This window comes from Exiguobacterium sp. s101 (assembly GCF_018617835.1).
Lineage (GTDB): Bacteria > Bacillota > Bacilli > Exiguobacteriales > Exiguobacteriaceae > Exiguobacterium > Exiguobacterium marinum.
The window spans coordinates 1-57,671 of the sequence record NZ_JACSKX010000014.1 but is presented as its reverse complement, the minus strand read 5'-3'; the positions used below and the strand labels follow the sequence as shown (position 1 = coordinate 57,671).

Here is a 57,671-nt window from a genome sequence, read left to right as displayed (position 1 = left end):
ACCGGAAAAGGCTTGAATGAATTCAAATTGCTCAGCGAAAAGTCCAGTTTCTTCTTTTAATTCTCTTGCTGCGACTTCTTCCAATGTTTCCCCGAGCTCCATCGATCCTCCTGGTAAACCCCAATCAAGCGTATCGGATCTATGTTGCATCAGTATTTCTTTCTTTTGATTGATGACCAAAATAGTGGCACCAACACTGATGATCGGGCGGTTCCCAATCACTTCTCGTAAACTCGCTATGTAACTCATCTAACTCCCCCTTTTCAATAGCATACATTAGCGGAGAAGATTATACTGATAACATCCAAAAGGCGAACGATAAATATTCAGACAATTAAAATGTTCGCAGTTTATTGACATGTTTTCAAAGAACAAGGTACGATAGGCGTGTGAGTTAAGAAAAATGAATAGTGCTCCATATAATCGCAAGGAAATGGCTTGCAAGTTTCTACCTGATCACCGACTCTGGTCAGACTATGGGGTGTAGCGGACGTGTATTTGTCATGCCTATACCCTAAACTGATTGCTCGGTTTAGGGATTTCTTTTTTGTAAGGGGGACATGTGGAATGAACGAAGTGGTAGGCGTCATCATGGGTAGTTCATCTGATTGGGAGACGATGAAACATACTTGTGACATGTTGGATGAGTTACAGATTCCATACGAGAAGCAAGTCGTATCGGCCCATCGAACACCAGACTTGATGTTCGAATATGCGGAAGAGGCACGAGGCAGAGGTATTCAAGTCATCATTGCGGGTGCTGGTGGGGCAGCTCACCTTCCAGGGATGGTCGCCGCAAAAACGACTCTTCCTGTCATCGGTGTCCCAGTTCAGTCGAAAGCACTCAATGGAATGGATTCGCTACTGTCGATTGTACAGATGCCTGCAGGCGTCCCAGTAGCGACTGTCGCCATTGGTAAAGCAGGTGCGACGAACGCCGGTTTACTCGCTGCTCAGATCCTCAGTATCCAATCAGCAGAAATCACGAAGCGACTTGAAATGTTCCGAGAGCAAAAACAAGAGATGGCCATGCGTGGAACGGAGGAACTGGTCTAATGAGAATCGGCATTTTAGGTGGAGGACAGCTTGGACGGATGATGTCACTCAGCGCGAGTGCAATGGGATACACGACGCTTTGTCTAGACCCGAACCCGAATGCACCGACCGCACAAGTAGCGGATTCGATTATCGCTTCATTTGATGATGTGAATGCCGCGAAAGAACTCGCTGACCGTTCAGACATTGTGACGTATGAATTTGAAAACATCGACACGGAAATGATTGCAGCCATCGAAGAGAAATGTCCACAAGGTATGGACGTGTTGAAGGCAACGCAACATCGTATCTTAGAAAAACAGATGATTGAATCAGCAGGACTACGTGTGGCGCCATATGTTTCGGTTCGTACGGTTCGAGAGGTACGTCAGGCATATGAGAAGCTCGGCTACCCATTTGTCATCAAAACGTGTCGCTTCGGCTATGACGGGAAAGGTCAGACGGTCATTCGATCGGAACAAGACCTTCAGGCGTTCATTGAACACTTTGTCGAACAAGAATATGTCGCTGAGGCGTGGTTGCCGTTTAAAAAAGAAATCTCGGTCATCGTGACACGAGGAGAAGAAGAAACGTCGACGTTCCCAATCAGTGAAAATATTCATCACAACAGCATTCTACATCTATCCATCGTACCGGCTCGTGTAACTGATGAGATTCAAGAGGATGCAAGACACCTCGCACTCCAGCTCGCCGATCATATCGACTTAACGGGGACACTCGCTGTCGAGCTGTTCGTCATGGCGGATGGACGTCTATATGTGAATGAGCTCGCACCGCGTCCCCACAACTCCGGGCATTACACGATTGACGCTTGTGAAACCTCACAATTTGAACAACACATTCGAGCCGTGACCGGAATGCGCCTCGGACGAACGACATTGACTACGCCCGTCGTCATGGTCAACCTTCTCGGCGAACATATGCCACGACTTCATGTCAAAGCATTGCCATCGAATGTTAAACTACATCTGTATGGAAAAGATGAAGCGAAGACAGGTCGCAAAATGGGACATTTGAACGTCCTAGGTGACACGGTCGAAGAAGCGCTTCATACCATCGAACAACTGGCAATTTGGAAGGAGACCGTTTTATGATTTCACGCTACACCCGCCCAGAGATGGCAAACATTTGGACTGATCAAAACAAATTCGAGGCCTGGTTAAAAGTTGAGCTTTATGCCTGCGAGGCTTGGAGTGAACTCGGCATCATCCCGAAAGAAGATGTACAAGTCCTTTGGGACAAGGCATCGTTTGATGTTGATCGCATTCTAGAGATTGAACAAGAGACACGTCATGATGTGATCGCGTTCACTCGTGCCGTTTCTGAGACACTCGGAGAAGAGAAAAAATGGGTGCATTACGGCTTGACGTCGACGGATGTCGTCGACACGGCACTCTCGTACTTAATCAAACAGGCAAATGATCTTTTAGAGGCCGATTTAGATCGCTTCATCGGTATTCTCGCAGAAAAAGCGAAAGCACATAAGTATGACATCATGATGGGACGTACCCACGGCGTTCATGCAGAACCGACCACGTTCGGTTTGAAGCTGGCCCTCTGGTATGAAGAGATGAAACGGAACAAAAAACGCTTCATGGCAGCTCGCGAAACGATTGAATTCGGGAAGATGAGCGGAGCGGTCGGAACGTTCGCAAATATTGACCCATTCATCGAATCATACGTCTGTGAAAAGCTAGGCATCCAAGCTGCGCCAATCTCGACACAGACACTCCAACGTGACCGTCATGCCGAGTACATGTCGACGCTCGCATTGATCGCGACATCGATTGAAAAGATGGCGACCGAGATTCGTGGACTTCAAAAGACCGAGACGCGCGAAGTGGAAGAGTTCTTTGCGAAAGGACAAAAAGGGTCCTCGGCGATGCCGCATAAACGGAATCCGATCGGTTCTGAGAATATGACAGGACTTGCGCGTGTCATTCGCGGTCACATGATGACGGCTTACGAAAACGTTCCGCTCTGGCATGAGCGTGACATCTCGCACTCATCAGCAGAACGAATCATCATCCCGGATGCGACGATTCTTCTCAACTATATGTTAAATCGCTTCGGTAACATCGTGAAGAACTTGACGGTCTTCCCGGACAACATGCGTCGCAACATGGACCGTACGTTCGGGATCATCTTCTCGCAACGGATCTTACTCGGTCTCATCGAGAAGGGCTGGAGTCGTGAAGCGGCATACGATGCGGTTCAACCGAAGGCGATGCAGGCGTGGGAAGAAGAAACGATGTTCCGGACATTGATTGAAGAGGACAAAGAAATGGGCGCACTCTTTACGAGTGAAGAGCTCGATGAGTTGTTCGACCCGCGTTATCACGTACGTCGTGTCGATACGATTTTTGAACGCTGTGGTTTGTAATCGTTGAGGGGCGACATGCCCCTCTCACTTTTAAGGGGGAACGGTTCAGATGAAAGCAATTTATGAAGGCAAGGCGAAAGCGTTATTTGAGACAGAAGAAGCGGGTGTGCTTCGTGTGTACTACAAAGATGATGCGACAGCATTCAATGGAGAGAAGAAAGAGTCGATTGATGGGAAGGGGATCCTGAACAACGCCATCACGACGCAGTTGTTCGAATTGATGCATGACAACAAGATTCCGACACACTTTATCAAACGGATCTCAGACCGGGAACAGTTGGTCCGTCGTGTCGACATCATCCCGTTAGAAGTGGTTGTCCGCAACATCGCAGCCGGCAGTCTGGCGAAACGTCTCGGTTGGGAAGAAGGAACACCGCTCCTCGCACCGATTGTCGAGTTTTATTATAAGGATGACGCCCTCGGGGACCCGCTCCTCACAGAGGATCATATCCGATTGTTGCAAGTCGCTACACATAAAGAAGTCGAGACATTGCGACAACTTGGACTTTGGGTAAACGAAGTATTACTCGATTTCTTCGGTCAACACGGCATCGACGTGATCGATTTCAAACTAGAGTTCGGCAAAGTGGATGGGACGATTATCTTAGCGGATGAGATTTCACCCGATACGTGCCGCCTCTGGGATCAAGAAACGAAACAAAAACTCGATAAAGACGTATTCCGTCGCGATTTAGGTTCTTTGACTGAGACGTATGGACAACTGTTAACACGCATAGGGGGAAACGGACAATGAAAAAAGTAAACGTGTATGTGACATTACGTGAAAGTGTACTCGACCCACAAGGAGTTGCCGTGAAAGGTGGACTCGAACATCTCGGATTCGCTGGCGTTGAATCGGTGCGCATCGGGAAAATCATCGAGCTTCAAGTAGCGGACGACACGACAGAAGACATGGTCAAAGAAATGTGTGAGAAGTTACTCGTCAATACGGTCATTGAGAATTATGAAATTGAGATGGGGGTACTCGCATGAAGTTCGCGGTCATCGTCTTTCCAGGATCAAACTGTGACCTCGACATGTACCACGCGGTAAAAGACGTACTCGGGGAAGAAGCAGAATACGTATTCCATACAGAAACGTCACTTGAAGGGTTCGATGGGGTCCTGTTACCAGGTGGATTCTCATATGGAGATTACTTGCGTTGCGGGTCAATCGCCCAATTTTCACCGATTATGGCTGAAGTAAAGCGTTTCGCTGAAGAAGGACGTCCGGTGCTTGGAGTATGTAACGGATTCCAAGTACTCGTCGAAGCAGGGTTACTTCCAGGTGTATTGATGCGAAACCGTGATTTGAAATTCATGTGTAAGACGGTCGACCTCGTCGTCGAAAACAACGAAACGATGTTCACAAGTGAGTATGCGGCACAGGAAACGATTCGTGTCCCGATTGCACACGGGGAAGGGAACTACTATTGTGACGACGCGACACTTGAGACATTAAAGGCAAGTGGGCAGATTGCGTTCACGTACAAAGAGAACCCGAACGGATCGGTCGAAAATATCGCCGGCATCACGAACGAGGCAGGAAACGTACTCGGCATGATGCCACACCCGGAGCGTGCGGTCGAAGCGTTGCTCGGTGTAGAAGACGGTAAACGGTTATTCACGTCAATCGTAAAATGGGGGGCACGATATGTTACTTACAACTGAACCGACAGCTACACAAATCCGTGATGAAAAGATCTATGCCACGATGGGATTATCAGACGACGAATACACGCTCGTCGTCTCACTACTTGGCCGGGAACCGAATTATACAGAAATCGGTCTCTTCTCGGTCATGTGGTCTGAACACTGTTCGTACAAAAACTCGAAACCGGTGCTCCGGAAGTTTCCAACAACCGGCAAGCACGTTTTACAAGGACCGGGAGAAGGGGCTGGAATCGTCGATATCGGAGACGGTCAAGCCGTCGCCTTCAAAATCGAGAGTCATAATCACCCGTCAGCAATTGAACCTTATCAAGGTGCTGCGACTGGGGTGGGTGGAATCATCCGTGACATCTTTTCGATGGGCGCCCGTCCGATTGCATTATTGAACTCACTCCGTTTCGGAGATTTGAACGAATCACGTGTGAAACATTTATTCGGTTATGTCGTGTCAGGCATTGCCGGATACGGGAACTGTGTCGGCATTCCGACGGTCGGTGGAGAAGTCGCCTTTGACCCGGCCTACTCCGGAAACCCGCTCGTCAACGCGATGTGTGTGGGCTTCATCCGTCATGAAGACATTCAAAAAGGGATCGCGGAAGGTGTCGGAAACTCGGTCATGTACGTCGGAGCGACGACAGGACGTGACGGAATCCACGGTGCCACGTTCGCTTCTGAAGAACTCGGAGAAGACGCAGACGAGAAACGCCCAGCCGTTCAAGTCGGAGACCCGTTCATGGAGAAGCTCTTGATCGAAGCGTGTCTCGAAGTCATCAAGCACCCGGCGCTCGTCGGGATTCAAGACATGGGCGCAGCCGGATTGACCTCTTCGTCAGCAGAGATGGCCTCAAAAGCAGGTATGGGGATTGAGATGAACTTAGACCTCGTCCCGCAACGTGAGACAGGCATGACACCTTACGAGATGATGCTATCGGAATCGCAAGAGCGGATGCTCCTCGTCGTCAAAGCAGGTCACGAAGACGAGATTGAAGCGATCGTCACGAAGTGGGGACTTCATGCGATCAAAGTCGGAGAGGTCATCGAAGAGAAAGTACTTCGTCTCGTTCATCAAGGAGAAGTCGCAGCTGAAGTACCGGTCGACGCGCTCGCAGAAGACGCTCCTGTCTATCATAAACCTTCTAAAGTTCCGGCATACTATGAAGCTTTCCAAGCGATGAAGCCGGTCAAGCCGATCGTCGAGGATGTGATGGCGACTTGGAAAGACGTCCTTGCGATGCCGAGCATCGCCTCGAAACGTTGGGTGTATGAGCAATACGACCACATGGTGCAAACGTCGACAGTTGTCGCACCAGGCAGTGATGCCGCGGTCATTCGCATTCGTGAGACGGAGAAGTCGCTCGCGATGACGACAGACTGCAACGCGAAATATGTATATCTCGACCCGCGTGTCGGTGGGGCCATCGCTGTCGCTGAGGCGGCACGTAATATCGTCGCGAGTGGTGCGGAACCACTTGCCTTGACGGACTGCCTTAACTTCGGAAGCCCGGATAAACCGGAAGGGTTCTGGCAGCTCGACCAAGCCGTTGAAGGGATGGCGGAAGCTTGCCGTACGCTCGATACGCCTGTCATTGGTGGAAACGTATCGCTATATAACGAATCGAACGGGCAAGCCATCTACCCGACACCGGTCGTCGGAATGGTCGGGCTCATCGAGAAGCCGGAACACATCACGACTTCGTTTGCGAAACAAGCAGGAGACGTCGTCTTCTTACTCGGTGAGACGAAAGCGGAATTTGGCGGAAGTGCCCTTCAAATGCTCCAAGACGGTAAAGTGAGCGGCCACGCGCCGACACTCGATCTTGAGGAAGAACGTCACACACAGAAAGCATTACTTCAAGCCATCCGTGGTGGTCTTGTCACGGCGGCACACGATGTGTCAGAAGGTGGTCTTGCGGCAGCGTTACTAGAACTGGTCTTTGGAACAGGTCTCGGCATGGACGTGACGATCGACACAGATCTTGTGACGGCATTATTCAGTGAATCCCAATCACGCTTCCTCGTGACCGTCGACAAGGCACAAGCTGAGGCATTTGCGAGCATGACGAACGGGACGAAAATCGGAACGGTCACAGAGCCAGCAACGCTTGTCCTTCGTACAAGCGACCGCTTGATTGAAATGGACGTGCAAGAGTTGGAGCGTGTATGGGAAGGAGCTATTCCATGTTATATGACATCCGAGGCATGAATGAGGAGTGCGGCGTCTTCGGTGTGTTCGGTCACATCGAAGCGTCACACCTTGCCTATTACGGACTTCACAGTTTGCAGCATCGTGGTCAAGAAGGGACGGGGATCGTCACGGCAGACGGCGAGCGTCTCCATGCGAAACGAGGCCTTGGTCTCGTCACCGAGGTATTTGATGAGATGTCGCTCGATGCCCTCACCGGAAATCATGCGATTGGTCACGTCCGCTACTCGACGGCGGGCGGCAATACGCTAGAGAACGTTCAACCGCTTCATTTCAAGTCGTTGACAGGAGATTTGGCGATGGCGCATAACGGAAATCTCGTGAACGCGAACGAGTTGAAACATATGCTCGAAGCGGAAGGGGCAATCTTCCAAACGACGTCTGACACAGAAGTCGTAGCCCATCTCATCAAACGGAGTCGCGGCAACTCGGTAAAAGAAAGAATCGCCGACAGTTTGGCCCGTCTCGTTGGAGCGTTCGCTTTTCTATTCTTGACGGAAGACGCGCTATACGTCGGAGTTGACGTACATGGGTTACGTCCATTATCACTCGGACAGACGGAAGACGGGGCGTACGTTTTCGCCTCGGAAACGTGTGCGTTTGACGTCGTGGGGGCGACGTACGTCCGGGATGTCGAGCCAGGAGAATTGCTCATGATCACGAATGAAGGCATCACGTCAGAGCGATTCAGTGAAGCGGCCGTCCGTGCCATGTGCTCAATGGAATACATCTACTTCTCAAGACCGGACTCAATCATCGATGGCATCAACGTGCATACGGCACGTAAGGCCATGGGGAAAAAGATGTTTGAAGAAGCACCGGTCGAAGCGGATGTCGTGACAGGTGTGCCGGATTCGAGTATTTCTGCGGCAATCGGCTATGCTGAGGCGAGCGGAATCCCTTACGAAATGGGACTCATTAAAAACCGTTACGTCGGACGGACGTTCATTCAACCGTCCCAGGAATTACGGGAGCGCGGCGTGAAGATGAAGTTGTCAGCGTTACGCGGTGTCGTGAACGGGAAACGCGTCATCATGGTCGATGATTCCATCGTCCGTGGAACGACGAGTCGCCGAATCGTCACGTTACTTCGAGAGGCAGGCGCGACGGAAGTGCATGTACGCATCACGTCACCACCAATCAAACATCCGTGTTACTACGGAATCGATACATCCACCAAGGAAGAGTTAATTGCGGCAACCAAATCCATTGAAGAAATCAGAGAAGAGATTGGTGCCGATTCACTAGCGTTCCTCACATTGGATGGAACGGTCGAAGCTATCGATCGTCCATTCGAAGGAGCACTACGCGGGCAGTGTGCTGCATGTTTCACGGGGCTTTATCCGACTGAACTTGCAGAACTCGTAACAGAGACAAAGGCTTAAGGGGGAAAAGCGATGAGCGTTCGATATGAACAAGCGGGTGTGAATTTAGAAGCAGGGTACGAGGCCGTATCCCGTATGAAACGTCATGTCGCCCGGACGATGCGTCCGGAAGTGATGACCGGTCTCGGCAGTTTCGGAGCGATGATTGACCTCGGTTCGATGAACATGAAACATCCGATTCTCGTGAGCGGGACCGACGGGGTCGGGACGAAACTGAAGTTGGCGTTCGCACTCGACCAGCATGATACGATTGGAATCGATTGTGTCGCCATGTGCGTCAACGATTGTCTCGTGCATGGAGCAGAACCGCTCTATTTCCTCGACTATATTGCGACAGGAAAAGCAGAACCGGCCAAGCTTGAGCGCATCGTCGCCGGTGTCGCTGAAGGATGTGTCCAAGCGGGATGCGCCCTCGTCGGTGGTGAAACGGCTGAGATGCCAGGGATGTACACGGATGGCGAATACGATATCGCCGGATTTGCGGTCGGTGTCGTTGAGAAAGAAGACTTGCTCGACGGTTCGACGATTCAAGCGGGAGACATTGTCCTTGGACTCGCTTCTTCCGGTGTCCATTCGAACGGTTTCTCCCTCGTTCGTCATATTGTCGAAGCGCAAGGCCTCCACTATACGGATGAGATTGCGATGCTCGATACGACACTCGGGAACGCCTTGCTGTTGCCGACACGGATTTATGCCGAAGCGGCGAAAGCGGCGATTTCGACAGGGAAGGTTCAAGGGATGGCACACATCACAGGTGGTGGCTTCTATGAGAATGTCCCTCGCATGTTGCCAGAAGGTCTCGGCATCACGTTCGATGCCTCGAGTTGGCCGAGTCTTCCTGTATTCGACTGGCTCGAACAAGTCGGGAACATCTCGAAGCAAGAAATGTTCAACGTCTTCAATATGGGAATCGGGTATATGATCACGGTACGAGCTGAAGATGTGGAACTTGTCGAAGCGGCGCTTGAACGTGTCGGGGAGACAGCGCACCGAATCGGGAAAGTCGAGAGTCGTCCAGGCATCCGGATTTCAGGAGTGGACCAATGAAACGATTTGCTATCTTTGCGTCAGGATCGGGAAGTAACGCCGAAGCGATCTGGCAAGCGATCGCCGATGGTCATTTGTCTGCCGAATGTGTGTTGCTCGTGACGGACAAACCAGAAGCCACTGTTCTCGATCGAGCGGAACGTTATGGGATCTCAAGCTTTTCGTTTACACCGAAGGCGTACGAGTCAAAAGAAGAGTTCGAGGAAGAAATCCTCGTCCTGCTCCGTACGCTTCGCGTAGACTATATTGTGTTGGCGGGATATATGCGCTTGATCGGAAATGTGTTACTATCCGCATATCCAAATCGCATTCTAAACATTCATCCATCGCTTTTACCCGCTTTTCCAGGTAAAGACGCGATCGGACAGGCGCTTGACGCCAACGTGCCGACGAGTGGTGTGACCGTTCATTATGTGGATGCGGGGATGGACACGGGTCCGATCATCGCACAGGCGTCTGTCGAGATTGAAGGGTGTGACCGCACCGAGGCGACGCGTCGCATTCAGACGATCGAGCACCAACTTTATCCGCGCGTATTACAACAAGTGTTGAATCAACAGGAGGTTTTCAAGTGAGAGCATTATTAAGTGTTTCTGATAAAACAGGCATTGTTGAACTAGCAACCGTCTTGCATGAGGCGGGCATCGAACTCATCTCGACAGGTGGGACCGAGGCAGCCCTCCAACAGGCGGGATTACCGGTCAAAAACATCTCGGAAGTGACATCGTTCCCGGAGATGTTAGACGGTCGTGTCAAGACGTTGCACCCACTCGTTCACGGTGGACTTCTCGGACGTCGCGACCTTGATACGCATGTCTCCCAAATGAAAGATCATCACATCGAACCGATTGACTATGTCGTCGTCAATCTGTATCCGTTCAAAGAGACGATTGCGAAAGAGAACACGACCTATGAAGAAGCGATTGAAAATATCGATATCGGTGGACCGAGCATGTTGCGTTCGGCTGCGAAAAACCATGCAAGCGTCACGGTCGTCGTTGACCCAAGTGATTACACACTTGTCGCCGATGAAGTGCGTGGAGGCGGTACATCGTTTGAGATGCGTCAACGTCTCGCAACGAAAGCGTTCCGTCATACGGCTGCCTATGATGCGTTGATTGCCGACTACTTAGGTCGTCAAATCGAGGAGACGTTCCCAGAGCAATTGACGGTTACGTATGAGAAAGTACAAGACCTTCGTTACGGTGAGAATCCGCACCAACAAGCTGCATTTTATAAGACACCATTATACGACGGCATGACACTTGCGAATGCGACACAGCTTCATGGGAAAGAACTCTCGTATAACAATATTCAGGATACGAACGCAGCACTTGAAGCACTCAGTGAGTTGAATGAACCGGCTGCGGTCGTCGTGAAACATATGAATCCATGTGGTGTGGCGGTCGGACGGACGATTTCTCAAGCGTTCGAACGCGCCCATGCCGCTGATCCGGTCTCTATCTTTGGCGGAATCGTCGCTTTGAACCGTGAAGTCGATCTTGAGACGGCTGATGCCCTTCGCAACATCTTTTTAGAGATCATCATCGCACCTTCCTTTAGTAAGGCATCACTTGACCGATTGAAAGAGAAGAAGAATCTTCGTTTGTTGACGCTCGATATGGGACATATGACAGGCATGTGCCTAACGGCTGTCGCCGGAGGATTGCTCGTACAAGACGGGGATGACATGACACTCGATGATGCCTTATGCCAAATCGTGACGGATCGTCGTCCGACCGCAGCGGAATGGGAAGACTTGAAACTTGCATGGCGTGTCGTCAAGCACGTCAAGTCGAATGCCATTGTCGTCGCCAAAGATAAAACGACGATTGGAATCGGTGCCGGACAGATGAACCGCGTCGGCGCAGCAAAAATTGCCTTCGAACAAGCCGGGGAACGCGCGACTGGCGCAGCTCTCGGGAGCGACGCCTTCTTCCCGATGGCCGATACGGTCGAAGCGGCAGCTGCTGCAGGAATCACGGCCATCATCCAACCAGGCGGGTCGATTCGTGACGAAGAGTCAATCGAAGCGGCGAACCGACACGGAATCACGATGGTATTCACGTCAGTTCGACACTTTAAACACTGAGAGGGGTGCGCGTCATGAACGTATTGGTCATCGGTCGAGGAGGACGCGAGCATGCGCTCGCGTGGAAGTTGAAACAAGACGGGCACAACGTCTTCGTTGCACCGGGCAACGATTTCATGGAAGGTATGACGTGTGTGTCAATCAATGAAACGGACATTGAGGAGCTTGTTCATTTTGCAGAAGAGAAAGAGATGGAATGGACGATTGTCGGACCTGAGTCATCGCTCATGGCAGGAGTCGTCGACACGTTCCGCAACAAAGGGTTGAACATCTTTGGACCAACGAAAGCCGCTGCCTTATTAGAGGGAAGCAAGGCTTTCGCAAAAGAAATCATGATGGAAGCCGGAATCCCGACAGCAGCGTACGAGGCGTTCACGGACGCGACATCCGCGCTTGCCTATATCGAGAAGCTTGGGGCACCCCTCGTCGTCAAGGCGGATGGACTGGCAGCCGGTAAAGGAGTCACGGTTGCGTTCACTGTGGAAGAAGCTGAAGCTGCGGTTCGCGATATCTTCACGACGGATAAATTTGGGCAACAGTCACAAGTCGTCATTGAAGAGTTTCTCGAGGGGGAAGAATTTTCACTCATGGCGTTCGTCTCGGGAGAGCACGTCATTCCGATGGTTACCTCTCAAGATCATAAACGCGCCTATGACGGCGACGCGGGACCGAATACGGGTGGGATGGGTGCTTATAGCCCAATGCCTCATTTGGTAGAGACTGTGTATCAAGAAGCGGTGAAGACGGTGTTAGAGCCGCTCGCACAAACGATGTTCAAGCGTGGTACCCCGTTTGAGGGATTCTTGTATGCCGGGCTTATCTTGACATCTGACGGACCGAAAGTCATCGAATTCAATGCGCGCTTCGGTGACCCGGAAACAGAGGCCATCGTGCCGAACTTGAAATCGCCGCTCCTTGACGTGATTGAAGCGGTCGTTCGTCAAGAGGCGTATCCGATCGAGTGGAGCGACGGATATACGATGGGTGTCGTCATTGCGGCGAAGGGATACCCGGAACGCCCTATCACGGGTCAAGTGCTATCGGGATTTGAATCGCTCCCACAGGACGTCTTCGTTTTCCACGCCGGTACGGTGAGGCAGGACGATCAAGTCATTGGAAACGGCGGTCGCTTACTCATCGTGACTGCGACGAGACCGACGCTACTTGAAGCGAAGACAGTGGTATATGAAGCAATCTCACTACTCGATTTACCGGAAACGTTCCACCGAACCGATATCGGATCACGAGCGTTCACACAGATTATTTGAAGGATGGGGTCAACCCATCCTTTTTTTCATGCGAAAAAAAGGGAATGCCGATATCCTGTTCTACAATAGTAAAGTAGCTCGGAGAAAGAAGGTGGTCGGCCTGCGTGTTCAATCAAAACTATTTATTGCAATTGCCGTGAACATCGTACTCTTCATCGGTGTCATTTTATTTGTCATCAAACCGTATTTTGTAGAGAAAAGTATTGAACAGGACAAGGCGATGACCCGCGATCAAATCGAGAGTGTTTCGGAAGTGTTCGCCAATCACCGTCTCATGCTCGAACGGATTCTTGTCGACTGGTCAGTCTGGACGAATGCCTATGATTTCGTGCAGAACGAGAATGATACTTTTGTCGAAAATAATATGGGGAAAGAAACCTTAGAAAATTTTGGGATCGGGGCGATGATTTTCCTCGACAAAAATCGAGAGGTAGTCTACTCCGAATTTAATCAGATTTATGAGTTAGAAAAGGCAGAAGAGAAGAGCGCCTTCACAAATGATTTGTTACGCTACGTCAACTCGTCTAGTATGACACAAAGTGCGGTATACGGTACCGACTTCGGCCCTGTGGTCTTCATGAGCCATCCAATTGTAAAAAGTGATGGAACGGGTGAACCTAGTGGTACGCTTGTAATCATTCAAAAAATCGGTCCGGACTTCATGGCGGCGATGAGTGCACAAGCAAAAACGAAACTATCCATTAGCCCGCTCGCCCATCAACGGCTGACGATTGAACAAGACAGTTGGTTTGCCCACGTCTCTTTACCACTGCAATCGATTTATCAAGATGCGAACTGGGAAGTCAATTTCTCGGTGAAGCGCACGTACTATACAAACACTCAGACGATGTTAGAAACCGGCATGTTCGGACTCCTCGTTCTCGGTCTTGGTTTATTGTTGACTCTGTTTTGGACGGTGAATCAAATCATTACAAAACGTCTAATGGGCATCGTCAAAGAACTGAAGTGGATCACGAAGGAACGAAATAGTCGTTTACGGATCCATCTACATCCCCATAAACAAGACGAGATTGAAGAAATGGCAATCAGTATGAATGAGGTACTCGATGCATTAGAGCAGACACAAAAAGAGTCGTTGACACGTGCCTTTCGAGATTCCTTAACACGTCTCCCGAACCGCTTGGCGGTCGAGGAAATGTTCATGAATTTACCGGATACGACCCGCTCGATTGGTGTGATGGGAATCGATCTCGACAACTTCCGGCGGATCAACGACCAATTTGGTCAGCGTACGGGGGATGCGATGCTTACGTTCTTTGCCTCTCGTTTAATGTTTTATAAAGAGGATGGCTTCGTGGCAAGAATCGGAGCGGATGAGTTCATCTTGATTCATTCGGAATGGACGACTGAAGAACTCATGATTATCGCCAATCAGTTAGTGAAAGATTTACGCGAATGGGGTCTGAAACAAGGAATGAACCATCTGACCTTAAGTATTGGAATTGATGAATTGAGGGAACCGTCACATCACTCCTATGAGGTGATGATGGCACGTCTTGACGTCGTCTTACATGAGGTCAAAGCGTCAGGGAAAGATAACATTATCTCCTATCAAGACATTGAAGATGGGAGTCATTACTTGCAGACACTCGAGATGGAGCGGGATTTACGTCATGCGTTACACCATGATGAATTTGAACTGTACTATCAACCAATCGTATCTCCCCAACCATTTCAGGTGATGGGCGTAGAAGCATTGATTCGCTGGCATCATCCGCAGAAAGGGTTCGTCTCCCCGAGCGTTTTTATTCCGGTAGCAGAACAACTTGGACTCATCTCGGATGTGGGACGGTGGGTGCTTGTCCGAGCTATTACCGAGATTCAGGGGTATGCAGAGCGTTTTGATTTATTTTTATCAATCAACGTATCAAAACGTCAAATTTTAGATGGTTCCTTTTTAGAGACATTGGAAGAAACGCTTACCGATACGGGATTCCATCCACGCCGACTGCATGTAGAAATCACAGAAAGTGAAGTCGGTGGGAACGTGTATGAACTTCAACAGTTTATCCAAGCGTTAAAAGTGATCGGGGTAAAAATATCACTCGATGATTTCGGGGTCGGAACGTCTTCTTTGTCATACTTGCAATCGCTACGTCTTGATATTATTAAAATTGATCAAAACTTCGTCAAAGGGATTCCGGAGAACAAGTTTGACCGCGCATTGTTAGAAGGGCTTTATCAAACCTTCCAAACGCTGGGACTCGATATCGTCACAGAAGGAGTCGAACGACCGGAACAACTTGCATTCGTATTAGAATATAGTAGTTCGTTCATTCAGGGATATCATTACAGTAAACCAATTCCAATTGACCAATTGCATTACTACTTGCGAAAAACTGTCATGACACAAATTTGATCTAGGCGATTCTTCAGAAGAAGAGTCGCTTTTTTGTGAAAAATATATGTGAATTTTGTTACAATAGTGAACATAACTTGCGACCCTTTCAGAGAAAAGGTAAACTTGAAACAGTTGAAGAAAACGCTTTCAAAACTATTTTTTAATAGCATTGAAAGAGAAAAGGGAGGATTGGGTTCGATGCCAATAAAAAGAACGGCGCGGGCACCGTGGTCTAAAGTGATGATTCGTTCACAAATCGAAGTCGTTGATCGAGTACGGCCACCTTCGCTCGTCTTAAAAAATGCGACGTATTTGAACGTATACGTGAAACAATGGAAAACTGCGAACATCTGGATTGAAGGAGATCGTATCGTTTATGTCGGTCCAGACTTACCGGAATCAGCAGTCGAGACGGTCGATGTGTCAGGGAAATATATTGTGCCTGGTTATATTGAACCACACGCTCATCCATTCCAATTGTACAATCCGGCGACGTTGTCAAAATATGCTGGGGAACGCGGAACGACGACTCTCGTTAATGACAACATGCTGCTTTTTTTACAAGAAAAAGAGCAAGCGTTTGCGCAGTTAGAAGCGATTCAGCAGCTGCCGACGAGTACGTATTGGTGGGCAAGACTTGACACACAAACCGAACTTGATCGGGAGAGTGTCGCTGTCGACTCAGAACGTATCCATGAGTGGTTTAATCATCCGGATGTCGTGATGGCAGGTGAACTGACGGCATGGCCACGCGCAATGAAGGGCGATGATGAGATGCTCCAATGGATGCTCGATGCCGAGACGTGCGGACTGCCGGTCGAAGGCCACTTCCCGGGAGCGTCGCCCAAGACATTGACTAAAATGGCGTTGATGGGAGTGCACAGCGACCATGAGGCAATGACGGCAGAAGAGGCGCTCAATCGACTTGAATTAGGTTATACAACAACGCTTCGCCATTCTTCCATCCGACCGGACTTGCCGGGGATGATTCGTGACCTATTGGCGAACGGATTGACGGCGTTCGATCACCTCATGGTGACGACGGACGGTTCGACACCAGGCTTTTATGAAGACGGCATGCAAGACGCCCTCGTCCAAATTTTGATAGAAGAAGGACTACCGGCCGTTGAGGCGTACCGGATCGTTTCTCACAACGTAGCGCGTCATTTTGACCTCGATCACATTCTAGGCTCTATTGCCCCGGGACGCATCGCCCACTTGAATATCCTCGATACAATCGAGGAGCCCCGACCGACAGCAGTCATCGCGAAAGGTCAGTGGATTTACCGTGATGGCGTATCGTTATTCCCGAACGAATTAGTGGAAGTGGTTCTTGACAAGATGCCATCGACAGACGTTTCTATCGAGCTGACGCCACAAGATTTGTCATTCAGCATGCCAGTCGGACTCGACATGGTCAACTCGGTCATCATGAAACTGTTTAAAATTACGCATGACACGGGTCAAGACGAATTACCGCGTGATGGAGACGAATCGTTCCTCATGTTGCTTGATAAAGAAGGGAAATGGCGATTGAACACGGTGCTGAAAGGATTTGCCCGAGATTTCGGGGGACTTGTCAGTTCGTATTCAATCAGCGGGGACTATTTGATTTTAGGTAAATGTAAACAAGACATGTTGCAGGCGTTCGAACGGATGAAAGAACTCGGAGGAGGTATCGTGCTTGTCGATAAAGGGAAAATCGTTGCCGAGATTCCATTACCGCTCTGTGGAATGACATCGACGGAACCACTCGACACCCTCATCGGTCAAGAGAAACAGCTACGCGAGGAGCTCGTGGCAAGGGGGTATCAGTTTGAGGATCCGATTTATACATTACTGTTTTTAGCATCCACACACTTGCCGTATGTTCGCGCAACACCGCTCGGCATTTACGAAGTCATGAAAAAACAAGTACTATTTCCTGCGATTTTGCGATGAATAGTTGAGTCCAAGGCGCCCCTGCTTTAGAATAGTAAAGAAGTATGAGTAGAGAGGATGCTTGCGGATGCAACTCGATAAATTAAAAGGTCGAGAGCTTGATCAATTGTTTGAGGCAATTTTGAAGCTCGATACGCTCGAAGACTGTTATCAATTATTCGAAGATTTAGCGACTGTCAATGAAATTCAAGCACTTGCGCAACGACTGGAAGTGGCGCGGCAAATACGTGAAGGAAACACGTATCATAAAATTGAGGACGCGACAGGCGCCTCGACGGCCACGATTTCACGTGTGAAGCGATGCTTGAACTATGGGACAGGCGGATACGACCTCGCTCTTGAACGTCTACAACAAACAAAAGGTGACTCTTAAGAGTCATCTTGTTTTTGATGGAGGGGATGGGCGAGATGCAACAGAAATTCATGAAACGGAACTTACAATTGTTCTTTCGAAATTTAACACCGGTTCAAACACTCGTGTTAATTTATAGTGCGGCAGCGATTTTATCAGTTTTGCTCCTCGCCTTACCGATTGCCCATAAACCCGGTGTGACGATTACGTTTACTGACCTTGTCTTCTTTGCGGTGAGTTGTGTCAGTGTCACTGGGCTAACGCCAATTGTGGTCACCGACACGTTTTCCACGTTCGGCTTATTTATCATTTTGTTTATCGTCCAGGTGAGTGGTGTCGGGTTGATCAGTCTGCACGTCATTATGTGGATTTTGCTTGGGAAGCGGATCGGGTTCCGGGAGCGACAACTGATTTTACGTGACCAAAACCAGACATCGATGTCTGGTATTGTCAAATACATCACAGAAATCGTCATCACCGTTATTGCCATTGAGGCGGTCGGTGCCGTCTTACTCGGGGTCCATTATTTAAATTATTTTGATACCGCCGGAGAAGCCTTCTTACAAGGCTTATTCGGATCCGTCAGTGCGACGACGAACGCCGGATTTGATATTACCGGGAGTTCGCTCGCGCCGTTCCGTGAAGACCCGTTTGTCATCTTCACGCAAATTGCGCTTATGACAGGTGGTGCCATCGGATTCCCGGTACTCGTTGAGATTCGGACATACTTGGTGAGCCGAATCACACGGAAGCGTCATACGTTCCCGAGTCGGTTCTCATTGTTCACCAAATTGACGGTCACGACATTCTTTATCTTGATTGCCGTCGGGACGGTCGGATTGTTCTTCTTCGAGTACAACAATGCCTTCAAAGATTTGCCGTTATGGCTTGCGTTCTCAGATTCGTTGTTCCAGTCCGTGACGACACGTAACGGTGGATTATCGACAGTCGACGTCAACTTGTTCTCGGAAGCGAGCATGCTGTTATTGTCGATTCTTATGTTCATCGGAGCCTCACCATCGTCTGTCGGTGGCGGGATTCGAACAACAACGTTTGCCGTGGCTGTTCTCGGGGTCGTCGCGTTTATTCGTGGAGACTCGTCAATTAAAATTTTCGGTCGTGAGATCGTTCTTGAAGACATTTGGAAAGCGTTCGTCATCATTACCGTTTCGCTCGCCGTCCTATTGTCCGGGGTCATGGTCATGGCTTACTTTGAAGATGCCTCATTGACACGAATCTTATTCGAAGCATGTTCAGCGTTCGGAACGACAGGACTGTCTGTCGGTTTATCTTCTGAATTTAGTAACGTTGGAAAATGGGTGCTGACGGTTCTCATGTTCATCGGTCGAATCGGTGTCATCGCCTTCATTCTCATCTTGCAACGGAGACAGCCGAAGCGGATGTATAACTATCCGAAAGAATCGATTATCTTAGGATAAGGAGATTGTCATATGAAAGCTTTTTGGATTAACTTTGGATATGTCTTTATCGTTCCAGTACTGCCGTTCATCGCGGTCGTTAATGGAACGGCACTCTGTTCGCCGGACTCCCCGTTACTCGACATCCCAGTGCTCGGATTCTTTTTAGCGAATCCGCTCTGGTTTGTCCCGGTATATGGTTTATTTGCACTGCTTATTGCAAAATGGCTGACGGATCGGGAACAGAATCGTACGGCACGTTCGTGACTTGCTTCGGCAAGTCTTTTTTATATTGAGGAGATGCAAGTGATAAGAAAAATCGATACACTAGAGAAGGATTCGTTGGGAGGGAACAAGTTGAAATTTCTGTCATGGCGCCATGTGTTTAAATTAGATCCGAACAAACCTCTCACGGATGAAGCGCTCCGTGCGCTCATTCATTCGGGAACCGACGCCTTTTTGATTGGCGGGACGGACGGGGTCGATGCAGAGAATACATTTGCGCTCTATGCGAGAGTCCGAGATGCCGGAATACCTGTCGCGCTCGAAATCAGTCATCCGAGTCAAGTCATCCACGGATTTGATCATTACTTCGTACCGACCGTGCTCAATGCAGGAACTCCAGAATGGATCATCGGACACCAGGCTCGGGCGTTTGAACGATATGGTCATTTTTTTGATCCACGTCATGTCACGGCCCAAGGCTATCTCGTCTTAAACGCGGACGCAAAAGTCGCTGAAGTGACAGAGTCGAAGTGTGACTTGTCGCTAGAAGAGGCCGTGGCGTATGCTGAAACAGGTCATCACTTATTCCACCTCCCCTCACTCTATATCGAATATAGCGGACGGCTCGGAGACCTCGATGTCGTAAAAGAAATTCGATTGGCGCTTCCGAAAGCGCACCTTTTCTACGGAGGTGGCATCGACGGGGAAGACTCGGCCCGTTTGATGGGTGCACATGCCGACACGATCGTCGTCGGCAATATCATTTACGAAGACTTAGCAGGAGCACTTGCGACTGTGCGAGCACTCCGATAAAATAAGAACAAACGTTTGGAACAAGGAAGGAAACGATTATGTATAACCTTAGCGAAGAATTAGTCAAAGGTATGAACCCAGAACAGGCAGAAGCCGTCAAACATACCGATGGTCCACTTTTGATCATGGCGGGTGCCGGATCGGGAAAAACTCGTGTCTTAACACATCGTGTCGCTTATTTGATGGCGGCCAAGCAAGTGGCGCCTTGGAACATTTTGGCCATCACGTTCACGAACAAGGCTGCACGAGAAATGAAAGACCGGATTGCGCGTCTTGTCGGTGGAGTCGCGGAAGACATTTGGATTTCCACATTCCACTCCATGTGTGTCCGGATTTTACGACGGGATATCGACCGTATCCGCTATGAGCGGAGCTTTTCCATTCTAGATGCCTCAGACCAGTTGACGGCGATCAAACAAGTACTCAAAGAATTGAACCTCGATCCGAAGAAGTATGAACCACGTACATTACTCGGGATGATTTCGAACCATAAAAACGAATTGCGTACGGCGAAAGATGCAGCCGCCCTTGTCGGAAATAATCCGTATGAGCGCATCATCTCAGATGTCTATACGGCTTATGAGAAAAAGTTGAAACAAAATAACGTGCTCGACTTCGATGACTTGATTATGAAGACGATTCACTTATTCCAAGAAGCGCCAGACGTGTTGGTGTTCTATCAAAAGAAGTTCAAATACATCCATGTCGACGAGTATCAGGATACGAACCGTGCCCAATATACGCTCGTCAAACTCCTTGCGCAGGCACATGAGAACTTGTGTGTCGTCGGGGACTCGGATCAGTCCATCTATCGTTGGCGCGGTGCCGATATCGCCAACATCTTGACGTTTGAAAAAGACTACCCGAGTGCCCGTGTCATCTTACTCGAACAAAACTATCGTTCGACGAAACGGATTTTGGAAGCAGCGAATGGCGTCATCAAGAACAACGCTTCGCGTAAAGACAAGAATTTGTGGACGGAAAACGACGAAGGGGAGAAGCTCTTGCTCCACGTCGCTTCAGATGATCGCGACGAAGCGTTCTTCATCATGAATCAGATGAAAGAGCTGAAGATGGAAGGGATGGACTACGGCCAGATGGCAGTCCTTTACCGGACGAACGCCCAGTCTCGTGGTCTCGAGGAGATGCTCCTCAAGTCCAATATCCCGTACAAAATGGTCGGCGGAACAAAATTCTATGAACGTAAAGAAATTAAGGATGTTTTGGCCTATTTGCGTTTGATTGCCAACCCGGACGAAGATATCTCATTCGTTCGTGTCGTCAACGAACCAAAACGAGGTATTGGGGCCGCCACAGTCGATAAGTTAGGTGACTTCGCAGATATGCAGGGTGTTTCGCTTATGGATGCGATTCGTGACATCGAATTATCAGGGATTGCGCCACGCACGGCGACGAAACTTGCGGACTTCCGTCAAATGATGATGGACTTACGGCAAATGGCTGACTATCTTTCGATTTCAGAACTCGTCGAAGAAATATTGAAGAAGACCGGCTATGAAGACATGCTCAAAATTGAGAAAACACTCGAAGCGGAAAGCCGACTTGAGAACTTACAAGAATTCCTGTCAGTGGCTCAAAATTTCGAGAAAGAAAGTGATGAACAGACAGTGGTCGCCTTCCTCACCGATTTGACGCTCGTGTCCGATTTGGATTCACTTGATGAAGTCGATGAATCGCATCAAGTCACGTTGATGACGCTGCATTCGGCGAAGGGACTCGAGTTCCCGGTCGTCTTCCTGATTGGAATGGAAGAGGGGCTGTTCCCGCATAGTCGGGCATTGAACGACGAAGAGGAAATGGAAGAAGAGCGGCGTCTTGCATATGTCGGCATAACGCGTGCCGAGAAGCGTCTCTATTTGACACGTGCACAGTCTAGGATGCTGTACGGCCGATTCCAAAACAACCCGGAATCAAGGTTCCTGCATGAATTACCGGAAACGTTGTTAGAACGGTCCGGAAAGGCAAGAAAACCAATGCCATGGAACCCTGTCGAATCACCTGGGAAGTTGCCAGTGAACGGTTTTAGTTCGAAACCGAAGCCAAAGCTCGCCCAATCGTCTGGCGCCGAAACGCTCGGATGGCAAGTTGGTGACAAAGCGAATCATAAAAAATGGGGGCAAGGGACGGTCGTCCAGACGCGTGGTGAAGGCGATCAAGTCGAAGTCGACATCGCGTTCCCTGAAGTCGGGATTAAGCGTTTGTTGGCCAAATTTGCCCCGATTGAAAAAGCGTGAGGTGAGAATATGGAGATGGCAGAACGCGTAGAAGAATTGCGTAAAACGTTAAATCAATACGGATACGAGTATTACGTGCTCGACCGTCCGAGCGTCCCAGACTCGGAGTATGATCGCCTGATGAACGAATTGATTCAAATCGAGACAGACTACCCTGAACTACGAACACCGGATTCTCCGACACAACGCGTCGGAGGGGCGCCTCTTGACGCCTTCGTCAAAGTGACCCACGATACACCGATGCTCTCACTCGGCAATGTATTCTCAAAAGAGGAACTCGTGGAATGGGTGGAACGAATCGAGAAGGACCTCGGTTATACACCGACCTTCGTGGCTGAACTGAAATTTGATGGACTCGCCGTCTCTTTAAAATATGAGAATGGTCGTCTCGTGCGAGGCGCGACGCGAGGGGACGGAACGACAGGTGAAGATATCACCCAAAACTTGAAGACGATTCGTTCGATCCCACTTCGCTTGAAAGAGGATGCAACGTTTGAGGTCCGAGGTGAGGCGTATATGCCGAAGCGTTCGTTCGAACAGTTGAATGATGAACGGGAACGGGTCGGTGAGCCATTGTTCGCAAACCCGAGAAACGCAGCGGCCGGTTCACTCCGGCAACTCGATTCGAAAATAGCAGCATCTCGAAACTTGGCATTTTTTGCATACGGTTTGGTGTCGCAAGACGATCTCGTCGCGTCGCATGACGAGTCGCTCGATTATTTGAAGCGACTCGGAGTCGCTGTGAGCGGAGACTACACGACGTGCAAAACGGCCGATGAACTATGGGATTATATTGAGACGTACGTGACGAAACGTGGCGAACTCCCGTATGAAATCGATGGGATTGTCATTAAAGTGGCAGGGTACGAAGAACAGGAACAACTCGGCTTCACAGCGAAAAGTCCACGCTGGGCCGTCGCCTATAAGTTCCCGGCAGAAGAAGTCGTGACGACAATCGAAGACGTCGATTTCAGTGTCGGTCGTACGGGGAAAGTCACACCGCGGGCACGTTTTTCTCCAGTATCTGTAGCAGGGTCGACGGTGACGTATGCGACACTTCACAATGAAGATTTTATAAAGGAAAAAGATCTTCATATCGGTGATCGGGTCGTCATTAAAAAAGCGGGAGACGTCATTCCGGCAGTTGTCTCAGCAATTGCGAGTGAACGGAGCGGAGATGAACGAGTGATTGAATTTCCGATCCATTGTCCAGCATGTGAATCCGAACTGATTCGCCTTGAAGGTGAGGCCGATCATCGCTGCGTCAACCCAGAGTGTCCGGCCCAATTGCTCGAAGGACTCATTCATTTCGTCTCACGGCAGGCGATGAATATCGACGGACTCGGTGAGAAAGTGATCACGCAACTCCATGAGGCGGACCTCGTCCATAACGTAGCGGACTTATATCGCCTTAATCGGGATGACCTGCTCAGACTCGAACGCATGGGGGAGACGTCGGTGACGAACCTACTCTCGGCGATTGAACAGTCGAAACAAAATTCGCTCGAACGTGTGCTCTTCGCCCTCGGCATTCGTCTCGTCGGTCAAAAGGCAGCCTCTTTGATTGCAGAACGATTTGAAACGATGGAAGCGATTATCAAGGCGAAGGTCGAAGAACTGACGTCGATTGATGGCATCGGGACGAAGATGGCCGAGTCGATTGTCCTCTACTTTGAAAAACCAGAAGCACGTGAACTCGTCAAAGAATTGGCGGAATCGGGTGTGAACCTGTCGTTCAAAGGGACGAAACGTCCGACGACCGAAGGTGCTCCTTTATCTGGTAAGACGGTCGTATTGACGGGGAAATTACATGAGATGACACGTGGCGAAGCTGGGAAGCAGCTTGAACTTTTCGGTGCGAGTGTGACAGGAAGTGTGAGCAAAAACACAGATTTACTCGTTGCCGGTGAAAAGGCAGGTTCGAAACTGGCGAAAGCCGAATCCCTCGGAATCGAAGTATGGGATGAGGCTAAGCTGCTCGACTTTATAAACGAACAGGCGTAAGACGTTCGCTTCGGCGAACGTTTTTTGTTTTTTCGGAAATAAATGGGATTGAGCAGGTTCGCACAAGCGTTCGAGGGGTATAGATTAACTAAATCAAAATGTTAATATATTTTTGCGAGAGAACCCTTAGACATCAGGACTTTCACACACATATCCCTCTCATTCCTCTACGTGATGAAAGTCTCCATTCAGGACGAAGTCGATTCGTGCGCCTGCTTCCACCTTAGAGGAGGGACCAACATCATGACACACAACATCCAGCGCTTCATTGCCGTATTTACTATTCTCATGTTCCTTTCAACATTGATTACCGTCCATGTCGTAAATGCTGATACAACAACGTTTCGTTATATTCAAGTAGATTTGACGGACGAGGAAATGGAAACATTATACGAATCAAGTTTAGTTTATGAAGGCATCACGTTTTATGGGGTACGTGAATCAGCTGACATTTGGCGATTCGTTATTGATGCGGAGTCGGTCGATGATTCGTTGATTGACGTCATCACGCTCTATGATGCGGAAGGTGTCCCTTATACGTTTTCTCCGAATATCATTTCGGACTTGTATCCTGTTGAAGTAGAAGAGCCATCTATAGTCGAAGAACCGGAAGTGACCTCGACTATTGAACCGGAACCAGTAGCAGAAGAACCGGAGTCTGAACCGATGCTCCCGGTACTTTCAATCGAGGCGGTGAACATTGCTGGGGTCGACCAAGCTGTTGTCGGGGGTGAACTTTCCTATACGTTTATCGTTGAAAATATAGGAGACACACCGTTGACGGTGACAAATATGTCCCATGAGTATTTCAGTGGGAATCTAGAACAATTATCAGTCGAATCGTTCAATCAACGTGTTTTTGACCGTTTGAATGAATTGATGGGGGATGACGGACTCCGTCCTGGTGAACAGGTGGAAGTGACAGAGCTCTTATCGATTCCCGCTGACTATTCGATCAGTACCGGTCCTGAGATTGGTAGTCTATTTCGCGTGACAGGAGTGGATGAATTCGATCGAATCGTCACATCAGAAAGTCAGCAAATTATCCTCTTGCAACAACCTGATTTTACAGTGAGTGCTACGAGTGAGAAGGCGACCGTACAACCGGGAGAACCTGTTCGATACACGTATACGATCACCAACACCTCGAAAATCACTTTGTTCTTATCTGACGCTATGCTTACATGGCCGAACGGTGCTTTGACAGAAGAAGAACGAAACATGGCAAATAGACGGTTCAGGGAGCAAGTCGAAGCGATTCCTACCTTCATAGACGGGTTCGGTCCGGAAGAAGAAGTGACGTTCTCTTTTGAACTCCCGCTCTTCCCATCCTATGATGTGAGAGCCGGGGCTGAGTTGATTCAACGTGCGACGTTCACCTTTCAAGTAAATGAAGATGTAGGAGTCGCACGATCCATCGACGTACCGGTGGGAGTGAAGCAAGCCGTCCCGTCAAAAGAAGAAGAACCGAAACAAGAGTCTAAGAAACAGCAGCAAGAAGTGAAGACAGAGGATGTATCCGTCGTGAAAATCATCGTTCAGGAGAACGGAGCGCCACCAGTCGAACACGTTGATGAGTCTGACACGTACGCGCAAGATTTACTCCCGATGACAGGCGAAGCGGATGACGCGTGGCATGCCATGATCGGTACACTACTTTTTGCCTCCGGACTTCTCTTGTTGATTCGTCGCAAACACCCGTCAACCAAACCATAAATCGAAATCCCTTCTTGTATATGCGAGAAGGGATTTGTTCTGATTCCGCTTCGATACTTTTTTCATGGAACGATTTTGTTATAATGGACAAAGTGAAATAGGAAACGATGTTCAAAGGAGCTACACATAGATGAAATGGAAACAACTCGTCGTCCCGACAATCGCCTCTGCGCTGTTGTTAAGTGGATGTTCAATGAAAATACCGATGGGTGAGGAAGAGGCGACACCGACCGGGGAAGAAACGGCAGCTGAAGGTGTTACGCAAGCGATTGAAGCGCGTGATTCATACTATCAGATGGTGATTCCATTCAAGGCGGCAGCAGCGAGAGGACTTGCCCAGCGTCAAGTCAGTTCGTCATTAGAGCTTGAAGAAGTCGAACTTGGCCTCATGCGCCATTCGACGGATGCGTTCGCCCCAGACAAATTCGCCTATCAAGAAGGCCAACTTCTGAACGCAGAGGACGTTTCGCGTTTGCTTGGACGAAAAGGTGGTAGTAAAGACGAACTAACGCCTTTAAACCCGGCGTATGCAGATGGGAAGGCTGAAGTCGAGGATGACAAATTTGTCGAGGCAAATAAAAAATCACCACTTTATCTGGCTTCAATCGTGGAACAGAATTACATGACAAAAAAGGACAGCGGTTATCAATTAGACGGTGTGTCGTTCGCACTCATTTTAAATCGTGAGTACGTCTTCCAGGCACCGAACTATGGACCGACATATACGGTCAAGCTCGATCAGAAGAAAGTGGTCACAGAAGGCGAACGGATGGCGAACGAACTCGCCAACCAGTTACGAAAACGGGAAGACTTTAAAGAAATAGACATCAACATTGCACTTTACATGAAGTCGACACAAGGCTCACCGACTCCGGGAAACTACATCAAATCCGCATACATCGGAACGAAAGATGAAGTCACATCAAGTAATTGGAAAGCCATCGATGAGAAATATTACTACTTCCCATCGGCTGCAGCGACAAATGAGGTGCGTGAGGATGCCCAAAAGTTTACGCTCTTCAGTGACCGGATCGCCGATCTCTTCCCAGACTACAGTGGGATGATTGGGAAGGGTTTCTATCAGAATGGAGATTTATCACGACTTGAGGTCGATATCCCAATCCAGTTCTATAGCCGTGCCGAACTCGTCGGATTCACGCAACACGTTGTCGGCTTACTTGAGAATCGATGGGAATACAGCCGAAACGTACCAGTCCGAATCAACGTGACCTCACTCGGTGGAGCCCATGAAGTAACGATTGTGTTTGAGGACGGTATGGATAGTCCTAAAGTATACTTCTAAGTGAGAGAGGTTCGTTTTTTGAAACGAATCTCTCTTTTTTTCGTATGAAAAGTGAAAGGATAATCTTTGACCTTATTTGACCAATTGAGTAGAATAGAGTTAACAGAAACGGGAAAAGGATAGGTGAGGTGAATCCATATGGCTAAAAACTATTATGATGAGCTCGGTGTCTCAAAAGGAGCGTCGGAGCAAGAGATTAAGCGTGCATATCGGAAGTTGGCGAAACAATACCATCCGGACGTCAATAAAGATTCTGGCGCACAAGATCGGTTCAAGTCGATTCAAGAAGCGTTTGACGTGTTGAGCGACCCGGAGAAAAAGGCAAATTATGATCGATATGGGAGTCCGGATGGGCCTTCGTTTGGACAAGGATTCGGCGGTGGCGGAGAAACTTACGGGGAAGGATCGGCCCAGTTCGAAGATTTATTCCGACAATTTGGCGGTGGGTCTCGAACGACTTCCCGCACATTCGGATTTGAAGATATGTTCGGCAGTTTCTTTGACCAAGCAGTCGAGGAGGATCTAGATGAATCCGTTCGAATCAATATCCCGCTCAGCCAGCTTACAAAAGACTCGAAAATGAGTCTTCGTCTTCAGACAGGTACTGTTAACGTCAAGATTCCACAAGGTGCCTATGAAGGGCAGAAGTTACGGTTGAAAGGAAAAGGAAGTCGGGTAGGACAATCCGGTAACCGAGGAGACGTGTATGTCGAACTACATTTCACAGATGATGATACGTATCGTCGTGAAGGGGAGCATATCGTGACCGTGAAGCGGTTGCGGCCGCTCGAATTTTTAGACGGAGCGAGCGTCATTATTGCGACGCTCGACGGAGGGCGAGTGAAGCTGAAAGTGAAGCCGGGAAGTCGTCCGGGGCAACGGATGAGGATTCCGGGTCGTGGTGTTATGACCGGTTCGAAGGTACGGTCGGATTTGTACGTGCAACTCGAGGTCGATCTGCCGCTTGATGATGCTTACCGTTCTGTTTATGAACAAATTGAACGTTGATGGATAAGGAGGAGTCGTGATGGACTTTAATCGATTTACAGACAAAGCACATGAATGTATAGTCAGTTCACAAGCGTTGGCGAAACAATATCATCATAGTGAAATCAATGAATGGCACGTGTTGGCGTCCATGATTTCACAGACGGATGGGATTGCGCCATTATTGTTTCAAAAAATGGAAATCAATGTGTCTGAGATTGAAGGAGAAGTCGCGCTATCTTTGAAAAATGCGCCAAAACTTCAAAATCCAACGACACCGATGATTTCGGCTTCATTATTAAATGTCTTGACGACGGCCGAACGGGAAGCGACCGGAATGAATGATGAGTACGTATCGGTCGAACATATTCTTCTTGGTATTTTATTGAACAACAGTCAAGCGCAGGCGATGCTCGAGCGACAAGGCATCACGGAAGAACATCTTCGTGAGGCGCTCGTCGCCGTGCGTGGGAACCGTCGTATCACATCGAAGTCGCCCGAAGCGACGTACGATGTGTTGACGAAATATGGACGCGACCTCATTCAGGAAGTGAAGACAGGAAAAATTGACCCGGTCATCGGACGTGATAGCGAGATTCGTCGTGTCATCCGGATTTTGAGTCGGAAGACGAAAAACAATCCAGTTCTCATCGGGGAACCGGGTGTCGGGAAGACGGCAATCGTCGAAGGACTCGCCCAACGAATCGTTCGAGGCGACGTACCGGAAAGTTTGAAAGATAAGACGATTTTCAGTCTCGATATGAGTTCACTTGTCGCCGGTGCGAAATACCGTGGCGAGTTTGAGGAACGTCTTCAGGCTGTCTTATCCGAAGTGAAGGAAGCAGAAGGTACGATTATTCTCTTCATTGATGAACTGCATACGATTGTCGGTGCAGGAAAGTCGGAAGGTTCGATGGATGCCGGTAACATGTTAAAACCGATGCTCGCTCGAGGTGAACTTCATTGTATCGGTGCGACGACACTAGACGAGTATCGCCAATATATCGAAAAGGACCCGGCGCTCGAGCGTCGCTTCCAACAAGTACTTGTTGCTGAACCGGACGTCGAGGATACGGTCTCCATCTTGCGTGGATTAAAAGAACGCTTTGAGATTCACCACGGTGTACGCATCCACGACAACGCGCTCGTCGCGGCAGCGGTTCTGTCAAACCGTTATATCACCGACCGCTTCATGCCGGACAAGGCCATCGATCTCGTCGACGAGTCATGTGCAATGATTCGGACAGAAATGGAATCGATGCCGGCAGAACTTGACGAGTTGGTTCGTCGTGTCATGCAACTTGAAATTGAAGAGGCTGCACTCAAAAAAGAGAGCGACACAGCTTCGATGAAACGACTCGAAGCACTCCAACAAGAGTTAGCTTCGCTCCGGGAACAATCAGATTCGTTACGTCTCCGTTGGGAAAATGAGAAAGAATCGACACACCGCGTGCAACAAATCCGTGGAGACCTTGAGAAGGTACGTCTCGAGTTACAGGAAGCAGAGAGTCGCTATGACTTAAACCGGGCCTCCGAGTTGAAGTATGGACGCATCCCAGAACTCGAGCGAGAACTTAAGGAAGCGGAACAGTTGGCGGGATCCGTGACGCGCGAACTCGTGCGAGAAGAAGTGACGGAAGAAGAAATCGCCGAAGTCGTCTCGAAATGGACCGGTATTCCGGTGACGAAACTAACAGAAGGAGAGCGGGATAAGCTTCTCAACTTAGAAACGGTCTTGCACAACCGTGTCTTCGGTCAAGACGATGCGATTCGACTAGTCAGTGATGCAGTCATTCGTGCCCGTGCAGGAATCAAAGATCCAAACCGTCCAATCGGTTCATTTCTCTTCCTCGGACCGACGGGCGTCGGGAAGACCGAGCTCGGGAAGGCGCTCGCGGAAGCGATGTTTGATTCAGAAGACCATATCGTTCGACTCGACATGAGTGAATATATGGAAAAACACGCCGTGTCTCGTCTTGTCGGTGCCCCTCCTGGATACGTCGGCTATGAGGAAGGCGGTCAGTTGACAGAAGCGGTTCGTCGTAACCCTTACTCGGTGCTCTTACTCGATGAGGTTGAGAAGGCACATCCAGATGTCTTTAACATCTTGCTACAACTGCTCGATGACGGGCGATTGACCGATTCGCACGGTCGAATCGTTGACTTCAAAAACACGATTGTCATCATGACGTCAAATATCGGGGCAGATATTTTGCTCGAGGCAGCGAAAGATGGGGTCATTGACGAGGACGAGGAGCGTCAAGTGATCGAGAAGCTCCGCCGTCACTTCCGTCCAGAGTTCTTGAATCGGGTGGATGAAACGATTCTGTTCCATCCACTAACGAAAGATCAAATCGGTCAAATTGTCGAGAAGGCGGTCGGGCGGATGAGTGAACGGCTTACAACACGCTCGATTCATATCCAGATCACAGATGCGGCGAAAACGTTTGTCGCTGACGAGGCGTATGAGCCTCAATTCGGTGCCCGTCCAATCAACCGGTACGTGCAACGGACCATTGAAACGAAACTTGCCCGCAGCATCCTAGCAGGAGATGTCGAAGACGGTCAGACGGTCGTCATCGATGTCGAAAACGGAATGTTGACGTTACGTCCCTCGACGGTGAAGGCATAAGGAAAAGAGGAGTCCAATTTGGATTCCTCTTTTTATGTGTGTCGGCGTTGTCGTTTCAAAATGAGATAGCTGGTGCCTAAAAAGATAAGATAGAGCACAGTCCCGATGAATAAGTTGAAGACCCACGGCATCGTTCCCATAAAGATGGAGCGTGTCGCTTCCTGGAACCAGAGCAATAACCAAAAAAATAGTCCGAGACTTGAAACGAGTAGAACCATAAACCGTATGAATTCATCTTTCGTCCACTGTTTCACCAAAAATCCAAGAAGAAACGTCGTACCAAAAATCGCTACTAACCCGATATAGAATAATCCGTCAATCGATAAAGACTGCACGTACACATTCCCCTGCTCGTCGTCAGATTTGTATAATCCAATCTATACAAAGAGGTAATGAATGGAAATCATTATTGTGACACGAGCGGGCGCTCTGGTTGATAGATGCAATATGGTTCTGCTTCTTTATAGTCGCCTGTGACCGCGTATGCTCGGGCCCGTGATCCCCCGCAAAGATAGCGATATTCACAATACCCGCATTTCCCATGATGAGTATCCGGGTCGCGTAACGCCTTGAACGTCGGATGGTGACGATAAATGTCCGCAAGAGGTGTCGTTCGGACGTTCCCGCAGGGGATTGGTAAAAATCCAGACGGCTGAACGTCTCCTGTGTGCGAGATGAAGACAAACCCGTTCCCGTCATTCGTTCCTTTAGGTGCTTTCGCTAAATCATCATGAGGATGTCCGATTGGAGGAAGTCCTTTTCTTTTTCGCCGCTGATTTTCTTGACGCGCCACCCGGCGATAGAACTGGGCTTCCGTCGTTGAGATGATAAACGGTGCCGTTTCTTGAAGTGAGAACGCCCACTTCAATACTTCCTCATGCCGCTCGGGTGAAATGGGTTGTAGCAACGAACCTCGTCCTGTCGGTACGAGGAAGAAAAGTGTCCAAACCGACACACCGAGTGACTCTACGAGTTTCGCCATTTCCGGTAATCGATCGACGTTGTATTCGGTCACCGTTGTGTTGATTTGAAAGGACATCCCTTCTTCCCGAAAATAGGAAATCCCACGAATGGTACGGTCAAAACTGCCTCTCGTTCCTCTAAAATAGTCGTGAGTCTCTGCATCCGGTCCGTCGAGGGAGAACGCCCAACGAGACAGACCGGCCGCTTTCGCCCGTTTCACGGCATCATGAGTGACGCGAGGTGTGGCAGAAGGCGTCATCGAGACACGCATTCCAAGAGAAGAGGCATACTCGGTCAACTCGAACAAGTCTTCACGCATGAGCGGATCCCCTCCTGTGAAGACGAGAATCGGGTTGTTCATCGCCTGAATCTCTCGAATGAGCGCTTTGCCTTCTTCTGTGTCGAGCTCATTTTCATATCGGTGAAACTGTGCCTCGGCTCGGCAATGAACACAGGAGAGCGCACATGCGCGTGTCACTTCCCAAATCACGATGAATGGGTTTTCGTCATAGTCGGTGTGCTTCATACCATCACCGCCTGCTTGAGATGTAGTTTTTCGACCGCCCTTTTGGCGGAATCAACGCAGTCCGGTAATCCGACGCCGTGGAGGATGGCGCCGCAAGCTTCGACACCGTCCCACTTCGCTAGCGCTTCTTCGAACGCACGGACGTCCTGTTTATGTCCGACCTCATATTGCGGCATCGTTTGAATATGCCGTTCAACTTTCGTGAAGAGAGGTGTCCCGACTTTTTGAATACGGCGAAGTTCGTTCAAAGCGAATGATGCAATGGTGTCATCGTCTTCATGTAATAAAGAAGGTACACGTTCAGAACCGATATACATGCGGAGCAACGCTTTATTCTTAGGTGCCAAGTGCGGCCACTTCTTATGCATCCAGCTGCATGCGGTCAAAGCGCTCCCTTCTGACTTAGCGATGACATAGCCAGTTCCGTCTAAAGCATCAACCTCTGACTCGTCGAAGGCGGCGAGTACGGTCATCGAGGATGTCCGTTTTAATTCAGATAACTGTTCGGCTTCAGGAAAACCGAGCAGCGGACCGAGTGCATGAGGAGATGTAGCGATGATGATGCCGTCAAATTGTTCGACCGTACCGTTAGACAATGTGACTTCATGGGGGCGGACGGACTGAACGACGGTATTCAATATGAGGCGGTCAATCGAAGGGCGTAGTGCCTCGACGAGCGCACCAAGTCCTTGATCAATCGACAAAAATTTTCCGGTCTCGGCCGGTTTCACGCCAGCCTGGACAGGAGGTGTGAGAGCTTTCATCCCGAGAATCAGACTGCGAGTTTTTTGTTCAATCGTGATAAACTGAGGGAAAGTAGACTCGATGCTCATATCTTCGAGTGTCCCGTTATAAATCCCGGACAGAAGCGGCTCGATCATCGTATCAACGACTTCTGAACCGAGTCTTGTTCGAAAGAAACGGTCGAGCGAGATATCCTCTTCTTTATATACACGTGGAATCACGAGATCGAATCCTGCGCGAAGCTTTCCTCTCCATGTAAAGAGATCTGTTTTGACCATTGGCCAAAATTTAGTTGGGATACCCATGACCGATCCGGCTGGCATCTGTCTCAGCTTTCCGCGCACATAAATATAGGAAGTACCGGTTTTGGAACGGACGAGCTGGTCCTCGAGACCAAGATCGGTGATGAGCGAAGTCAAGGTCGGTTTTCGTGCCATATAGCCATCCGGTCCGGTCTCTAATGTGAAGCCATCTTGATAAATGGTTTTAATTTTTCCACCGATACGATCTTGCGCCTCGAACATTGTGACGTGGGCACCAGTTTCTTTGGCGTAATATGCCGCGGCGAGTCCGGTGATGCCGCCTCCGATAATTGCGATGTGATTCAATCGATTCACCCATTTCTGTAAAGTTGTTGTCGTATTAACGGTACCGAGAATGTTGACGGAGACATAGGATAAGTGTCACGGAGTTCTAGACAAATTTGTCACGAGTTCGAAAGGGGACGATGAAATGGTTTCCTTTATAGTCATTTCGGCTTTTGTGGTGATAAGTGTGGCTGGCTTTATTGTGATGATGAATCGACATGGTGAAAAGCTGACGGGCGACGAGGAAGACCCACCGATGATTTGGGCGGACGAAGACTGGTATAAAGAAGATGGACCGCCTGATGGGTAATGTGATAAGATGACCCGGTTGAAATTTGATGGAACATGAGGTGATTGAATGAATGTACTCGAACAACAGTTGAACCACTTGATCGATGAATGTCGTCCGTACACGGCTCAAGGGAAAGTAGCTGACTACATCCCTGAACTGGCGCATGTGAAAAACGATTTACTAGGGGTGGCGATTTGTTTGCCGGACGGGACGTATATTCATGCGGGGGACGTTCATTACAAGTTTACGATTCAAAGTGTCTCGAAAGCATTGACACTCTGTTATGTTTTAATGGAATTTGGAGAAGACTATGTGTTTTCGAAAGTCGGGATGGAGCCGACGGGAGATGCATTTAATTCGATTGCCAAGCTCGAGGAGACAGTTCCGTCTAAACCGTTGAACCCAATGATTAATGCAGGGGCGCTAGCGGTGACGAGTATGATTTTAGGGGAAACGGCTGACCTGAAAATTTATCAGTTCCGTCAATTTTTAGGGAGGCTGTTAAATCGACCGGTAGAGGATATTACGTACGATGAAAAAGTCGCCCGCTCTGAATACGAGACGACCGATTTGAATCGTGCACTCCTTTATTTCATGCGCCACCATGGAATTGTAGATGGTGAGGTAGATGAGATTATTGATGTCTATACGAAACAATGTGCCATCGAGATTGACTGCTTTGACTTGGCACGAATCGGACGTGTCTTTGCGGGGAACGGAGAAGACCCGAATACGGGCGAAGAATTAATTCCACGTCGGGTCGTTCGAATTGTCAAAGCGATTATGACAACATGTGGCATGTATGATGCATCGGGCGAGTTCGCTGTTCGAGTCGGTCTTCCCGGTAAGAGCGGAGTCTCGGGTGCGATTTTAGCAGTCGGTAACCATGAACTGGATTTGAGTAATGTCGGGTTTGGAATCTTTGGTCCGGCGCTTGATTCGAAAGGGAATTCAATCGCAGGTATGAAACTGTTAGAACTATTGATTGAACGGTATACCTCGCGCTAAATCGATAAATGTTCCACTGACGTGTCTAACTCTTCTTGTAACGTTTCGATTTTTGCATCATACACAGACTGCAAATCTTCAGGTGGCTTGAAGGTCCGCCAACGCTTTAACAGTTGGTCATGGTCGTTCATCTCACCGAGCTCAGTTTGCATCCTCTTTAACGTGCGGACGGTATCCATGGAGGCATCTGTTTCATAGTTCAACAAATACTCATGTAAATAACGTTCACGCTTGACGGCTAAACGAACTTTATGGAGTGCTTCAACTTGTTCATTTCTGTCCGGTTGCTCATGATAAATACGGATTCGTTGGTTACGTTCTTCTTTCGCCTTTTCTAACATTGGAGAGGCGTTCATTTTTTTAAACGCACGAAATAACGGCCCACCGATGAAACGGCGAATTTGTTGATCGAGCGAAGGCGTCATTTTTTCACTGACGCGTGTCGAGAGAATGGTTCGTTCGATGGCGCGTTGCTTCTCGACCACTTGAAGAAACAATGCATCGAGTTCATTCTGTGACTCAAAGTTTTCAATCAGTACATCGAGGTCTCGTACATGTCCGAGTACTTCCATCAACTGTTTGAGTTGCCGGAACGTCGCAGGTTTTGTCTCATAGATTTGCATGAACGTGATCAGCTTTCGTAAATGAACGCGGGCGCGATGAATGTCCTCCGAATTGGTGAAAGTGAGGGCCTCGGTCACGTAATGATTAAACGTATTCCACGTTTCTAACAGCTCAAATTTTAATTTTTCTGCATGCCGTTGATTCATGATATTATTTCCTTTCTGAAAAGAGATGAGGGTTGTCCATGTACCAAACACATTCATTAAACGAAAAAACAAAACTGTTCTTTACGATTTTCTTTCCAATCTTAGTCACGCAAGTGTCTTTTTATTTGATTAGCTTTTTTGATACCGTCATGTCTGGACGTGCCGGAGCGGTCGACTTGGCAGGTGTCGGTGTTGGATCAAGTCTTTGGATGCCGGTCTACACCGGACTCAGTGGCATTCTATTGGCCGTGGCGCCAATCGTATCGCAAGCACTTGGTGCACGGGACCGACAACAGATTCAACGGACGCTGTTCCAAGGCATCTATCTAGCCGTCATACTAAGTGTCATCACGTTGACATTAGGCTCGTTCCTCGTGCCAATTGCAATCGAGGGAATGGGGCTCAGTACGGAAGGGAAGCGGATTGCAACTCAATACTTACTTGCTCTTGGTTTCGGTGTCTTGCCGATGTTTCTGTTCAACGTGCTTCGCACGCTCATGGATGCGCTCGGCAAGACGAGAGTTTCAATGATCCTCATACTATTAGGGTTACCCATTAATGTCGGATTAAATTACATCTTCATTTTCGGGAAACTTGGTGTTCCGGCATATGGCGGCGTCGGAGCGGGAATTGCCTCGAGCATCACCTACTGGTTGCTCTTTTTCATGGCCTTGTTCTTCGTGAGAAACGGGAAGCCGTTCCGAGAATACAAATTTTTACGGACGACTGAGCGTATCGTCTGGCTCAGACAAAAAGAGTTATTACAACTCGGAACACCAATCGGGCTAGCAATCTTCGCCGAGGTCAGCATCTTTGCAGCAGTCACGCTATTGCTCAGCTCATACGGTGACCAAATCGTCGCGGCACACCAAGCCGCCATTAACTTCGCTTCGTTCGTGTACATGCTCCCGTTGTCGGCATCGAGCGCGTTGACGATTGTCGTCGGATACGAACTCGGTGCGAAACGATTACAGGACGCCGTTCGATATGCGAAAATCGGAATTTCGCTTTGTCTAGGTGTCTCCATCTTCTCTGGTGCCTTGTTGTTTTGGCAAAACGAGCGGGTCGCAGCCATTTATACGAATGATCCGACGGTCGTGGACCTCGCTGCCCACTTCATGATTTTCGCCGTGTTCTTCCAGTTATCAGATGCAGTCGCGGCACCGATTCAAGGGATTTTACGAGGATTCAAGGATGTCAATATCACGCTGCTTCTCTCGCTCGTTGCCTATTGGGTCATCGGCTTACCTCTTGGTTATGTCTTGACGGAACATGCTGGGTTTGGTCCGGATGGGTATTGGATTGGCTTGATTGCCGGGCTCGCAGCCGGAGCGGTCTTATTATTTCTCCGACTCGTATGGATTGTTCGACGCTACGGGACGCTCGAATCGACGTAATGATGCAAAGGTTGTTCGCAATTGTGAACAATCTTTTATTTATTATAAATTGGTCTATACAACTATACTTTTATTAGTTATGATAACATGGAGGAAAACAAAAAGGAGTGGTGAACCGATGGCGACATTGATCAATGCTCGTATCGTGTCAGCGGAGCAAACATGGGAACGTGGATATATCAGATGGAATGGTCAAACGATTGATGAGATTGGATCGATGGAACAGTTTGAACAACAGGATGAGCACGTGATTGATGTCGCGGGGGCGCTCGTGACACCAGGTTTGATCGATGTTCATATCCACGGGGGGTATGAAGTCGATACGATGGACGCGGATGAATCACGACTTCGTCGATTGAGTGAACACATGCTACAAGAAGGTGTCACTTCTTTTTTCGCGACGACAATCACACAATCAAAAGAGGCGATTGAGCATGCATTGACGGCAGTCCGAAACGTAATTGAAGCGCAGGATACGACACTCATCGGGATTCACTTGGAAGGTCCTTTCGTCAATGTGGAGATGGCTGGGGCACAACCGGCGGAATATATTATCGATCCGGATGCCGAGCAGTTTCGGAAGTGGCAAGAGCTTGCGGGTGGGCATATTCGCCTTGTCACGTATGCACCGGAACGGCCGGGTGCCCGTGCATTTGAAGCGGCACTTCGCGAATCAAGTACAATCGGTTCAGCCGGTCATACGAGCGCGACATTTGAAGAGAACAAACAGGCGGGCATCAAACACGGGACACACCTGTATAACCAAATGCGTGGATTGCATCACCGCGAACCAGGTACGGTCGGATATTGTCTATTAGAGAAAGGTGTCATCGCGGAAATTATTCCGGACGGCATTCACAGCCGTCCAGAGATGGTTGACTTTGCGTTCCGTTTAAAAGGACCAGATGAACTCGTCGCCATCACGGATGCGATGCGAGCGAAGGGACTTCCGGACGGACAGTATGAACTCGGCGGTCAACCCGTCAAAGTCGAGGATGGGGCTGCGCGACTTCAAGCCGGGAATCTTGCGGGCAGTGTGTTGACGATGGATGCTGCATTCCGAAACATTCAGGCATATACGGGATGTACAGTGGAAGAGGCGGTCAAAATGACCGCGACGAATGCAGCTAAGGAATTTGGATTGACGACTAAAGGGGACATCAAATCGGGGTTTGATGCAGACCTAGTCGTATGGAATCGCGCGACACATGTTCAGATGACTTTTGTCAAAGGTAAGATCGTATATGAACGGGAGGAACAAGGATGAACGTACTAGTCGCAAAGACGGCGAACGATGCGGAACGAATCGCCTACACGCTAATTAAAGAACGGATTTCAGGGAAACATGACTTCGTACTCGGTCTCGCGACCGGTAGCACACCAGTCGGGATGTATCAGATGTTTAAGCAGGACGCGCTCGATTGTAGCCACGTGACGAGCGTCAATTTGGATGAATATATCGGACTATCACCCGAACATCCTCAAAGCTACAATCGCTTTATGAAAGATCGCCTCTTTGATGAAGTGCCATTCAAACAAAGTCATCTTCCAAAAGGTGATGCGTCGGACCCAGAAGCGGAGGCGGCGCGCTATGAAGGGCTCGTTCGAACGCTCGGTGTCGACTTACAACTTCTCGGGATTGGCGAGAATGGACACATCGCATTCAATGAACCGGGGACGGCACTCGATGTCAAGACACACGTGACCGAGCTCACGGAATCGACCCGTGAAGCAAATCGTCGCTTTTTTGACCGCCTTGAAGACGTACCGACTCATGCGATCACGATGGGACTCGACACGATTATGAATGCTCGTGAAATCGTCCTTGTGGCTATAGGTGAGCGGAAGGCGGAAGCGGTACAGCACATGACTGAAAGTGTTCCGACAGTCGACTGGCCGGCCACAATCCTTCAAGCGCATCCAGGTGTGACAGTCGTACTCGACGAAGCGGCGGCATCGCGCTGCGCAGATGCTCTTCAAGCCCGTGGACGAGAAGCAGCAACACGATTTTTCACCATTCGGGATTAACGAACCTGCGGAATCATCTCCGCGGGTTTTTCTGTGTTCAACTGTGGGAAAGTGTAAAGAAATGAATTTGTCATCAAAACGTTTTCGACAAATTTGACACTTTCCTCTATAATGAGTGAAGCTCATTATTTTGACTCGAAGGAGACCGCGATGAATTCTAGAACACATACTCGTAGACAGCGAAAAGGTCCGTCTGCGTTTTATAAGATATTTAGTGCCCTTGTGCTGATTGCGATTATTGCTGGATCTAGCATTTACGGTACAGCGTTTTATAAAGCTCACAATATGTTGTCCGGCACCCAAGTCACGCTAGAGGACGACCCGACAGTCGAACCGACTCGTTTTGACAAAGAAGATACGGAGTCGTTCTTGATTTTAGGGACAGACCTTTCGCCACAAAAGAAAGCACGTGGAGAATTCGGACGCTCGGACGTTATGATTGTTGTTATCTTGAACAAGAAAGAAAAACAGACGACGATGCTCAGCGTTCCGCGCGATTCGTATGTCAATATCGACTACACGGGCTACAACATCCCTTATGGAAAGACGGGACTTGACCAAGATAAGATTACACACGCCTATTACTTTGGTTCGATGGATGAAACGAATCCAAATAATGGGATGCGGATGGCGACGAATACGATTGAAGATTTGGTCGGCGTAGAAATCGATCATGTCGTTTCGTTAAACTTCCAAGGGTTTGTCGATTTCATTGATGCCGTAGGTGGCGTTGAAATTGATGTCCCGTTCTCTTCACAACAAAACAGCTATGATGCATCACGTGAAACGGTCCAAATCGAACAGGGACTTCAACAGCTTTCTGGTGAAGAGGCACTTGCCTATGTCCGAAACCGATATGACGATCCCCGTGGAGACATTGGACGTGGACAACGTCAAATGGAAGTAATCAATGCCGTGCTCGAACAATCACTCGGCACTTCACTCCTTAACAACTATGATAAGGTCCTGAAAGCCGTTGGGGACAATATGCAGACAACGCTTGGACCAAATGACTATATGCGTTTGATTGAAGATGTCGGGGCACTGCACGATACGGTACAATATCAACTGACAGGTGAAGGTGCCCGAGCAGATGACGGTCACTTCTACTATTTCTTGAATGAGCCGCTTCTTGAAGAAGTGCGTTATCGCGTGCAACAAGCGGATGCGGGTAACCGTGTCGAGCCGATGTCAGATACAGAACTTGAGTCTTACACGTTAGACCCGAACGGGGTAACGTACGAAGCTCAATAAAAAAAGTTTGCCTTCGGGCAAACTTTTTTTATATGCGATCCATCGCGACGGTCAAAGAGTACGAGTCTCCACGGAAAAGGGAACGACTATATTCAAACATGCCGCCATCATCGAGATACGTTCGCTGGTCAATCAACAGTACCGGAGCGTTCGGAGAGATAGTGAGGAGCTTGGCTTCTTCAGGACCGGCGCTTCGAGCTTCGAGTGTCTGCGTGGCATTCTTCAGACGTAGTCCACGTTGTTCGGCGTACGCATAAATAGAGCCCGTGGCGTCATCTTGCGTCAGATCCGGCAATAAATGGACTGGGATATAGGCTGTTTCGAGCGCAAGCGGATTGTCATCTGCGAGTCGTAGCCGCTTCATTTCATAAACAGGTGTCTGATTTGGGATGCTCAGTTGCTGGGCGATGAGATCCGTTGCCGGAATGACCTCGTACGATAAGAGACGACTGAGCGGGCGCATGCCTCGATGTTTGATTTCTTCAGAAAAACTCGTCAGTCCGGATAATGTCATCGCAATCTTTTGACTCGCGACAAAGGTGCCCCGTCCTTTTTGACGGCTCAAATAACCGGCGTTGACGAGATTCATAATCGCTTGACGAATTGTCATTCGACTGACATGAAATTGCTCGGAAAATTCACGCTCTGAAGGCAGGGTGTCTCCTGGTTTTAACAATCCGTCATCAATTTGTTGCTTTAAGTACGCTTCAATTTGATAATAAATAGGTAACGGAGATTGTTTATCAATTTCTAACATATCATTTCGCTCCTGACTGAGAAGGTGTATGTTTCATTATAGACGAAATCAAACTAGTTGTCTGAACAGATTTTTTAAAGAGAAAAGGTGGAGGGGAAGATGAATCAACACACATTGGAAACAGTCGTAACTGCGGTCAAAATGGATCAATCAGGTTATTGGCATACACTTGAGAACAGTCCGTTTTATGCAGAAGGCGGTGGACAGCCAGCCGATCGGGGATGGATTGGATCACATGAAGTATTAGATATACAACTCATTGAAGGCGAGGTTCGGCACCTCTTGCACGAGTCCTTACCGATTGGTACAACGGTAGAGGCTCGAATCGATGAAGATGTGAGACGTGATCATTCGATTCAACATACTGCTCAACATCTTTTAACGGCAATCTTAGAGGACCGTCACGGCATTCGCACGCTCAGCTTTGGAATTGGGTCAGCCGACTCGTCCATTGAGATTGAAACGACAACGATGGACTGGTCACAAATTAACGCACTTGAGCATGAGTTGCAACAACTGGTCTACGAGAACCGTCCGATTCATGTGTATGAGATACCGGAGGAAGAAGTGGATCGAACGCGTTTACGGAAGGCGACCGATCGCATGGGGATGATTCGCATCGTAGAAATCGAAGGGATTGACTACAATGCATGCGGCGGCACCCACATGGGGACAACCGGACAACTCGGTACGATTCACGTGACGGCAATGAAGAAAGTCAGAGGGAATATTCGCTTGACGTATGTGGCCGGAAATCGGGCGATCGAGGCGATCCAACAAGCGCGAGAAGCGTTACGTTCGATTCACCATACATTCTCGACAACGAATGAATCCGTGGCAGAGCGTGTGATTGAAGAACATACGATTCGTCTAGAACGTGAAAAAGAGATTAAGACGCTAGAAGAACGGATTGCGAAAGCGAAAGTAGAGGCAGTGTTGAAAGAAGATAACTATGTAGCGTTACATGTGGGGCGGACCGAAGCTGAAACGTTGACGACCGCCATCATCGAACGGATTGCCGCGACGGGACGAATTGCGGTTGGAGCCAACTATGGCACGCAGAAATTGTTTGTCATGCATGATGGGACGCATGATATCGCCATCGGTAAATTCTTGAAAACCGCCCTTCAAGAGATGCAGATTGGTCGTGGCGGCGGAAACCATAAGCAGGCACAAGCACGATTCACATCCGTGTCTGAGCTGGAGCGAGGGATGGAAGAAATCGTGAAACGATTGCAGGAAGGGGTGCTTTCATGTTGACGATTCAAAGTGGGCAAGAAGCTCATTTGATTCAACAGGCGAGACAAGTGAGAGAAGTTGTATTCATTCAGGAACAAGGAATTGATGCGAGTTTAGAATATGACGACTTAGACGATGTGTGTACACATGTGGTCGGTCTCCTTGACTCGGAGCCTGTGACGACGGCACGCCTTCGTCCCATCGATTCGAACATCGGAAAAGTAGAACGGGTGGCGACAATCCAGTCGGCACGGGGACATGGATATGGGAAAGATGTCATGAACGAAGTCGAACGTGTGGCAAAACATCGAGGGTTGGGTGAATTACGATTAGGCGCACAACTGACGGCGCTTCCGTTTTATGAAAAACTCGGGTACGAGGCATTCGGAGACGAGTTTTTGGATGCGGATATTCCGCATCGTATGATGAAGAAAACGTGGTAACTCTTTTTTTGAAATATCCCATTTTTCTAAAAAAGGTTGGCAAGAAGATTTCGTTTTGTTATAACTAATACTAACAACTGACAGATAGAGGTTGCGAATGACATGAGTAAGCTTGGTTGAAACGGACGCATTCCGGACCGGGCCGAAAGGGGAAATTCGCCGAAGTCGACGTTCACGTGCGTGTGAACAAGGCTGGGGTAGTCGTGAACAACGCCTACACTGCCATGGTCAACTACCATGGAGCGCTATCTACGGAACGATTCTTTAATCGTTTTTCAACTGCGCGTACAAGCGGCAGACCGTAGGGAGAGTGCTTCCTACCGGTCTGCCGCTTTTTCTGTTGGTGCACATCTTGAAAGTGAGGAACTTGATGACAACCGTACTGAAATTTGGTGGTAGCTCTGTTGCCACAATCGAACAAATACAAGCCATTTCAGATTATTTACAGACACGTGTGGCGACCGGAGAGAAGTTGGTCGTCGTCGTGTCGGCGATGGGCAAGACGACGGACTCACTCCTGTCACTCGCCAAACAAATCACCGACCGTCCGATGATTCGAGAACTCGACCGTCTACTCGCCGTCGGTGAAGAACAGACAATCAGTTTACTCAGTATCGCCTTGAACTCGAGGGGCGTGCCGGCCATCTCTCTCACCGGGCAACAAGCCGGGATCGATACGATGGGTATTCATACGAAGAGCAAAATCAAAGCGATTCGAAAAGAAGTGTTGCACGAGAAGTTGCGTCAATACGATGTCTTGATTGTCGCTGGATTCCAAGGCGTGAATGAAGCGGGTGACGTCACGACGCTCGGACGCGGCGGTTCGGACACGACGGCAGTCGCACTCGCGGCCATATTCAGTCAACGCTGTGAAATATATACGGACGTGGCTGGTGTATATACGACAGACCCACGGATTCATCCGGCGGCGAAACGTCTAGACACCGTTTCATACGACGAGATGATGGAGATGAGTGCACTCGGCTCGAAAGTGATGGAAATGCGAAGCGTCGAACTCGCAAAAAAATATGATGTCAATATTTTTGTCGGAAAGACGCTGTCGAGCGAAGGAGGAACATGGATCATGGATACGACGCAAGCAATGGAACAGAAAGCGGTCACGAGTGTGAGTGTCGTTAAGAACGTACTCAGTGTCTCAATCAAACATATCCCCCATACAGCAGCCGGGGTCGCGGACATCTTTGAACGATTGTCAGAACGTCATGTCAATATCGATATGATTTCGCAGACAGCGTTTGACGGGGAAGTGTTCCTGTCATTCACATGTCCGCTAGATGAGGAAGCGTTTTTAGAAGAGGCACTCGCAGAGTTGACGGCGACTTTGCCTCAAATCAAAATCGATCGTCACACGGAACATGCAAAAATTTCTGTCGTCGGAATCGGTATGCGAGACGCGACAGGCGTCGCATCAGAGCTCTTTGCGACATTCCGCGAGATGGGGATTCCATTCTATCAAGTCACGACATCTGAAATCAGTATTTCCTATACGATTCAAGATCAAGACGTTGAAGCGGCAGTCGCAGCCATTGCGGCTCGATTCAACTTATAAGGGGGTAGCACGATGTATAATGTAGCGGTCGTCGGTGCAACAGGTGCCGTCGGACAAAAAATGATTGACGTCTTAACAGAATATGAATTTCCAATCAGCGAACTGAGACTCTATGCTTCAGCCCGTTCAGCAGGGAAAACGGTCGAAGTGAACGGGCAACCGGTCGTGATTCGCGAATTGACCGATGCGATTTATGCAGATCCGATCGATATCGCACTCTTCTCTGCTGGTGGGAGCATCAGTGAGCAATATGCCCCGCGATTGAGTGAGCAAGGGGTCATCGTCATCGACAACTCAAGCGCATTTCGAATGCAAGAAGGAATTCCACTCATCGTACCGGAAGTGAATCGGGTCGAACTCAGTCCGGAGAAGACGCTCATTGCAAATCCGAATTGTTCAACGATTCAATCGGTCGTCGCGCTCGCGCCTCTATCGGAAGTATACGGACTGACACGGGTTGCGTACACATCCTATCAAGCGGTATCGGGATCGGGTCAAAAAGGAATCGATGACCTCGAACGCGGTGCGCGTGGAGAGGCGCCGACGAATTATCCGTATCCGATTTATGATAACGTCTTGCCGCACATCGATGTGTTCTTAGAGAATGGTTACACGAAAGAAGAACAAAAAATGATTGAGGAGACGCGCAAAATTTTGAACGCGCCGAACCTCGGTGTGACGGCCACTTGTGTCCGGGTACCGGTACGAAATAGTCACGCGGTCTCGATCACGGTGTCGCTCGAGCGGGATGCGACAGTCGCAGAAGTAAAAGCCGTCCTCGCCGATGCGCCTGGTGTCGTGTTAATAGACAATCCATCCGAACTGGCCTATCCGACACCACTTGATGCGAATGGGACGGATGAGGTGTATGTCGGACGAATTCGCCGAGACGACTCGCAGTCGAATACCTTCCATCTGTGGTGCGTCGCGGATAACGTTCGAAAAGGGGCGGCGGCGAATGCCGTTCAAATCGCACAATGTATGATTGGTCAAACAGCGACGAAATAAGGAGGAGATGACATGTTCACAGGAGTGGCAACAGCGCTCGCGACCCCATTTCAAGAAAATGGGCAGTTGAATCTAGAGGCATGGGTAGCATTGATTGAAGAGCAAATTCAGGAAGGTGTGAGTGGTCTTGTCATCGGCGGGACGACCGGCGAAGGGATGACGCTCACAGACGCAGAGTTTGAGACGTTGCTCGTTCGAGCGGTCGAGGTCGCGAACGGTCGAGCGTTGATTATCGCAGGAACCGGGTCAAACAATACAGCTGTCAGTATCGAAAAAACAAAACGGGCAGCAGAACTTGGAGCTGAGATGGCGATGGTCGTCACACCGTACTACAACAAGTCGACACAGGCTGGGCTGATTGCACATTTCACCGCGATCGCGGATGCGTCACCCATTCCGCTTATGCTCTATAACGTTCCGTCACGGACTGGCGTCGCGTTGGTTCCTGAAACGGTCGGAGAACTCGCAGAACATCCACGCATCACGGCCTTAAAAGAAGCGAGCGGGGATATCTCGGTCATGGCGCAGATGATGGCTCACATTCCAGAAGGATTCACCGTTTACTGTGGAAATGACGATCAAATTTTGCCATATATGGCTTGGGGCGCACAAGGGGTCGTTTCGGTTTTATCAAACGTTTACCCAGGTGCGACGGTCGCACTAGCTGAAACTCTTTTGGCAGGTGATCTAGAGACGGCCCGCGCATGGCAACTTCGCTTGCTCCCTGTCATCGATGAGCTGTTCGCAGAAGTGAATCCGATTCCGGTGAAGGCGGCTCTTCAAGCGAGAGGGTTCGCATTTGGTGCTCCACGCCTACCGCTCGTCCCGATGAGCGCGACGGCTGAAGCGAAGTTGCTGTCAGCAATGGAGCAATTCAATGAGGTGAGACAATGAATGTTCTCATCCACGGATTTGGTGCGATGGGGCGGATTGTCGAAGAGGTCGCTCATGCGCAAGGTGTAAACGTCTCGGCAATTGTCTCACCGGGAAGTGGAGAACATGTTGCATCACTGAACGAGGTGGACGCCCCGGTCGATGTCGTGATCGATTTTTCGAATCCGGCACTTCTCCCTGACTTGCTCACGTTCGGGCGGGCACGCAATATTCCGCTCGTCATCGCGACGACCGGCTTCACATCGGAGGAACTGGCCGACATCGAGACGGCTTCACAAGATATCCCAATCTTTCAGTCGTATAACACGTCTTACGGGATCGCACTCTTGAAACAGTTACTCGACCAACTCGTCCCACTTACGCTCGGTTATGACATCGAAGTGATCGAGGCACACCACCGGAAAAAAGTCGATGCCCCGAGCGGTACGGCAGAATTATTGGCCCGTGCCATCGAAGCGAAGCGTGAGGTGACACCGATTTACGAGCGAACGTCACGGCGTGAAGCGCGTGGAACTGAGGAGTTGGGCATGCATTCCATCCGTGGTGGCACGATTTTCGGTGAGCATGCTGTGCTCTTCGCCGGAGATGATGAAATGATTGAATTGAAACATACCGCGTTATCCAAACGCGTCTTTGCAAACGGAGCCCTTGCCGCTGCGGCAACGATCATCGATCGCCCGGCAGGACTATATAATCTATCGAACTTATACGAGGAGGCTACTCATGTTACTCACAAACGCTTATGAAATCGCACAATATATTAAAGATGCTAAAAAGGAAACACCAGTAAAGCTTTACGTCAACGGTCAATTGGCGGGGCTTGAAATCGAGGAAGCAAAAGCATTTGGAACAGATGAATCGAAACTGTTCTTGACGACGGCAGAACGCGCGGCCACGTTCTTAGAAGCCAATGCGTCGGTCATCACGGATTCACATCTCGAATACGACCGTCGCAACAGTGCCGTACCGATGCTCGATACGACACAGCTCAATGCACGAATCGAACCAGGTTCGTTCATCCGAGACCACGTCCAAATCGGGAACAACGCGGTCGTCATGATGGGAGCTGTCGTCAATATTGGAGCTGTCATTGGAGATGGTTCGATGGTCGACATGAATGCTGTCATCGGGGCACGCGGAACGCTCGGGAAAAACGTTCACCTTGGCGCTGGTGCCGTGGTCGCTGGTGTCCTTGAGCCACCTTCAAAAGATCCGGTCATCATCGAAGATGGCGTCATGATCGGAGCGAACGCGGTCATCTTGGAAGGGGTTCGTGTTGGTGAAAATGCGGTTGTCGCGGCAGGCAGTGTCGTCACACAAGACGTCCCTCCAGGTGTCGTCGTTGCGGGAACACCGGCACGAATCATCAAACAGAAAGATGAAAAAACTTCTGAAAAAACGCAACTTGTTGATGACTTACGCTCTCTCTAACGTATAATAGACAGAAAATATAAACAACGAGGAATGGGAGAGTTTTATTATGGAACAGTATGGACAATGGATGTGGAAAGACGGGGTTTGGATTGAGCCGACTGACGCAAACACGAGTATCATGACACACGCGATTCACTACGGAAGTGGGTTCTTTGAAGGGATTCGTGCCTACCATACGGAGGAAGGCCCCGCCATCTTCCGATTGCGTGAGCACTTGGAGCGACTCGTTCGCTCGTGTGCATACTACCACGTCACACTACCGTATACGGTGGATGAGCTCGAACAAGCGACGATGGAATTGATTGAACGAAATGGATTTGAAGCATGTTACATCCGTCCGTTCGTCTTCCTTGGAACACCATGGCAAGCACTTATGCCGACGACGGAGACGAAGGTACATGTTGCCATCTCGTGTTGGCCGCTCGGCGAATATTTCAGCAAGACAGTTGGGATTCGGGCAAAAGTGGCCTCGTATCGCCGTGTGTCTTCTACAATGATGCCGATGCAAGCGAAAGCGGCATCAAACTATATGAACTCACAACTATTAAAAGGAGAGGCGCTTCGTGATGGATTTGATGAAGCGATCGCCCTCGATATGAATGGGAACGTCAGTGAGGCGAGTGTCGCGAACATCTTCCTCGTCAAAGGGAAGACGATCACGACACCATCACTCGACTGTTCTGTATTAGATGGCATCACACGTCAAACGGTCATGCAACTTGCGCGAGAAGCAGGTTATGAAGTCGTGGAGCGCCATATCGGACGCGACGAGCTGTACGTGGTCGATGAAATCTTCTTGACAGGAACAGCGGCCGAGGTGACGAGCGTCATCGAAGTCGACCATATCTCGATCGGTAGCGGCGTCCAGACGGTCGCGACAGAAATGTTGTCACGCTATCGTGAGGCCGTGACAGGACAACTTCCAGAACACCGCGACTGGATTACGTTCGTTAAATCAGCAGTGAAAGAGTAAAGGGGTTTTACAGTATGGGAGTCACAATTGACTTGAGTGCGATTCGCAAAAACAAACGTCGGATTGAAACGCTAGGACGCCCTGTGTTTGCGGTCGTGAAAAACAATGCCTATAACCTAGGAATGGAGCCAGTTGTGACGACTTTGTACGATGAAGGGGTCCGTCATTTCATGGTGACCACGCTCAAAGAAGCGATTGAAGTACGAACGCATGCGGAAAAGGCTCGTGTCCTCGTCATGAACCCGGTATATACGTGGCAACACGTGCATGCCCGTGACTTTGATGTTGCTATCGGGTCGTATGAATGGCTCGTCTCACAGCGGGAGCATCTCGATGGTGTTCGCCTACATCTAAAACTAGATGTCGGCATGAATCGATTCGGTGCCAAAACATTTGAAGAAGCGCTACAAATCGTCGCCTTCTGTCAGGATGAAGGGTTAAACCTCGTTGGGTTATGTACACATTTCCCGCTTGCGGATGCAGACAATGCGGAAGTCGAGCATAGCGTTCAAGTCGAACGTTTTGCCGACTGGTCGACACGTTTGATGGAACGTCATACGTTTGAATTGATTCATGCGGCAAACAGTGCGGCCACGCTTCAAGATGATTCACGTCTGCATCATTGCACACATGTGCGTGTCGGAATCTTCTTATACGGCTATTCTTCGGTCGAGCCGGTCGAATGGTTAGTTCCTGCTTTTCACTGGGAAACGGAAGTGGTCGCGGTCCATGACATTGAAGCGGGGGCTCATGTCGGATATGGGACGGGATACAAGGCCGAAACGAAGGAACGAATCGCCGTTCTTCCGGTCGGATACGGGGATGGATTGATGCGAGCGAGACGTCATTTACCCGTTCACATTGACGGGAAAGCTTATCCGTTCGTCAGTAACATTTTTATGAGCCATAGCTTCATCAAAGTCGACGAGGATGTGCACATCGGCGACCAGGTCACGTTGTACGGTATAGAAACAAAAATCGATGATGTGACACGTATTGGCTACGCCAACAACTCAGAACAGCTCTGTGCCCGTTCGTGGCGCATTCCACATCGCTTTGAAGGAGGAATTGTATGTACACCACCAATCAATCAGAATGTTTGATCGAAGGTGTGTCCGTCCGTGAACTTCAAGCGACGTACGGGACACCTTTATACATCATGAGTGAAGGAGAACTAGAGCGTCGCCTCGGGATTGTTCAGGATACGTTTTTAGACAAGTATCCGAACACGTATGCGTTATACGCGTCAAAAGCGTTATCGATTGCGGCCGTGTATGAAAAAGTAATGGCGGCAGGAATGAGCATCGACGTCGTCTCAAGGGGTGAGATGTACGTGGCACTGCATGCCGGTGTACCGGCGGAGCGCATTCACGTCCACGGGTCGAACAAGACGATTCTTGACATCACATACGCGCTCGAACAAGGGATTACACACTTTACCATCGACAATATGCGTGAAATTAGCCTCTTGTCAGGACTTGCGGCTGAATATAATCGTGAAGTCGATGTGCTTCTCCGCATCGTGCCTCAAGTCGTTGGAGGTGCCCATGCGGCGATTCAAACGGGTGGGGTTGATACAAAATTTGGTTTCCCGACGCATGACGACACGTATTTGGACGCTGTTCGTGCGACGTTAGAAGCCGAGCATTTACAGTTGAAGGGAATCCATTGTCACGTCGGCTCTCAAATTCAAGATCCGACTCTCTTTACTAACACGGTGAAGACGATGGTCCGGTTCATGGATAACATTCGTCAGGAAGCCGGGTATACGACGGACGTCTTGAACATCGGTGGTGGATTCGGCGTCGCTTACTTGGATGAAGACGAATACCTCGATTTTGCCCGGACGATGGAGCAAGTCATGGAGACATTGGTTGAAGAAGTGAGCGCTCGCGAGCTCCCACTTCCGAAAGTCGGAATTGAGCCAGGGCGTTGGCTCGTCGCCAATGCAGGTGCCACGCTTTATGAAGTGGGGACCGTCAAAGAAGTGAGCGGTGTTCGTACATTTGTGTCCGTCGATGGCGGGATGACGGATAATATCCGTCCGGCATTGTATGACGCGGAGTACGAAGTCGTGGCAGCGACACGAATGAATGAAGAGAAGACGCTCGAGGCAAAAATTGTCGGAGCGTGCTGCGAATCGGGAGATATCATCTCGAACCGCTCGTTGATTCCTTCTGTCACGCCGGGTGATTTGTTACTCGTCAAGGCAACGGGGGCGTACAATTTCTCGATGGCGAGTAACTATAACCAGATGCTTCGTCCCGCTGTTGTCTTCGTGAAGGACGGGACACATCGCCTTGTCGTCCGTCGCCAAACGTTTGAAGACTTGGTGGCATGTGAAGTCATTGGTCAATCGACTTAAGGCTACAGAGTAATCTGTAGTCTTTTTTGATTTTGAAATGAGAACGTTTTTCAATTATGATAGAGAAGAGAAAAAAAGGGGGAAGTGACGGTCATGACAAGGACAGTAGCACAAAAATTAATTGAAGAAAGATGTACGGTCCGTATGTTCAGAGAAGAACCCATTGATACGAAAGTGCTCTATGAAGTGTTGCAATCGGCACATCATGCACCATTTCACAATAAAGTCGAACCATGGAACGCGTATGTGTTCAATGGAGACGGGAAGCAAGTGTTACTCGATGCGCTCGAACCAGCCTTCTCGGAGGCGTCAGAGGGACAACGTGAAAAGGTGACCGGACGGATCTTGAATGCGGCAACCTGTATATATGTGACGGCAAAACATTTTGAGACGGACAAAGGAAATCGTGATGCGTTGCTCGCGACGGCGACGTTTATTCAAAATATCCAACTCTTGTTTAGTGAACGTGAAATCGGGATGGTGTGGCGGACAGGTGGACTATTTGACGATGCACGGTTGAAAGAGATGATTGGAGCGGAAGGGGAAACCTTTATCGGTTTACTTCAAATCGGTAAATATGATGTCGAGGATATCCCTTCACCAAAAGCGCGACAACCGATTGACTCACATCTCATCATGTTCGAATAAAAAAGCGAGCGAGGGGATGGCCCTTCGCTCGCTTAATCTATATATTGGTCATTTATCGCTTCAATTTAGTTGCGAGCCAATCTTGAATCACAGGTGTTGGAATCATCCAGTCGTTCCTCCGTTTTTAGAATCTTCTTCTCTACTATTATCCAAATGCATACGTTCCCAAACCTCACGATGCGCACCGTGAAGAGTGTCATCGAAAGAATCATCGATATGAAGGCCATAACTCGGATCGATGGATGAGGCGTACAGGTCTAGCATGAGTTGATCATGGTTCGGATACATAGAGTGAGCTCCTTTCAATACGTCAGCTTGGCTACAACTTCAGTATACAAAGGAACTATGTAGAAAATTCGAGAGAAACGTTAACATTTTATGAATCTTGCAAACGCTTTCATAAATTAGGTGTCTCACATAGTGGGATACACGACTGTTTATATTGTTCAGCGCGTTTCGCATACTTCTTTACCGTTCTTTCCATAACAAAACGGTCTTCATCGTTCAACGGACGGACGACTTTTGCGGGAACACCCATCACCATCACCCCTTCAGGAATTTGCATGTTCGGCGTGACGAGCGCACCGGCTGCAACGAACGATCCTTTTCCGACCTTCGCTCCGTCGAGTACGGTGGCATGCATACCGATTAGGCAATTTTCTTCGATCTCACAACCGTGAATCATCGCCATGTGACCGATTGAGACACGGTCATGGATGATAGTCGGTGAGCCTTCATATTGATGGATCATCGAACCATCCTGGATGTTGACGTAAGAACCAATTTGAATAGGCCCTTCGTCTCCTCGAATGACGGTATTGAACCAGACTCCCGAGTGAGCCCCAATCGTCACGTCACCAATCACATGTGCTCCCGGTGCAACATAAGCCGTCGGATTGACTTGAGGTATCAGTTTTTCTAATTTATATTGCATCTTTGCAACCCCTTTTAGATAAATATGTTATCATTGTCGCACAACTTGAAAAAGAAATTGCAACGAAAAGAATATTCTTGGTAAGATAGTTAAAATACGTGGAATAAGGAGAACGAGAGATGGAGAAACAACATTTGATTGACATCGCCGCAAAGAAAAAGAAAGCGGCCGTCGTCTTTAAAGACGTCGCTGTGATTGACGTGTACAGTCGTGAAACGATTCGTACAGACGTCGCCATCGATGCAGGGTATATCGTAGCAATTGGGGACGGATATGAGGGAGAAGTCGAATACCACGACCCGGCATGGACACTTGCACCATCCTTTATCGACTCACACGTCCATATCGAGTCATCGATGGTCCCGCCACATGAGTTTGCAAAAGCCGTCTTGCCACTAGGCGTCACGACAGTGATTGCCGACCCGCACGAAATTGCGAACGTGAACGGAGCGCTTGGAATTGAATATATGTTAGCAGATGCGAAAGGTCTTCCACTCGATGTCCGGATGATGCTACCGAGCTGTGTACCGGCGACACCGTTTGAACATGCGGGTGCAAAGCTGTATGCTGAAGACTTGGCTCCATTTTTAGGGGACCCAGGGGTGCATGGCTTAGGTGAAGTCATGGACTATCCATCGGTTGAAGCGGGAAGTGAAGACATGCTTCAAAAGATTGCGCAGACGGAGCAAGCGGGTAAAGTGGTCGACGGACATGCTTCAGGTCTAAATCCTGACCAATTGAACGTCTATCGCTCTGCTGGAATCATGACAGACCATGAATGTACAACTGCTGAAGAGGCGATGGAACGGGTACGGCGCGGCTTTTACGTTCAGATTCGTGAGGGCTCAGTTGCTCGAAACGTGGAAAAGGTCAGTCTAGCCGTTACAGAAAGCAACGCCCATCGCTTCCTTTTCTGTACGGACGATAAGCACTTAGATGACTTAGTCGCGGAAGGTGGGATCGACTACAACATCCGTACCGCCATCAAGCAAGGCCTCAAGCCGGAAACGGCTTATGCTATCGCAAGTCTGCATGCTGCAGAGGCCTATGGATTGAAAGAGGTCGGGGCGATCGCACCTGGTAAGAAAGCAAACTTCGTTATCTTGTCAGACGTCGAATCGGTAAAAATTGAACAAGTCTATGTCAACGGTACGCTCGTCGCCGAACAAGGGAGTGCAACATTTGATGCTGAAGGGATAGAAGTGCCGAAACCCATGAAAGGTGAACTTGCGTTACCTGAGCTGACAGTCGATTCATTCCGACTCGAGCCAAGTGAGGAAGCGGTCGATGTCATTCAAGTGCTGCCGAACAGCTTATTGACGAAACGACAGCGCCTTTCGTTCCAACCGGATTCTTCAGGAGCGGATTTATCACAAGATATCGCAACGCTCGCTGTGATCGAACGCCATCACGGAACAGGGCACATGGCGCTTGCTGCGGTCACGGGATTCGGGTTAAAACGAGGAGCGCTTGCGGCTACTGTAGCCCATGATAGTCATAATTTGGTCATTGCTGGAGTCAGCCCGGAAGATATGTTGCTCGCAGCTCAAACGCTTGAAAAAGTAGGTGGTGGAGTCGTGGCTGTATCGGAAGGGAAAGTGCTCGCCGTGCTTCCACTTGAAATCGGAGGCCTCATGACGAAACGTCCATACCGAGAAGTGGCGGACATTTTGGAACAGTTGAATGATGCACTCGATATTGTTGGGGCACACCGCCATTTCAATCCGTATTTGACAATGTCATTCCTCGCTTTACCGGTCATACCTGATTTGAAATTGACCGATATGGGGTTGTTCGACGTGACCACTTTCTCATTTATCAAGTCTTGACTCGGTCTAACGTATGATTTTTGTTAAGAACGGTCGATAACGATTGAATGCCTGACAGGAAGTTGGTATAGTTACGTCAAGTTTCATCGGGTCAACATTGAAAGGGGGGATATTACAGATGGAACAAGTTGCCTATAATCGGTCGTATGATGAACATGAGGAATTGATCAATTCTGTATATCGTGCTTTCAAGGACCGATGTGAAGAATTACCGGAAGAAACGCAAACGAAACGTCGTTTGCGACGACTGATTTTTTCTACGATCAAGGAACAGACGAAGTCTCATCCTGACCGGTTCGTGTTGTATCACTTCTTCAACGACTTCTTTAAAGCAGTAGAGTCAAATGACCAAGAAGCGCTTGCGGTCTTAAAACGAATCATTCGTGATGAAAAAAACTATTGATATGTGACATCAACCTGTGATAATTTAGACGTAACTTTAAATGAATATTCGTGCTATCGATGAGGTAGAGGTGCGATGCTGATGAGTAAGTAGTCGGAGGATGACAACGATGAGGACTACAAAAAGGCAGGATCGCCGAAGTGCAACACCATGTCTGTGTGGTTGTGCTGGGCTGACGGGAAATACCCGTCGGACTGCCATACATATTATACGTATGGAGCGCTCCAAGTCGGCTAAGAAAGACGGAACATCCAGCGAGGGTGTCGGCTTTGTTGCCGATGCCCTCGCTTTGCGTTTTTTTAAGCATAGGGGGCCTCATCCTAATAAAAAAGGAGGAATTTAGAATGGTAGATTATTCAACTTCGGTACTCTCGCTCGTACCGGCATTACTTGCAATTATTATGGCGATTACAACAAGAAAGGTCATCCCGTCGCTCGGTGCCGGGATTATCGCAGGGATATTACTACTGCACAATTTTAATCTGCTCGACTCGATTCAATACTTGTGGTCGAACATCATTGCTCTATTTTGGTCGGACGGAGCAATCAATGAATGGAACGTCTTGTTGATTGCGTTCTTGCTCCTTCTCGGTATTTTATCGTCGATTATTCAGACATCAGGTGGGGCACGTGCATTCGGTGAATGGGCTGCGGCGAACGTCAAGACAGCGCGCGGTGCACGTCTCGTGTCGTTCGGACTTGGTATTTTGATCTTTATCGATGACTACTTCAACAGCTTAGCGGTTGGTAACATCAGTCGTCCACTTACGGATCGAAAAAACATCTCACGTGCAAAACTGGCCTATACGATTGACTCAACGGCAGCACCTGTTTGTGTCATCAGTCCACTTTCGAGTTGGGGTGCATATATCATCGCCATCATCGCGGGGATTTTAACGAAATACTCGATTGACAGCTACTCATCTTTTTCAGCGTTCATTCAAATCATTCCAATGAACTTCTATGCAATCTTTGCACTTTTGTTGACAGCTTATGTAGCATTTACTGGACTTGCAATCGGACCGATGCGCACGCATGAACTTCGTGCCCTCCAAGGCGAATTGTACGATTCCGCAAAAGGGAAACCAATGGGAATGAGTGAAGACTTACATGAGCACGAAGGTGGAAAAGTACGTGATTTGATCGTTCCGATTATCACGCTCATCATTGCGACGGTATCAGCCATGCTGTACACAGGAGGCCAAGCACTCGCGGCAGACGGGCAAGACTTTTCGTTGATTGGCGCATTCGAATCGACAGACGTGACACGTTCGCTCGTAGCCGGTGTCGTCATTAGTTTAATTGTCGCACTTCTTCTTCTCGTCGGACGTAAAATTCCTGGACGTGACTATGGGAAGGCGGTACGAGAAGGTGTTCGCGCGATGTGGCCAGCTGTCCTTATTCTGTTATTCGCTTGGACAATCATTGCGGTCATCAGTGATATGCAGACAGGTGAATATTTGGCAAGTTTCGTGACAGATACGATTGAAGCTTCTTACTTGCCGCTCCTTCTCTTCTTGATTGCCGGTCTCATGGCGTTCTCGACAGGGACGAGCTGGGGAACGTTTGGTTTGATGCTTCCGATTGGAGCTGACTTGATCATGGCGGTTGAGCCAGAACTTCTCCTTGCGTCCCTTGCTGCTGTGTTGGCCGGTGCGGTGTTCGGCGACCACTGCTCACCAATCTCCGATACAACGATTCTCAGCTCAACAGGCGCTGGATCACACCATATTGATCACGTGTTGACGCAATTGCCATATGCAATTCTCGCAGCGACTGTGTCCGCAATCGGATACTTAGTGCTCGGGATTTCAGGGTCAATCTGGATTGGTTTCTTCGCTGCATTGATTTCGTTCATCGTATTGGTTGGAATCGCACAAGTGATTTCAAAACGCGGGAAAGTACCTGCTGAACTTCGCGCAAAGCGTGAAGCATAATAGCTTGAAAATGACTTCCATCTCACCGACGGAAGTCATTTTTTGTGTTACCTTCAACATGCGAATAAGACTGTCGAGCAGTGTACGAACCAAAAAACAACTGTGATGATGTAAAGAGATGGGTGTTGAAGTGAGGTCAGATGGAAAGAGAACCATAGTATTTCGAGTAACCGGAATGGGGGATGTCAAAAAACAATACAATGTTCTTATCATCGACTCAAAAAAATATTTAACTAAATCAGTCGAGAATTCTCCCTCCTCTAAGCGTCTCGGGGCATAGCCCGGCGTAGGTGGGAGATGAATCGCCCGGTCCAACAGTTTTCTCTCCCTATGACAGATGTTACGAACAAAAGTTCGTAATTCCGTCAGATTCCCCCTCCCCCTCCGCGGGTAACGGATGAGGAGGACACATCACGATCTTCTGAAGGGAGGAGGGACGGACATGCTGAAAGGCTATAAATATAGGCTGGATTGTCAACACTAAACTAGACAGTTTTTAAGAGGTGTCTCTGTTTGTACTCTTTCGGCGTCAGGTATCCCAGTGTTCCGTGAATTC

51 protein-coding genes, 1 pseudogene and 3 riboswitches (1 of these 55 running past the window's edge) are annotated in these 57,671 nt (G+C 49.1%); of the genes and pseudogenes, 44 read left to right on the top strand and 8 right to left on the bottom strand.

Translation table 11 applies throughout. The features are described from left to right. Nucleotides 1-249: pseudogene (locus KNO76_RS11810) on the bottom strand (NUDIX domain-containing protein); its annotated part reaches 48 nt to the left of the window's first position; the annotation flags it as partial. 146 nt (nt 250-395) lie between these two features. Further along, nucleotides 396-497: riboswitch (purine riboswitch) on the top strand. A gap of 70 nt (nt 498-567) precedes the next feature. On the opposite strand from KNO76_RS11810, the gene purE reads away from it, so the two are divergent. From purE to clpB, 24 genes are all read left to right on the top strand, one after another. Next, the gene (gene purE, locus KNO76_RS11805; protein WP_214701001.1) at nt 568-1,056 is read left to right on the top strand and encodes a 5-(carboxyamino)imidazole ribonucleotide mutase; all 489 of its coding nucleotides are present in this window, start codon (nt 568-570) and stop codon (nt 1,054-1,056) included. Further along, nucleotides 1,056-2,150 carry a 5-(carboxyamino)imidazole ribonucleotide synthase gene (gene purK, locus KNO76_RS11800; protein ID WP_214885656.1) on the top strand — a complete coding sequence of 365 codons (1,095 nt, stop codon included), beginning with the start codon at nt 1,056-1,058 and terminating at the stop codon, nt 2,148-2,150. The genes purE and purK overlap by 1 nt, the downstream gene beginning before the upstream one ends. Beyond that, nucleotides 2,147-3,439, top strand: coding sequence for an adenylosuccinate lyase (gene purB, locus KNO76_RS11795; protein WP_214885655.1), 1,293 nt, complete (start codon nt 2,147-2,149; stop codon nt 3,437-3,439). Before purK ends, purB begins: the two co-directional genes overlap by 4 nt. A 49-nt stretch (nt 3,440-3,488) precedes the next feature. Beyond that, nucleotides 3,489-4,193: a phosphoribosylaminoimidazolesuccinocarboxamide synthase gene (purC, locus tag KNO76_RS11790; protein ID WP_214885654.1), complete on the top strand. Its 705-nt coding sequence runs from the start codon at nt 3,489-3,491 to the stop codon at nt 4,191-4,193. Next, complete coding sequence (gene purS, locus KNO76_RS11785; RefSeq protein WP_026826888.1) at nt 4,190-4,432, top strand: phosphoribosylformylglycinamidine synthase subunit PurS; 243 nt, start codon at nt 4,190-4,192, stop codon at nt 4,430-4,432. The genes purC and purS overlap by 4 nt, the downstream gene beginning before the upstream one ends. Further along, nucleotides 4,429-5,109, top strand: a complete 681-nt coding sequence (gene purQ, locus KNO76_RS11780) for a phosphoribosylformylglycinamidine synthase subunit PurQ (protein ID WP_214885653.1) — start codon at nt 4,429-4,431, stop codon at nt 5,107-5,109. The genes purS and purQ overlap by 4 nt, the downstream gene beginning before the upstream one ends. Next, nucleotides 5,093-7,312: a phosphoribosylformylglycinamidine synthase subunit PurL gene (gene purL, locus KNO76_RS11775; protein WP_214885651.1), complete on the top strand. Its 2,220-nt coding sequence runs from the start codon at nt 5,093-5,095 to the stop codon at nt 7,310-7,312. Before purQ ends, purL begins: the two co-directional genes overlap by 17 nt. After that, nucleotides 7,288-8,697, top strand: coding sequence for an amidophosphoribosyltransferase (gene purF, locus KNO76_RS11770; protein WP_214885649.1), 1,410 nt, complete (start codon nt 7,288-7,290; stop codon nt 8,695-8,697). Before purL ends, purF begins: the two co-directional genes overlap by 25 nt. Before the next feature lie 12 nt (nt 8,698-8,709). Continuing rightward, nucleotides 8,710-9,744 carry a phosphoribosylformylglycinamidine cyclo-ligase gene (gene purM, locus KNO76_RS11765; RefSeq protein ID WP_214885647.1) on the top strand — a complete coding sequence of 345 codons (1,035 nt, stop codon included), beginning with the start codon at nt 8,710-8,712 and terminating at the stop codon, nt 9,742-9,744. After that, entirely contained in the window at nt 9,741-10,319 is a 579-nt protein-coding gene (gene purN, locus KNO76_RS11760) for a phosphoribosylglycinamide formyltransferase (RefSeq protein ID WP_214885645.1), read from the top strand. The genes purM and purN overlap by 4 nt, the downstream gene beginning before the upstream one ends. After that, complete coding sequence (gene purH, locus KNO76_RS11755; protein ID WP_214885643.1) at nt 10,316-11,836, top strand: bifunctional phosphoribosylaminoimidazolecarboxamide formyltransferase/IMP cyclohydrolase; 1,521 nt, start codon at nt 10,316-10,318, stop codon at nt 11,834-11,836. The genes purN and purH overlap by 4 nt, the downstream gene beginning before the upstream one ends. Before the next feature lie 14 nt (nt 11,837-11,850). Further along, nucleotides 11,851-13,104 carry a phosphoribosylamine--glycine ligase gene (purD, locus tag KNO76_RS11750; RefSeq protein ID WP_214885641.1) on the top strand — a complete coding sequence of 418 codons (1,254 nt, stop codon included), beginning with the start codon at nt 11,851-11,853 and terminating at the stop codon, nt 13,102-13,104. Nucleotides 13,105-13,195: 91 nt separating this feature from the next. Beyond that, nucleotides 13,196-15,484, top strand: a complete 2,289-nt coding sequence (locus KNO76_RS11745) for a bifunctional diguanylate cyclase/phosphodiesterase (RefSeq protein WP_214885639.1) — start codon at nt 13,196-13,198, stop codon at nt 15,482-15,484. Nucleotides 15,485-15,664: 180 nt separating this feature from the next. Next, entirely contained in the window at nt 15,665-17,407 is a 1,743-nt protein-coding gene (locus KNO76_RS11740; RefSeq protein WP_214885637.1) for an adenine deaminase C-terminal domain-containing protein, read from the top strand. Nucleotides 17,408-17,474: 67 nt separating this feature from the next. Beyond that, nucleotides 17,475-17,780, top strand: coding sequence for a YerC/YecD family TrpR-related protein (locus KNO76_RS11735; RefSeq protein ID WP_214885636.1), 306 nt, complete (start codon nt 17,475-17,477; stop codon nt 17,778-17,780). Between the two features lie 35 nt (nt 17,781-17,815). After that, nucleotides 17,816-19,198 carry a TrkH family potassium uptake protein gene (locus tag KNO76_RS11730; protein WP_026826877.1) on the top strand — a complete coding sequence of 461 codons (1,383 nt, stop codon included), beginning with the start codon at nt 17,816-17,818 and terminating at the stop codon, nt 19,196-19,198. A gap of 12 nt (nt 19,199-19,210) precedes the next feature. Further along, nucleotides 19,211-19,444, top strand: a complete 234-nt coding sequence (locus KNO76_RS11725; protein ID WP_026826876.1) for a hypothetical protein — start codon at nt 19,211-19,213, stop codon at nt 19,442-19,444. Nucleotides 19,445-19,534: 90 nt separating this feature from the next. Next, nucleotides 19,535-20,215: a heptaprenylglyceryl phosphate synthase gene (pcrB, locus tag KNO76_RS11720; protein ID WP_214701016.1), complete on the top strand. Its 681-nt coding sequence runs from the start codon at nt 19,535-19,537 to the stop codon at nt 20,213-20,215. 38 nt (nt 20,216-20,253) lie between these two features. After that, nucleotides 20,254-22,470, top strand: a complete 2,217-nt coding sequence (gene pcrA / locus KNO76_RS11715) for a DNA helicase PcrA (RefSeq protein WP_214885633.1) — start codon at nt 20,254-20,256, stop codon at nt 22,468-22,470. Nucleotides 22,471-22,479: 9 nt separating this feature from the next. Continuing rightward, entirely contained in the window at nt 22,480-24,474 is a 1,995-nt protein-coding gene (gene ligA / locus KNO76_RS11710) for an NAD-dependent DNA ligase LigA (protein WP_214885631.1), read from the top strand. A gap of 243 nt (nt 24,475-24,717) precedes the next feature. Continuing rightward, nucleotides 24,718-26,190, top strand: coding sequence for an LPXTG cell wall anchor domain-containing protein (locus tag KNO76_RS11705; protein ID WP_214885629.1), 1,473 nt, complete (start codon nt 24,718-24,720; stop codon nt 26,188-26,190). Nucleotides 26,191-26,320: 130 nt separating this feature from the next. After that, a complete protein-coding gene (locus tag KNO76_RS11700) occupies nt 26,321-27,493 on the top strand; it encodes a CamS family sex pheromone protein (RefSeq protein WP_214885627.1) in 1,173 nt (390 codons plus the stop codon). A 138-nt stretch (nt 27,494-27,631) separates the two neighbouring features. Beyond that, nucleotides 27,632-28,501, top strand: coding sequence for a DnaJ C-terminal domain-containing protein (locus KNO76_RS11695; RefSeq protein ID WP_026826871.1), 870 nt, complete (start codon nt 27,632-27,634; stop codon nt 28,499-28,501). Between the two features lie 19 nt (nt 28,502-28,520). Beyond that, nucleotides 28,521-31,112 carry an ATP-dependent chaperone ClpB gene (clpB, locus tag KNO76_RS11690; protein ID WP_214885625.1) on the top strand — a complete coding sequence of 864 codons (2,592 nt, stop codon included), beginning with the start codon at nt 28,521-28,523 and terminating at the stop codon, nt 31,110-31,112. 32 nt (nt 31,113-31,144) lie between these two features. On the opposite strand, the gene KNO76_RS11685 is transcribed toward clpB, so the two are convergent. The 3 genes from KNO76_RS11685 to hemG form a co-directional block, all read right to left on the bottom strand. After that, complete coding sequence (locus KNO76_RS11685) at nt 31,145-31,447, bottom strand: hypothetical protein (protein WP_214885623.1); 303 nt, start codon at nt 31,445-31,447, stop codon at nt 31,145-31,147. Nucleotides 31,448-31,518: 71 nt separating this feature from the next. Further along, entirely contained in the window at nt 31,519-32,601 is a 1,083-nt protein-coding gene (locus tag KNO76_RS11680) for a TIGR04053 family radical SAM/SPASM domain-containing protein (protein ID WP_026826868.1), read from the bottom strand. Further along, nucleotides 32,598-33,962 (bottom strand): protoporphyrinogen oxidase, encoded by a 1,365-nt coding sequence (gene hemG / locus KNO76_RS11675; protein WP_214885615.1) that lies wholly within the window; start codon nt 33,960-33,962, stop codon nt 32,598-32,600. Before hemG ends, KNO76_RS11680 begins: the two co-directional genes overlap by 4 nt. Nucleotides 33,963-34,119: 157 nt before the next feature. On the opposite strand from hemG, the gene KNO76_RS14205 reads away from it, so the two are divergent. Next, entirely contained in the window at nt 34,120-34,242 is a 123-nt protein-coding gene (locus KNO76_RS14205) for a hypothetical protein (RefSeq protein ID WP_256442723.1), read from the top strand. 48 nt (nt 34,243-34,290) lie between these two features. Continuing rightward, entirely contained in the window at nt 34,291-35,232 is a 942-nt protein-coding gene (glsA, locus tag KNO76_RS11670; RefSeq protein WP_214885612.1) for a glutaminase A, read from the top strand. Here the strand turns inward: glsA and KNO76_RS11665 are convergent. Continuing rightward, complete coding sequence (locus tag KNO76_RS11665) at nt 35,229-36,002, bottom strand: CHAD domain-containing protein (RefSeq protein ID WP_214704320.1); 774 nt, start codon at nt 36,000-36,002, stop codon at nt 35,229-35,231. The genes glsA and KNO76_RS11665 overlap by 4 nt on opposite strands. 38 nt (nt 36,003-36,040) lie before the next feature. Between KNO76_RS11665 and KNO76_RS11660 the strand changes: the two genes are divergently transcribed. From KNO76_RS11660 to KNO76_RS11645, 4 genes are all read left to right on the top strand, one after another. Beyond that, entirely contained in the window at nt 36,041-37,399 is a 1,359-nt protein-coding gene (locus KNO76_RS11660; RefSeq protein WP_026826864.1) for an MATE family efflux transporter, read from the top strand. A 118-nt stretch (nt 37,400-37,517) separates the two neighbouring features. Then, a complete protein-coding gene (gene nagA, locus KNO76_RS11655) occupies nt 37,518-38,666 on the top strand; it encodes an N-acetylglucosamine-6-phosphate deacetylase (RefSeq protein ID WP_214885610.1) in 1,149 nt (382 codons plus the stop codon). Next, nucleotides 38,663-39,427, top strand: coding sequence for a glucosamine-6-phosphate deaminase (gene nagB / locus KNO76_RS11650; RefSeq protein ID WP_214885604.1), 765 nt, complete (start codon nt 38,663-38,665; stop codon nt 39,425-39,427). The genes nagA and nagB overlap by 4 nt, the downstream gene beginning before the upstream one ends. Nucleotides 39,428-39,577: 150 nt before the next feature. Continuing rightward, on the top strand, nt 39,578-40,681 hold the full coding sequence (locus KNO76_RS11645) for an LCP family protein (RefSeq protein ID WP_026826861.1): 1,104 nt from the start codon (nt 39,578-39,580) through the stop codon (nt 40,679-40,681). A gap of 28 nt (nt 40,682-40,709) precedes the next feature. Here the strand turns inward: KNO76_RS11645 and KNO76_RS11640 are convergent, their stop codons facing one another. Beyond that, nucleotides 40,710-41,438 carry a GntR family transcriptional regulator gene (locus KNO76_RS11640; RefSeq protein WP_026826860.1) on the bottom strand — a complete coding sequence of 243 codons (729 nt, stop codon included), beginning with the start codon at nt 41,436-41,438 and terminating at the stop codon, nt 40,710-40,712. A 99-nt stretch (nt 41,439-41,537) separates the two neighbouring features. Here KNO76_RS11640 and KNO76_RS11635 point away from each other — a divergent pair, with 99 nt between their 5' ends. The 11 genes from KNO76_RS11635 (at nt 41,538) to KNO76_RS11585 (ending at nt 52,012) form a co-directional block, all read left to right on the top strand. After that, nucleotides 41,538-42,698 carry an alanyl-tRNA editing protein gene (locus tag KNO76_RS11635; RefSeq protein ID WP_214885602.1) on the top strand — a complete coding sequence of 387 codons (1,161 nt, stop codon included), beginning with the start codon at nt 41,538-41,540 and terminating at the stop codon, nt 42,696-42,698. Continuing rightward, complete coding sequence (locus KNO76_RS11630; RefSeq protein WP_214701028.1) at nt 42,692-43,120, top strand: GNAT family N-acetyltransferase; 429 nt, start codon at nt 42,692-42,694, stop codon at nt 43,118-43,120. The genes KNO76_RS11635 and KNO76_RS11630 overlap by 7 nt, the downstream gene beginning before the upstream one ends. A gap of 77 nt (nt 43,121-43,197) precedes the next feature. Continuing rightward, a riboswitch (Lysine riboswitch) is annotated at nt 43,198-43,376 on the top strand. Between the two features lie 114 nt (nt 43,377-43,490). Continuing rightward, the gene (locus KNO76_RS11625; RefSeq protein ID WP_214885600.1) at nt 43,491-44,690 is read left to right on the top strand and encodes an aspartate kinase; all 1,200 of its coding nucleotides are present in this window, start codon (nt 43,491-43,493) and stop codon (nt 44,688-44,690) included. A 12-nt stretch (nt 44,691-44,702) separates the two neighbouring features. Then, complete coding sequence (locus KNO76_RS11620; RefSeq protein WP_214885597.1) at nt 44,703-45,698, top strand: aspartate-semialdehyde dehydrogenase; 996 nt, start codon at nt 44,703-44,705, stop codon at nt 45,696-45,698. Nucleotides 45,699-45,710: 12 nt separating this feature from the next. Continuing rightward, a complete protein-coding gene (dapA, locus tag KNO76_RS11615; RefSeq protein WP_214885593.1) occupies nt 45,711-46,592 on the top strand; it encodes a 4-hydroxy-tetrahydrodipicolinate synthase in 882 nt (293 codons plus the stop codon). Next, nucleotides 46,589-47,338: a 4-hydroxy-tetrahydrodipicolinate reductase gene (gene dapB, locus KNO76_RS11610; protein ID WP_214885592.1), complete on the top strand. Its 750-nt coding sequence runs from the start codon at nt 46,589-46,591 to the stop codon at nt 47,336-47,338. Before dapA ends, dapB begins: the two co-directional genes overlap by 4 nt. After that, nucleotides 47,316-48,023 carry a 2,3,4,5-tetrahydropyridine-2,6-dicarboxylate N-acetyltransferase gene (dapD, locus tag KNO76_RS11605; protein WP_026826853.1) on the top strand — a complete coding sequence of 236 codons (708 nt, stop codon included), beginning with the start codon at nt 47,316-47,318 and terminating at the stop codon, nt 48,021-48,023. Before dapB ends, dapD begins: the two co-directional genes overlap by 23 nt. 49 nt (nt 48,024-48,072) lie before the next feature. Then, complete coding sequence (locus tag KNO76_RS11600; RefSeq protein WP_214885591.1) at nt 48,073-48,999, top strand: branched-chain amino acid transaminase; 927 nt, start codon at nt 48,073-48,075, stop codon at nt 48,997-48,999. A 14-nt stretch (nt 49,000-49,013) separates the two neighbouring features. Then, the gene (gene alr / locus KNO76_RS11595) at nt 49,014-50,102 is read left to right on the top strand and encodes an alanine racemase (RefSeq protein WP_214885589.1); all 1,089 of its coding nucleotides are present in this window, start codon (nt 49,014-49,016) and stop codon (nt 50,100-50,102) included. After that, entirely contained in the window at nt 50,072-51,364 is a 1,293-nt protein-coding gene (gene lysA, locus KNO76_RS11590; protein WP_214885587.1) for a diaminopimelate decarboxylase, read from the top strand. Before alr ends, lysA begins: the two co-directional genes overlap by 31 nt. 93 nt (nt 51,365-51,457) lie before the next feature. Further along, complete coding sequence (locus KNO76_RS11585; protein WP_214885585.1) at nt 51,458-52,012, top strand: nitroreductase family protein; 555 nt, start codon at nt 51,458-51,460, stop codon at nt 52,010-52,012. 102 nt (nt 52,013-52,114) lie between these two features. Here the strand turns inward: KNO76_RS11585 and KNO76_RS11580 are convergent, their stop codons facing one another. Together KNO76_RS11580 and KNO76_RS11575 are read right to left on the bottom strand one after the other, a co-directional pair. Then, nucleotides 52,115-52,300 carry a hypothetical protein gene (locus KNO76_RS11580; protein WP_214701038.1) on the bottom strand — a complete coding sequence of 62 codons (186 nt, stop codon included), beginning with the start codon at nt 52,298-52,300 and terminating at the stop codon, nt 52,115-52,117. Nucleotides 52,301-52,409: 109 nt separating this feature from the next. Continuing rightward, on the bottom strand, nt 52,410-52,946 hold the full coding sequence (locus KNO76_RS11575) for a gamma carbonic anhydrase family protein (RefSeq protein ID WP_214885583.1): 537 nt from the start codon (nt 52,944-52,946) through the stop codon (nt 52,410-52,412). Between the two features lie 119 nt (nt 52,947-53,065). Between KNO76_RS11575 and ade the strand changes: the two genes are divergently transcribed. The 3 genes from ade (at nt 53,066) to KNO76_RS11560 (ending at nt 57,115) form a co-directional block, all read left to right on the top strand. Next, nucleotides 53,066-54,775, top strand: a complete 1,710-nt coding sequence (gene ade / locus KNO76_RS11570; RefSeq protein ID WP_214885576.1) for an adenine deaminase — start codon at nt 53,066-53,068, stop codon at nt 54,773-54,775. 118 nt (nt 54,776-54,893) lie between these two features. Continuing rightward, entirely contained in the window at nt 54,894-55,178 is a 285-nt protein-coding gene (locus KNO76_RS11565) for a hypothetical protein (protein ID WP_026826845.1), read from the top strand. A 57-nt stretch (nt 55,179-55,235) separates the two neighbouring features. After that, nucleotides 55,236-55,411: riboswitch (Lysine riboswitch) on the top strand. Between the two features lie 111 nt (nt 55,412-55,522). After that, nucleotides 55,523-57,115, top strand: coding sequence for a Na+/H+ antiporter NhaC family protein (locus KNO76_RS11560; protein ID WP_214885574.1), 1,593 nt, complete (start codon nt 55,523-55,525; stop codon nt 57,113-57,115). Nucleotides 57,116-57,671: the final 556 nt, after the last annotated feature.

Coding starts and splice junctions, on each gene's coding strand:
- KNO76_RS11735 (WP_214885636.1), top strand. CDS start 17,475: ATGCAACTCGATAAATTAAAAGGTCGAGAGCTTGATCAATTGTTTGAG.
- glsA (WP_214885612.1), top strand. CDS start 34,291: ATGAATGTACTCGAACAACAGTTGAACCACTTGATCGATGAATGTCGT.
- KNO76_RS11575 (WP_214885583.1), bottom strand. CDS start 52,946: ATGCAATATAAATTAGAAAAACTGATACCTCAAGTCAATCCGACGGCT.
- KNO76_RS11600 (WP_214885591.1), top strand. CDS start 48,073: ATGGAACAGTATGGACAATGGATGTGGAAAGACGGGGTTTGGATTGAG.
- purK (WP_214885656.1), top strand. CDS start 1,056: ATGAGAATCGGCATTTTAGGTGGAGGACAGCTTGGACGGATGATGTCA.
- purQ (WP_214885653.1), top strand. CDS start 4,429: ATGAAGTTCGCGGTCATCGTCTTTCCAGGATCAAACTGTGACCTCGAC.
- ligA (WP_214885631.1), top strand. CDS start 22,480: ATGGAGATGGCAGAACGCGTAGAAGAATTGCGTAAAACGTTAAATCAA.
- KNO76_RS11705 (WP_214885629.1), top strand. CDS start 24,718: ATGACACACAACATCCAGCGCTTCATTGCCGTATTTACTATTCTCATG.
- purE (WP_214701001.1), top strand. CDS start 568: ATGAACGAAGTGGTAGGCGTCATCATGGGTAGTTCATCTGATTGGGAG.
- KNO76_RS11740 (WP_214885637.1), top strand. CDS start 15,665: ATGCCAATAAAAAGAACGGCGCGGGCACCGTGGTCTAAAGTGATGATT.
- KNO76_RS11730 (WP_026826877.1), top strand. CDS start 17,816: ATGCAACAGAAATTCATGAAACGGAACTTACAATTGTTCTTTCGAAAT.
- purL (WP_214885651.1), top strand. CDS start 5,093: ATGTTACTTACAACTGAACCGACAGCTACACAAATCCGTGATGAAAAG.
- purN (WP_214885645.1), top strand. CDS start 9,741: ATGAAACGATTTGCTATCTTTGCGTCAGGATCGGGAAGTAACGCCGAA.
- dapD (WP_026826853.1), top strand. CDS start 47,316: ATGTTACTCACAAACGCTTATGAAATCGCACAATATATTAAAGATGCT.
- ade (WP_214885576.1), top strand. CDS start 53,066: ATGGAGAAACAACATTTGATTGACATCGCCGCAAAGAAAAAGAAAGCG.
- KNO76_RS11630 (WP_214701028.1), top strand. CDS start 42,692: ATGTTGACGATTCAAAGTGGGCAAGAAGCTCATTTGATTCAACAGGCG.
- KNO76_RS11565 (WP_026826845.1), top strand. CDS start 54,894: ATGGAACAAGTTGCCTATAATCGGTCGTATGATGAACATGAGGAATTG.
- KNO76_RS11635 (WP_214885602.1), top strand. CDS start 41,538: ATGAATCAACACACATTGGAAACAGTCGTAACTGCGGTCAAAATGGAT.
- purD (WP_214885641.1), top strand. CDS start 11,851: ATGAACGTATTGGTCATCGGTCGAGGAGGACGCGAGCATGCGCTCGCG.
- purM (WP_214885647.1), top strand. CDS start 8,710: ATGAGCGTTCGATATGAACAAGCGGGTGTGAATTTAGAAGCAGGGTAC.
- purC (WP_214885654.1), top strand. CDS start 3,489: ATGAAAGCAATTTATGAAGGCAAGGCGAAAGCGTTATTTGAGACAGAA.
- nagA (WP_214885610.1), top strand. CDS start 37,518: ATGGCGACATTGATCAATGCTCGTATCGTGTCAGCGGAGCAAACATGG.
- purB (WP_214885655.1), top strand. CDS start 2,147: ATGATTTCACGCTACACCCGCCCAGAGATGGCAAACATTTGGACTGAT.
- KNO76_RS11725 (WP_026826876.1), top strand. CDS start 19,211: ATGAAAGCTTTTTGGATTAACTTTGGATATGTCTTTATCGTTCCAGTA.
- nagB (WP_214885604.1), top strand. CDS start 38,663: ATGAACGTACTAGTCGCAAAGACGGCGAACGATGCGGAACGAATCGCC.
- KNO76_RS11640 (WP_026826860.1), bottom strand. CDS start 41,438: ATGTTAGAAATTGATAAACAATCTCCGTTACCTATTTATTATCAAATT.
- KNO76_RS11680 (WP_026826868.1), bottom strand. CDS start 32,601: ATGAAGCACACCGACTATGACGAAAACCCATTCATCGTGATTTGGGAA.
- KNO76_RS11620 (WP_214885597.1), top strand. CDS start 44,703: ATGTATAATGTAGCGGTCGTCGGTGCAACAGGTGCCGTCGGACAAAAA.
- KNO76_RS11580 (WP_214701038.1), bottom strand. CDS start 52,300: ATGTATCCGAACCATGATCAACTCATGCTAGACCTGTACGCCTCATCC.
- dapB (WP_214885592.1), top strand. CDS start 46,589: ATGAATGTTCTCATCCACGGATTTGGTGCGATGGGGCGGATTGTCGAA.
- KNO76_RS11700 (WP_214885627.1), top strand. CDS start 26,321: ATGAAATGGAAACAACTCGTCGTCCCGACAATCGCCTCTGCGCTGTTG.
- KNO76_RS11665 (WP_214704320.1), bottom strand. CDS start 36,002: ATGAATCAACGGCATGCAGAAAAATTAAAATTTGAGCTGTTAGAAACG.
- KNO76_RS11625 (WP_214885600.1), top strand. CDS start 43,491: ATGACAACCGTACTGAAATTTGGTGGTAGCTCTGTTGCCACAATCGAA.
- KNO76_RS11695 (WP_026826871.1), top strand. CDS start 27,632: ATGGCTAAAAACTATTATGATGAGCTCGGTGTCTCAAAAGGAGCGTCG.
- pcrA (WP_214885633.1), top strand. CDS start 20,254: ATGTATAACCTTAGCGAAGAATTAGTCAAAGGTATGAACCCAGAACAG.
- KNO76_RS11585 (WP_214885585.1), top strand. CDS start 51,458: ATGACAAGGACAGTAGCACAAAAATTAATTGAAGAAAGATGTACGGTC.
- dapA (WP_214885593.1), top strand. CDS start 45,711: ATGTTCACAGGAGTGGCAACAGCGCTCGCGACCCCATTTCAAGAAAAT.
- purF (WP_214885649.1), top strand. CDS start 7,288: ATGTTATATGACATCCGAGGCATGAATGAGGAGTGCGGCGTCTTCGGT.
- lysA (WP_214885587.1), top strand. CDS start 50,072: ATGTACACCACCAATCAATCAGAATGTTTGATCGAAGGTGTGTCCGTC.
- KNO76_RS11560 (WP_214885574.1), top strand. CDS start 55,523: ATGGTAGATTATTCAACTTCGGTACTCTCGCTCGTACCGGCATTACTT.
- alr (WP_214885589.1), top strand. CDS start 49,014: ATGGGAGTCACAATTGACTTGAGTGCGATTCGCAAAAACAAACGTCGG.
- KNO76_RS11645 (WP_026826861.1), top strand. CDS start 39,578: ATGAATTCTAGAACACATACTCGTAGACAGCGAAAAGGTCCGTCTGCG.
- clpB (WP_214885625.1), top strand. CDS start 28,521: ATGGACTTTAATCGATTTACAGACAAAGCACATGAATGTATAGTCAGT.
- KNO76_RS11660 (WP_026826864.1), top strand. CDS start 36,041: ATGTACCAAACACATTCATTAAACGAAAAAACAAAACTGTTCTTTACG.
- purS (WP_026826888.1), top strand. CDS start 4,190: ATGAAAAAAGTAAACGTGTATGTGACATTACGTGAAAGTGTACTCGAC.